Source organism: Nonomuraea sp. NPDC049141 (assembly GCF_040648415.1).
Lineage (GTDB): Bacteria > Actinomycetota > Actinomycetes > Streptosporangiales > Streptosporangiaceae > Nonomuraea.
Map to the genome: position 1 here is coordinate 57,672 of NZ_JBEZDR010000007.1, position 57,671 is coordinate 115,342.

At 69.9% G+C, this 57,671-nt stretch carries 48 protein-coding genes (1 of these 48 only partly in view); 23 read left to right on the top strand and 25 right to left on the bottom strand.

The features are described 5' to 3' along the window. The 3 genes in view from AB0B91_RS21860 to AB0B91_RS21870 are tightly spaced (at most 23 nt apart) and all read right to left on the bottom strand, a layout consistent with a single transcriptional unit that may run on beyond the window. Positions 1-1,151: the 5' portion of an ABC transporter substrate-binding protein gene (locus AB0B91_RS21860; protein WP_358322330.1), read on the bottom strand. It extends 469 nt beyond the left edge of the window; only the first 1,151 of its 1,620 coding nucleotides appear in the window; its start codon is at positions 1,149-1,151; its stop codon lies off the left edge, out of view. A 23-nt stretch (positions 1,152-1,174) separates the two neighbouring features. Further along, positions 1,175-2,743, bottom strand: a complete 1,569-nt coding sequence (locus AB0B91_RS21865) for a hydantoinase/oxoprolinase family protein (RefSeq protein ID WP_358322332.1) — start codon at positions 2,741-2,743, stop codon at positions 1,175-1,177. Continuing rightward, positions 2,736-3,815 (bottom strand): DUF917 domain-containing protein, encoded by a 1,080-nt coding sequence (locus AB0B91_RS21870; RefSeq protein ID WP_358322335.1) that lies wholly within the window; start codon positions 3,813-3,815, stop codon positions 2,736-2,738. The genes AB0B91_RS21865 and AB0B91_RS21870 overlap by 8 nt, the downstream gene beginning before the upstream one ends. 123 nt (positions 3,816-3,938) lie before the next feature. Between AB0B91_RS21870 and AB0B91_RS21875 the strand changes: the two genes are divergently transcribed. The 4 genes from AB0B91_RS21875 (at position 3,939) to AB0B91_RS21890 (ending at position 9,637) form a co-directional block, all read left to right on the top strand. After that, complete coding sequence (locus AB0B91_RS21875) at positions 3,939-4,373, top strand: RpiB/LacA/LacB family sugar-phosphate isomerase (RefSeq protein WP_358322338.1); 435 nt, start codon at positions 3,939-3,941, stop codon at positions 4,371-4,373. 57 nt (positions 4,374-4,430) lie between these two features. Then, positions 4,431-5,594, top strand: a complete 1,164-nt coding sequence (locus AB0B91_RS21880; RefSeq protein ID WP_358322341.1) for an amidohydrolase — start codon at positions 4,431-4,433, stop codon at positions 5,592-5,594. A gap of 27 nt (positions 5,595-5,621) precedes the next feature. Continuing rightward, positions 5,622-8,339, top strand: coding sequence for a Tex family protein (locus AB0B91_RS21885; RefSeq protein WP_358322343.1), 2,718 nt, complete (start codon positions 5,622-5,624; stop codon positions 8,337-8,339). A gap of 146 nt (positions 8,340-8,485) precedes the next feature. Beyond that, positions 8,486-9,637, top strand: coding sequence for a hypothetical protein (locus AB0B91_RS21890; protein WP_358322346.1), 1,152 nt, complete (start codon positions 8,486-8,488; stop codon positions 9,635-9,637). Between the two features lie 401 nt (positions 9,638-10,038). On the opposite strand, the gene AB0B91_RS21895 is transcribed toward AB0B91_RS21890, so the two are convergent. Beyond that, on the bottom strand, positions 10,039-10,650 hold the full coding sequence (locus AB0B91_RS21895; RefSeq protein ID WP_358322349.1) for an SMI1/KNR4 family protein: 612 nt from the start codon (positions 10,648-10,650) through the stop codon (positions 10,039-10,041). A 123-nt stretch (positions 10,651-10,773) separates the two neighbouring features. Next, on the bottom strand, positions 10,774-11,589 hold the full coding sequence (locus AB0B91_RS21900) for an aminotransferase class IV family protein (protein ID WP_358322352.1): 816 nt from the start codon (positions 11,587-11,589) through the stop codon (positions 10,774-10,776). A 186-nt stretch (positions 11,590-11,775) separates the two neighbouring features. Between AB0B91_RS21900 and AB0B91_RS21905 the strand changes: the two genes are divergently transcribed. Next, positions 11,776-12,681: a helix-turn-helix transcriptional regulator gene (locus AB0B91_RS21905; protein WP_358322354.1), complete on the top strand. Its 906-nt coding sequence runs from the start codon at positions 11,776-11,778 to the stop codon at positions 12,679-12,681. Positions 12,682-13,006: 325 nt separating this feature from the next. Here AB0B91_RS21905 and AB0B91_RS21910 read toward each other — a convergent pair whose 3' ends face one another. The 7 genes from AB0B91_RS21910 to AB0B91_RS21940 all read right to left on the bottom strand — a co-directional run bounded on the left by AB0B91_RS21910 (position 13,007) and on the right by AB0B91_RS21940 (position 19,665). Next, the gene (locus AB0B91_RS21910; protein ID WP_358322357.1) at positions 13,007-13,477 is read right to left on the bottom strand and encodes a hypothetical protein; all 471 of its coding nucleotides are present in this window, start codon (positions 13,475-13,477) and stop codon (positions 13,007-13,009) included. Positions 13,478-13,610: 133 nt separating this feature from the next. Then, entirely contained in the window at positions 13,611-14,504 is an 894-nt protein-coding gene (locus tag AB0B91_RS21915; RefSeq protein ID WP_358322360.1) for a sigma-70 family RNA polymerase sigma factor, read from the bottom strand. A 10-nt stretch (positions 14,505-14,514) separates the two neighbouring features. Then, positions 14,515-14,901: an STAS domain-containing protein gene (locus tag AB0B91_RS21920; RefSeq protein ID WP_219530398.1), complete on the bottom strand. Its 387-nt coding sequence runs from the start codon at positions 14,899-14,901 to the stop codon at positions 14,515-14,517. A 41-nt stretch (positions 14,902-14,942) separates the two neighbouring features. Continuing rightward, positions 14,943-15,920 (bottom strand): phosphotriesterase-related protein, encoded by a 978-nt coding sequence (locus AB0B91_RS21925; protein ID WP_358322363.1) that lies wholly within the window; start codon positions 15,918-15,920, stop codon positions 14,943-14,945. Positions 15,921-15,977: 57 nt separating this feature from the next. Further along, entirely contained in the window at positions 15,978-17,408 is a 1,431-nt protein-coding gene (locus AB0B91_RS21930; protein ID WP_358322365.1) for a methionine--tRNA ligase, read from the bottom strand. 271 nt (positions 17,409-17,679) lie between these two features. Further along, positions 17,680-19,086 (bottom strand): APC family permease, encoded by a 1,407-nt coding sequence (locus AB0B91_RS21935; protein WP_358322368.1) that lies wholly within the window; start codon positions 19,084-19,086, stop codon positions 17,680-17,682. A gap of 96 nt (positions 19,087-19,182) precedes the next feature. Beyond that, complete coding sequence (locus AB0B91_RS21940; protein WP_358322371.1) at positions 19,183-19,665, bottom strand: universal stress protein; 483 nt, start codon at positions 19,663-19,665, stop codon at positions 19,183-19,185. 58 nt (positions 19,666-19,723) lie between these two features. Between AB0B91_RS21940 and AB0B91_RS21945 the strand changes: the two genes are divergently transcribed. Next, on the top strand, positions 19,724-20,089 hold the full coding sequence (locus tag AB0B91_RS21945) for a hypothetical protein (RefSeq protein ID WP_358322374.1): 366 nt from the start codon (positions 19,724-19,726) through the stop codon (positions 20,087-20,089). On the opposite strand, the gene AB0B91_RS21950 is transcribed toward AB0B91_RS21945, so the two are convergent. Continuing rightward, a complete protein-coding gene (locus tag AB0B91_RS21950; protein ID WP_358322377.1) occupies positions 20,050-20,679 on the bottom strand; it encodes a DUF998 domain-containing protein in 630 nt (209 codons plus the stop codon). The genes AB0B91_RS21945 and AB0B91_RS21950 overlap by 40 nt on opposite strands. 245 nt (positions 20,680-20,924) lie before the next feature. On the opposite strand from AB0B91_RS21950, the gene AB0B91_RS21955 reads away from it, so the two are divergent. Beyond that, on the top strand, positions 20,925-21,899 hold the full coding sequence (locus AB0B91_RS21955; protein ID WP_358322379.1) for an aldo/keto reductase: 975 nt from the start codon (positions 20,925-20,927) through the stop codon (positions 21,897-21,899). Positions 21,900-21,939: 40 nt separating this feature from the next. Here AB0B91_RS21955 and AB0B91_RS21960 read toward each other — a convergent pair whose 3' ends face one another. Continuing rightward, positions 21,940-22,878 carry an anti-sigma factor RsbA family regulatory protein gene (locus tag AB0B91_RS21960; protein ID WP_358322382.1) on the bottom strand — a complete coding sequence of 313 codons (939 nt, stop codon included), beginning with the start codon at positions 22,876-22,878 and terminating at the stop codon, positions 21,940-21,942. A gap of 195 nt (positions 22,879-23,073) precedes the next feature. Between AB0B91_RS21960 and AB0B91_RS21965 the strand changes: the two genes are divergently transcribed. From AB0B91_RS21965 to AB0B91_RS21975, 3 genes are all read left to right on the top strand, one after another. Continuing rightward, positions 23,074-23,613, top strand: coding sequence for a DUF1707 domain-containing protein (locus tag AB0B91_RS21965; RefSeq protein WP_358323553.1), 540 nt, complete (start codon positions 23,074-23,076; stop codon positions 23,611-23,613). A 131-nt stretch (positions 23,614-23,744) separates the two neighbouring features. After that, the gene (locus AB0B91_RS21970; RefSeq protein ID WP_358322385.1) at positions 23,745-24,125 is read left to right on the top strand and encodes a hypothetical protein; all 381 of its coding nucleotides are present in this window, start codon (positions 23,745-23,747) and stop codon (positions 24,123-24,125) included. A gap of 90 nt (positions 24,126-24,215) precedes the next feature. Continuing rightward, positions 24,216-25,673: a DUF2079 domain-containing protein gene (locus AB0B91_RS21975; RefSeq protein WP_358322387.1), complete on the top strand. Its 1,458-nt coding sequence runs from the start codon at positions 24,216-24,218 to the stop codon at positions 25,671-25,673. Here the strand turns inward: AB0B91_RS21975 and AB0B91_RS21980 are convergent. Continuing rightward, positions 25,659-26,765: a glycosyltransferase gene (locus AB0B91_RS21980; protein ID WP_358322390.1), complete on the bottom strand. Its 1,107-nt coding sequence runs from the start codon at positions 26,763-26,765 to the stop codon at positions 25,659-25,661. The two genes, AB0B91_RS21975 and AB0B91_RS21980, sit on opposite strands and share 15 nt — an antisense overlap. Before the next feature lie 39 nt (positions 26,766-26,804). Between AB0B91_RS21980 and AB0B91_RS21985 the strand changes: the two genes are divergently transcribed. The 3 genes from AB0B91_RS21985 (at position 26,805) to AB0B91_RS21995 (ending at position 32,181) form a co-directional block, all read left to right on the top strand. Beyond that, on the top strand, positions 26,805-27,623 hold the full coding sequence (locus AB0B91_RS21985; RefSeq protein ID WP_358322393.1) for a PIG-L family deacetylase: 819 nt from the start codon (positions 26,805-26,807) through the stop codon (positions 27,621-27,623). Positions 27,624-27,672: 49 nt separating this feature from the next. After that, on the top strand, positions 27,673-28,734 hold the full coding sequence (locus AB0B91_RS21990; protein ID WP_358322396.1) for a lysylphosphatidylglycerol synthase domain-containing protein: 1,062 nt from the start codon (positions 27,673-27,675) through the stop codon (positions 28,732-28,734). A gap of 66 nt (positions 28,735-28,800) precedes the next feature. After that, positions 28,801-32,181, top strand: coding sequence for a BTAD domain-containing putative transcriptional regulator (locus tag AB0B91_RS21995; RefSeq protein ID WP_358322399.1), 3,381 nt, complete (start codon positions 28,801-28,803; stop codon positions 32,179-32,181). Here the strand turns inward: AB0B91_RS21995 and AB0B91_RS22000 are convergent. Next, positions 32,150-32,668: a hypothetical protein gene (locus AB0B91_RS22000; RefSeq protein WP_358322402.1), complete on the bottom strand. Its 519-nt coding sequence runs from the start codon at positions 32,666-32,668 to the stop codon at positions 32,150-32,152. The genes AB0B91_RS21995 and AB0B91_RS22000 overlap by 32 nt on opposite strands. A 149-nt stretch (positions 32,669-32,817) precedes the next feature. Here AB0B91_RS22000 and AB0B91_RS22005 point away from each other — a divergent pair, with 149 nt between their 5' ends. Together AB0B91_RS22005 and AB0B91_RS22010 are read left to right on the top strand one after the other, a co-directional pair. Beyond that, positions 32,818-33,312, top strand: coding sequence for a VTT domain-containing protein (locus AB0B91_RS22005; protein ID WP_358322405.1), 495 nt, complete (start codon positions 32,818-32,820; stop codon positions 33,310-33,312). 70 nt (positions 33,313-33,382) lie between these two features. Further along, positions 33,383-34,228, top strand: a complete 846-nt coding sequence (locus tag AB0B91_RS22010; protein WP_358322408.1) for a serine hydrolase — start codon at positions 33,383-33,385, stop codon at positions 34,226-34,228. 34 nt (positions 34,229-34,262) lie between these two features. Here the strand turns inward: AB0B91_RS22010 and AB0B91_RS22015 are convergent, their stop codons facing one another. Further along, complete coding sequence (locus tag AB0B91_RS22015) at positions 34,263-34,460, bottom strand: hypothetical protein (protein WP_358322410.1); 198 nt, start codon at positions 34,458-34,460, stop codon at positions 34,263-34,265. Positions 34,461-34,535: 75 nt separating this feature from the next. On the opposite strand from AB0B91_RS22015, the gene AB0B91_RS22020 reads away from it, so the two are divergent. Further along, positions 34,536-35,606 carry a LacI family DNA-binding transcriptional regulator gene (locus tag AB0B91_RS22020; RefSeq protein WP_358322413.1) on the top strand — a complete coding sequence of 357 codons (1,071 nt, stop codon included), beginning with the start codon at positions 34,536-34,538 and terminating at the stop codon, positions 35,604-35,606. Between the two features lie 38 nt (positions 35,607-35,644). Here AB0B91_RS22020 and AB0B91_RS22025 read toward each other — a convergent pair whose 3' ends face one another. The 3 genes from AB0B91_RS22025 to AB0B91_RS22035 all read right to left on the bottom strand — a co-directional run bounded on the left by AB0B91_RS22025 (position 35,645) and on the right by AB0B91_RS22035 (position 39,166). After that, positions 35,645-37,228: an NAD(P)/FAD-dependent oxidoreductase gene (locus AB0B91_RS22025; protein ID WP_358322416.1), complete on the bottom strand. Its 1,584-nt coding sequence runs from the start codon at positions 37,226-37,228 to the stop codon at positions 35,645-35,647. A gap of 441 nt (positions 37,229-37,669) precedes the next feature. Further along, positions 37,670-38,422 (bottom strand): hypothetical protein, encoded by a 753-nt coding sequence (locus tag AB0B91_RS22030; RefSeq protein WP_358322419.1) that lies wholly within the window; start codon positions 38,420-38,422, stop codon positions 37,670-37,672. 153 nt (positions 38,423-38,575) lie between these two features. Further along, positions 38,576-39,166, bottom strand: coding sequence for a DUF6461 domain-containing protein (locus AB0B91_RS22035; RefSeq protein ID WP_358322422.1), 591 nt, complete (start codon positions 39,164-39,166; stop codon positions 38,576-38,578). 101 nt (positions 39,167-39,267) lie between these two features. Here AB0B91_RS22035 and AB0B91_RS22040 point away from each other — a divergent pair, with 101 nt between their 5' ends. After that, positions 39,268-39,930, top strand: a complete 663-nt coding sequence (locus tag AB0B91_RS22040; RefSeq protein WP_358322424.1) for a rhomboid family intramembrane serine protease — start codon at positions 39,268-39,270, stop codon at positions 39,928-39,930. A gap of 8 nt (positions 39,931-39,938) precedes the next feature. On the opposite strand, the gene AB0B91_RS22045 is transcribed toward AB0B91_RS22040, so the two are convergent. Together AB0B91_RS22045 and AB0B91_RS22050 are read right to left on the bottom strand one after the other, a co-directional pair. Next, positions 39,939-41,528 carry a hypothetical protein gene (locus AB0B91_RS22045; RefSeq protein ID WP_358322427.1) on the bottom strand — a complete coding sequence of 530 codons (1,590 nt, stop codon included), beginning with the start codon at positions 41,526-41,528 and terminating at the stop codon, positions 39,939-39,941. A gap of 49 nt (positions 41,529-41,577) precedes the next feature. Continuing rightward, complete coding sequence (locus tag AB0B91_RS22050; RefSeq protein WP_358322430.1) at positions 41,578-43,467, bottom strand: hypothetical protein; 1,890 nt, start codon at positions 43,465-43,467, stop codon at positions 41,578-41,580. Positions 43,468-43,868: 401 nt separating this feature from the next. Between AB0B91_RS22050 and AB0B91_RS22055 the strand changes: the two genes are divergently transcribed. After that, entirely contained in the window at positions 43,869-46,751 is a 2,883-nt protein-coding gene (locus AB0B91_RS22055) for an AAA family ATPase (protein WP_358322433.1), read from the top strand. Positions 46,752-46,798: 47 nt separating this feature from the next. Here AB0B91_RS22055 and AB0B91_RS22060 read toward each other — a convergent pair whose 3' ends face one another. The 3 genes from AB0B91_RS22060 to AB0B91_RS22070 form a co-directional block, all read right to left on the bottom strand. Next, positions 46,799-49,345, bottom strand: a complete 2,547-nt coding sequence (locus tag AB0B91_RS22060) for a M4 family metallopeptidase (protein WP_358322436.1) — start codon at positions 49,343-49,345, stop codon at positions 46,799-46,801. A gap of 247 nt (positions 49,346-49,592) precedes the next feature. After that, positions 49,593-50,450: an RNA methyltransferase gene (locus tag AB0B91_RS22065; protein ID WP_358322439.1), complete on the bottom strand. Its 858-nt coding sequence runs from the start codon at positions 50,448-50,450 to the stop codon at positions 49,593-49,595. After that, positions 50,398-51,171 carry a DUF4184 family protein gene (locus AB0B91_RS22070; protein ID WP_358322442.1) on the bottom strand — a complete coding sequence of 258 codons (774 nt, stop codon included), beginning with the start codon at positions 51,169-51,171 and terminating at the stop codon, positions 50,398-50,400. Before AB0B91_RS22070 ends, AB0B91_RS22065 begins: the two co-directional genes overlap by 53 nt. Before the next feature lie 212 nt (positions 51,172-51,383). Here AB0B91_RS22070 and AB0B91_RS22075 point away from each other — a divergent pair, with 212 nt between their 5' ends. The 5 genes from AB0B91_RS22075 to AB0B91_RS22095 all read left to right on the top strand — a co-directional run bounded on the left by AB0B91_RS22075 (position 51,384) and on the right by AB0B91_RS22095 (position 57,656). Continuing rightward, positions 51,384-51,956 carry a cation transporter gene (locus AB0B91_RS22075; protein ID WP_358322444.1) on the top strand — a complete coding sequence of 191 codons (573 nt, stop codon included), beginning with the start codon at positions 51,384-51,386 and terminating at the stop codon, positions 51,954-51,956. A 134-nt stretch (positions 51,957-52,090) separates the two neighbouring features. Continuing rightward, on the top strand, positions 52,091-53,866 hold the full coding sequence (locus AB0B91_RS22080; RefSeq protein ID WP_358322447.1) for a substrate-binding domain-containing protein: 1,776 nt from the start codon (positions 52,091-52,093) through the stop codon (positions 53,864-53,866). 349 nt (positions 53,867-54,215) lie between these two features. Beyond that, entirely contained in the window at positions 54,216-55,745 is a 1,530-nt protein-coding gene (locus AB0B91_RS22085) for a sigma-70 family RNA polymerase sigma factor (RefSeq protein WP_358322450.1), read from the top strand. Positions 55,746-56,163: 418 nt separating this feature from the next. Further along, positions 56,164-56,532 carry a hypothetical protein gene (locus AB0B91_RS22090; RefSeq protein WP_214637201.1) on the top strand — a complete coding sequence of 123 codons (369 nt, stop codon included), beginning with the start codon at positions 56,164-56,166 and terminating at the stop codon, positions 56,530-56,532. Next, positions 56,529-57,656, top strand: a complete 1,128-nt coding sequence (locus AB0B91_RS22095; protein WP_358322453.1) for a GNAT family N-acetyltransferase — start codon at positions 56,529-56,531, stop codon at positions 57,654-57,656. Before AB0B91_RS22090 ends, AB0B91_RS22095 begins: the two co-directional genes overlap by 4 nt. The last annotated feature ends 15 nt before the right edge of the window (positions 57,657-57,671 follow it).

Genomic DNA, 57,671 nt, shown 5'->3' on the forward strand with positions numbered 1-57,671 from the left:
CCCTGGGCGTAGGTCATCTTCAGCTTCAGCTCGGGCAGGTCGCGGCCGTAGCCCGCCTCGGCGAGCAGTTCCTGCGCCTTGGGCAGGTCCTGCTTGGGCTCCAGGTTGGCGGTGTAGCCGATGAGGCCCTGCGGCACCAGGCCGGTGCTCTTCCTGCCCGCGCCCTTCAGCGCCGCGATGAGGCCGTCGTAGTCGAGCGCGAGCTGGAGCGCCTGCCGGATCCTGACGTCCTTCATCGGACCCGTGGCGGTGTTGAACAGCAGCAGGAGGTTCTGGAAGGACGGTGTCTGCGAGGTCCGCACGCTCTGGGTCGTGCCCGCCTGCTCGAAGAGCTGCGGGTTGAGGCGCTCGACGAAGTTCACCTCGCCCTTCTGCAGCAACTGCCAGGCGGTGGTGATCTCGGGGGTGACCCGGAAGGCGATCTTCTTGTACTGCTCGGGCTTCCAGCCGCCCCAGTAGTCCTCGTACGCCTTCAGCGTGAGCTCGGTCTCCTTGCCCTTCTGCCAGCTGTCGATGGTGTACGGGCCGGTGCCGGCGTCGGTCTTGCCGTCCTTGAGCTTGTCGGCGGCGGCCGTGTCATAGATGTAGGCGGCGTAGCCGGAGGAGGCGATCAGGTCGAGCGGCGCCGCGTACTTGAGGGTGAACTTCAGCGTCGCCGGGTCGGGCGTCTCGATCGTCTTGACCGAGCCCCAGATGTAGGCGGCGCCCGCGTTCATCTTGATCGTGCGCTCGATGGCCTTCTTGGCCGCCTCGGCGTCCACGCTGGCGCCGGTGTGGAACTTCACGCCCTGGCGCAGCTTGAACGTCCACTGCTTGCCGCCCTCGGCCGACGTCCACTCGGTGGCCAGACGCGGCTCGGGCTTCTGCGACTGGGTGTTGTACCTGGTCAAGCCCTCGTAGATGTTGGACATGGCGATGATCTCGTTGGAGTACGAGGTCGCCGGGTCCCAGTCCGTCACCACGTCGAGGTTGGGCGCGTAGACGAAGGTGGCGTCGTTGGCCTTGGCGGCGGGGACGGCGGAGTCGCTCGTCGTGGCGCTCGGCTTCGGGCTTCGATCCGCACCGCGCACCTGGCCGCCCGCGCACGCGGATGCGGTCATGGCCACGGCACCGGCGACCCCGGCGACGAGCAGACGCTTGTGCCAGCGCATGGGTGGGGAGTCCTTTCGATCTGTCACCGGGAGAGAGGTCCGGCGGCTTTGACGTGTACCCGCACCGCGGGCTCGGAGAGGTAGCTCAGCGGCACCTCGAGCAGGTCGACGATCTCCACTCCGGCCGGATCCGCGCCTGCGGCCACGGCACGAGCCGCCGCTTCCTCCTTGGCTCTTTCGATCGCCTTTGACCGGCTTTCGCCCGCCGGCAAGATCGTATCCACTCTGCCGCTCGCGAGGGCGATCGCTGCGCCGACGGCGTTGGCCACCTCGGCGTGTTCCGGGCGGACGACGCGGCTCACGCCGGGGATCTCGGCGGGCAGCAGGAACGCGCCGCCACCCACCGCCACCAGCGGACGGTCGGCCCGGCCGAGCGCCATCCGGTCCACGGCGTCGATCACCGTCGCGTCGGCGACGGCCAGTGCCCTTTGCAGAGTGTCGCCGAAAGTTTCCGACATGTTCGCCGCGGCCGCTTCCAGCCGTTCGCGCCAGCCGGCCGCGTCCGCCGGGACACGGCCGCCCGCCACGGCGGCGTCGGTGAGCGTCATCGTGGAGCCGCCGAACACCAGCGCCTCCTCCGCGATCCGGTAGCCCACCGAGTCCGGCCCCACCGTCCCACCGGCGGCCCGGATCACGGTGCCGCCGCCCAGTGCGATGGCCAGGATGTCCGGCATCCGGAAGTTCGTCAGCACCCCGCCGATCTCCACCGCCGCCGCCGACTCCCTCGGGAACCCACCGGCCAGCACGCCCAGGTCCGTGGAGGTGCCGCCCACGTCGGCCACGATCGCGTCGCGCACCCCTGACAGGAAGGCGGCCCCGCGCAGCGAGTTCGCCGGTCCTGAGCCGATCGTGGACACCGGCAGCCGCGCGGCGTGCGCCACCGTCATCAGCGTGCCGTCGTTCTGGGCGAGGTACGGCCGCGCGCCCAGCCCCCGTTCGGCCAGCGCCGCCACCAGGGCGTCGGTCACGTGCGCCGCCACGCCGTACAGGGCGGCGTTGAGCACGGTCGCGTTCTCCCGCTCCAGCAGCCCGAGGGAGCCGATCTCGTGGCTCACCGAGACGGACAGCCCGTACTCGTTCCCGACCAGCTCCTCGACGACCCGCTCCTGGTCGGCGCTGGCCGGGCTGAACACGCCGGTCACCGCCACGGCGTCGGCCCGCACGCCGTCCAGGAACCGGCGGATCGCGCCGAGGTCGAGCGGGCTGATCTCGCGGCCGTCGACGTAGTGGCCGCCGGGCACGATGGCCTCGCCCGCGGACACGGCCTTGCGCAGGTCGTCCGGCCAGTCGGAGAGCGGCGGCACCGAGGTGGTCGCGGGCGCGCCGAGCCGCAGCACCGCCACCCGGCCGAGGTTCCTGCGCTCCAGGATCGCGTTGGTCGCGTGCGTGGTGCCCAGCATGACCCGGGTGATCCGGTCCCACGCGGCCACCTCGGCGAGCACCGCGTCCAGCGCCGCCCGCAGCCCCGCGGTCACGTCCGGCGTCGTCGGCCGTTTGGCCTTGGCGACCACCCGGTCGGCGGCGTCCAGGACGACGGCGTCCGTGTTCGTGCCGCCGACATCGATCCCGATCCGCAACGCGCCCTCAGCCACGCGGCTCCCCCTTCACCAGCTCCTCGATGGGCACGTACTCCAGGTCGTAGCCGAACGCGCGCGGCCCCGCCGTCTCCAGCCCTTTGGGCGTCCGCCAGAGCGGGTCGCACGGCCAGGCGAGCACCGTGACGCGCTGGCCGTACCGCAGGCCCTCGGTCTGGACGGCGGCGGCCGTCTCGGTGTCGACCACGGTGATCAGGTCCGGCACCATGGCTCTGGGCCGGCCGTTCTCGACGGCGACGAGGTTCTCGTTCTGGAGCTCCAGCGTGAGCGTGCGGCCCCGGTCGTCACCGGTGCCCTCGATCGTGGCCGTGCCCCTGACGAACCCGCCGGTCGTACGTCGTTCGACGTCCGTCAACTTGCCGGTGATCAGCCGGGCCGCGCCGAGCCGTTCCGCCAGCGCGCGCAGCGGCTCCGCCGCGCCCTCGGTGGCGCGGCCGATGGCCAGCGCGCGGGTGACCGTACCCTCGATGACCGCGCCGCGCGCCTGCGCGGCGGTGAGCACGTAGTCGGCCATCAGGGCGGTCGAGCCCGCCGCCACGCAGACGGCGCGGGCCAGCCGCTCCGACCAGAGGCCGTCGACGGGGCGGATCGTCACGACGTTCCCCACGACGTCGGACATGACGACGAGGTCGGCGGGCAGCCCCGCCACGTACATCGACACCATCTGCACTTCGGGGAACGCCCGGCCCATGGCGTCGGCGTCCAGCAGCGGCAGGCCGAGCTGGGCGGCCCAGGCGACGGGCGCGACACCGTTCGACCCGCCGATCTCCGACGACATGACCGCGGCCGGCGGGCGGCCGAAGATCCGCTCGATCTCCTCCGCGATCCGCTTGGCCTCGTCCTCACTGTGGATCATCTCGTGGCTGACGGTCGGCGCGCCGATGCCGGACAGCGGCACGACCAGCGCGTCACCGGGCAGCTCCGCCAGCTCCACGAGCGGCACCGGCCCGTACGTCTGGATCGCCCGGATCGCCGCCAGCGACCCGGTCCGCACGTCTCCTCCGCCTCCGGTGCCCAGCACGGCACATCCCCGGGCGAGGGCGGGAATGTCGCTGATGTCGATACTCATATGGCGACACAACCAAGCACATAGCCACCCGTTGCGCCAGTCAGGCCTGTCAGGTCCGCGCGGCGAGGCTCGTGTGGGGGCATGCTTCGGTGTACCGGCGGATACGGAAAGGTGAACGTGAGCATGCGGATTTCGGTGGCGACCGACAGCCTGGACGGCGTGGCCGAGCGCGTCGTGCAACTCCTGCGCACGCGCGGCCACGAGGTGGTCACGCACGGCGCGCTCAACGCCGAGGAGCGCGCCGACTGGGCGTGGGCGTCCGAACTCGCCGCGCGCGACGTGAGCGAGGGACGCGCCGACCAGGCCGTCGTGTGCTGCTGGACCGGCACGGGCGCCTCGATCGCGGCGAACAAGGTTCCGGGCGTACGGGCGGCGCTCTGCGTCGACGCCTACACGGCCGGCGGGGCGCGTAAATGGAACGACGCCAACGTCCTGGCGCTGAGCCTGCGGCTGACGTCCGAGGTGGTGCTGGAGGAGATCCTCGACGCCTGGCTGGCCGGCGCGCCGAGCACGGACGCCGTCGACCAGGCGAACGTCTCCCACCTCGACGCGATCTGAGGAATGACCTTCGATAGAAGCTCGGAAACGTCGGTGCCGCCGTTTAGGGTGCTGGGCATGACCGACGTGCTTCTCCACGGCGGGCAGCTGTGGGGTCTCAGGATGCCTGCCGACATCCTCGTACGGGACGGCCGGATCGAGCGGGTCGCGGCCACGATCGACGCGCCCGCGGCGCGCTCGTTCGACATCACCGGCCAGCTCGTGCTGCCCGGCCTCGTCGAGGCGCACTGCCACCTCGACAAGACCCTCTACGGCGGGCCCTGGGTCCCTCACTCCGCCGACGACACGCTGGCCGGCCGCATCGGCAACGACCTGGGCCGCCGCGCCGAGCTCGGCGTGCCGAGCGTCGAACGCGTCGCCGCGCTGCTGGCCCGGATGAGCGCGTACGGCACCACTCACGTCCGCACCCACACCGACATCGACCCGCTGGTCGGCCTGCGCGGCGTGGAGGCCGTCCGGGAGGCGGCGGCGGGCTCCCCCATCGACGTGCGCCAGGTCGCCTTCCCCCAGCACGGCGTGCTCACCAACCCCGGCACGGCCGACCTGCTCGAAGCGGCGCTCAAGAGCGGTGTCGAGGCGATCGGCGGACTCGACCCGGCGGGCATCGACCGCGACCCGGTGCGCCACCTCGACGTCATCTTCGGGCTGGCGGCGCGCTATGGCACGCATCTCGACATCCACCTCCACGACGGCGGCTCACTCGGCGCCTGGGAGCTGGAGCTCATCACCGAGCGCACCAAGGTGCTCGGCCTGGCGGGCAGGGTGGCGGTCAGTCACGCCTACGCGCTCGGCCAGCTCGACGACGCCTACCAGGACCGCCTGATCCAGGGCTTCGCCGAGGCCGGCGTGGCGCTGGTGACGGCCGCCGTCTACAGCTTCCCCGTGCCCCCGATCAAGAAGCTGCGGGCGGCGGGCGTCACGGTCGCGTGCGGCCACGACGGCATCCGCGACCTGTGGGGCCCCTACGGCAGCGGCGACATGCTCGAACGCGCCATGCACGTCGCTTACCGCAGCACGTTCCGCGGAGACGAGGACATCGAGCTCGCGCTGGAGGCGGCGACCGTCGGCGGTGCCCGCATGCTCGGCCTCGACGACTACGGCCTGGCTCCCGGCGACCGGGCCGACCTCGTCGTCGTCCCCGCGAGCGGCCCGGCCGAGGCCGTGGTCGTTCACCCAGCGCGCACTCTGGTCATGAAAGACGGCGCAGTCCTGCACAATTGACCGGCGGGACCATCGAAAGGCAGGCAAGTGCTCTCTATTCACCAGCGGATCGCGGAAGAGCTCGGCGTACGCGACGGGCAGGTGCTGTCGGCCGTCGAGCTGCTCGACGGCGGCGCGACGGTGCCGTTCATCGCCCGCTACCGCAAGGAGGTCACCGGCGCCCTCGACGACGCCCAGCTGCGCACGCTCGAAGAGCGGCTGCGCTACCTGCGCGAGCTGGAGGAGCGCAGGGCGGCGATCCTGGAGTCGATCGAGTCCCAGGGCAAGCTCGACGACGACCTGCGCGCCCAGATCATGGCGGCCGACACCAAGGCCCGCCTGGAGGACATCTACCTCCCCTACAAGCCCAAGCGGCGCACCAAGGCGCAGATCGCCCGCGAGCTGGGCCTGGAGCCGCTGGCCGACCAACTGCTCGCCGATCCCTCGCACGACCCGGCCGCTCTGGCCGAGACGTTCCTCACCGAGGGCGTCGCCGACGCGGCGGCCGCCCTGGAGGGCGCGCGGGCGATCCTCATCGAGCGCTTCGCCGAGGACGCCGATCTCATCGGCGGGCTGCGCGAGCAGCTCTGGGGCCGTGGCCGGCTGCTCTCCACGGTCCGTGAGGGCAAGGAGGAGGCGGGGGCGAAGTTCTCCGACTACTTCGAGTTCGGGGAGCCGTTCACCAAGCTGCCCTCGCACCGGATCCTGGCCATGTTCAGGGGCGAGAAGGAGGAGATCCTCTCCGTCACGCTGGAGCCCGACGACAGCCCCGAGTACGAGATGCGCATCGCCTCCCGCTTCGGCGTCTCCGACCAGGGCCGCCCGGCCGACCGCTGGCTCAACGAGACCGTGCGCTGGGCCTGGCGCACCCGCATCCTCGTGCACCTGGGCATCGACATCCGCATGCGGCTCTGGCAGGCGGCCGAGGACGAGGCCGTGCGGGTGTTCGCCACCAACCTGCGCGACCTGCTGCTGGCCGCGCCCGCTGGCACCCGCACGACCATGGGCCTCGACCCCGGGCTGCGCACCGGCGTGAAGGTGGCCGTGGTCGACGCCACCGGCAAGGTCGTCGACACCGCCACCATCTACCCGCACGAGCCCAAGCGGCAGTGGGACCAGTCGCTGGCCGTCCTGGGCGCGCTCGCGCAGAAGCACGGCGTCGAGCTGATCGCGATCGGCAACGGCACCGCCTCCCGCGAGACCGACAAGCTGGCCGGCGAGCTGGTCCAGCACATGCCGTCGGTGACCAAGATCGTGGTGTCGGAGGCGGGCGCGTCCGTCTACTCCGCCTCGGCCTACGCCTCCGCGGAGCTGCCCGACCTCGATGTGTCGATCCGTGGCGCGGTCTCCATCGCGCGCCGCCTCCAGGACCCGCTGGCCGAGCTGGTCAAGATCGACCCCAAGTCGATCGGCGTCGGCCAATACCAGCACGACCTCGCCGAGACCAAGCTGTCCCGCTCCCTCGACGCGGTGGTCGAAGACTGCGTCAACGCCGTGGGCGTCGACGTCAACACCGCCTCCCCGCCGCTGCTCACGCGCGTGTCGGGCATCGGCGCCACGCTGGCCGAGAGCATCGTGCGCCACCGCGACACCAACGGCCCCTTCAAGACCCGCTCGGCCCTGAAGGACGTGGCCCGCCTCGGGCCCAAGGCGTTCGAACAGTGCGCGGGCTTCCTGCGCATCGCGGGCGGCGACGACCCACTCGACGCCTCCAGCGTGCACCCCGAGGCCTACCCGGTGGTCCGGCGCATCCTCGGCTCGGTCCAGACCGACCTCAAGACGCTGATCGGCAACACGGCGACGCTGCGGGCGATCAAGCCGCAGGAGTTCACGGACGACAAGTTCGGCCTGCCGACGGTCACCGACATCCTGCGCGAGCTGGAGAAGCCGGGCCGTGACCCACGGCCCGCGTTCAAGACCGCGACCTTCAAGGAGGGCGTGGAGAAGATCTCCGATCTGCTGCCCGGCATGATCCTTGAGGGCGTGGTGACGAACGTGGCGGCGTTCGGCGCGTTCGTGGATGTCGGCGTACACCAGGACGGCCTGGTCCACGTCTCCGCCATGTCCCGAAATTACGTGACAAATCCCCGCGACGTCGCCAAGCCCGGTGACATCGTCCGCGTCAAGGTCCTCGAGATCGACATCCCCCGCAAGCGCATCTCCCTGACCATGCGCCTGGACGACGAGACCACCCCCGAAGGCCGCCCCTCCCGCGGCTCCGGCGGCGCCGGCCGCGGCCCGGCCGACGGCAACCGCGGCCCAGGCGGCGGTCGCGGTCCGGGTGGCGGCGGCCGTGGCCCGACCGGAGACGGCAACCGCGGCGCGGGCGGCGGCGGTCGCAGCACGGCCGGAGACGGCAACCGCAGCACGGCCGGAGCTGGAGACGGTAGCCGCGGCGCAGCGGGCCGTGGAGCGACTGGTGCTGGAGACGGCGGTCGCGGATCCGGCGGTCGCGCCGACGCGACCCGCGGAGGCGGCGCCCCCGGAGCCGGCACCTCTGGCGGCGGCGCACGCGGTGACGGTCGCGGAGACAGCGGTCGCGGCGCCAGTGGACGTGGAGACGGCGGCCGTGGGGACGGCGCACGAGGCGGTTCCGGCGGTCGCGGCGACGGCGCACGAGGTGGCGGCGGCGCTCAGCGCGGCGACGGTGGTCAGCGGGGTCGCGGAGACGGCGGCCAGCGCGGCGGCGGTGCCCGCCGCCCGGCCCCCTCGGGCGCCATGGCCGAAGCCCTCCGCAAGGCCGGCCTGACCGGAGACGACCAGTAACTCCCGGCTGTCGGCCGGCGCGCTGGGCAACCAACGCGCTGGCCGACGGTCGGCTTCACCCGGCGAACTCGCCCACCGCCGGGTGGTCCGCTGCGGGCGGAATCTCGGCGAGTCAGCCGTGCCCGCCGGAGCGATACGGTCGGAGGGTGAGCACTACTGCGTTTACCACGGCGATCACCCAGGCCCGCGACCTGCTCAGGTGGCGCTCACCACTGCGCACAGAGCTCTGGGCGGCCCGGCTCACGGCGACACTGCGCCCAACAGAGGTCCGCCCGCTCGTACGAGAGCTGACCGAAGCCGGCACTCCAGAGGCACGCCTCACCCTCGCCGCCCTGGCCGTCGTGGAAACCGCAGCTCTGAACGACGACGAGGCGCACTACGACGACACCAACGCCGAAGCAGCGGCCACACCCCCAACCGAGGCGGCAGCCGACGACGACACTCAGGCACCGGGCGACACCGTAGCCAGCGGCACCAGCCCGTACGCGGGCACGGATCCGCAGACCGGACACCCGACCACGCAGGAGCCAGGAGGCAAGAGCCTTCAAGAGGTTCTGCGCGAAGCCGGGCAGGAGGCCGTGCGAGGGCTGCCCGAGTGGGCCGGGCGGATGGGGCAGGTGGTGTGTGAGCAGGCGTGGTACGGCAAGGCCGACCGCTACGGCGAGCAGGCCCTGGCCGCTCTGCGGTTCCGCTACCCCGACGGCAAGGAGCCGCACGTCCTGATCGTGGGCATCGACCAGGTCAACGGCGGCCTGGCGGTCGATGCGACGGTCGAGGAGCCGAAGTTCCTCGACGACCTGGACCTGCGTTCGGCGGATCCGGCTGTGGTAGCGGGGCGGGTGCTGGACGCGTTCGAGATGACGGACCTCGTCATGGGGGCGCCGATCGCCGAGAGCCTGCCCGCCGTCCGCCCGCTGGCCCTCGCCCGCGCGCGGACCGTCCCCGATCCGGTACGGCAGGCGCCCGACGACACCATGTCCCGGTTCCTGGATCTGCCGGATCTGCCCGGAGCGCAGGAGGCGTTCGGGAAACTTGTCGAGTTCGTGGGCGATCGGCCCCTGTGGTGGAGTCCGGCCCGGGTCTCGCGGTTCCTCACCTCATGGTTGCCGCGCGAGGCGATCCTGACCGAGGCGGCCATCTCGGCCATGCCCGACGTGGTCCGCGCCTGGAGCCGCTTCCACGGCGGCGACCCTGAGGTGCTCCGGCAGATCGAGGCCGATGCGCCGCGCCTGCCCGCGCTGATGGCGGACGAGTCGCTCGCGGGCCTCCGCAAGCGCATGACCCAGAACGGCCACTGACGCCAGGCCTATGACACGCACGCCTGCCGTCCCACCACCTGCCGTCCCGCCGCCTGCCGTCCCGCCGCCTGCCGTCCCGCCGCCTGGCGGGCACGCCGACGCGCCGCACGGCACTGTTCGGACCTACCTTGCGGAATCGACGGCCAGAGGTGTCAGTGCGAGATCACGAGACGCAGGCCGCGGGCATCGTGTGAAGGTTGCGCTCTGAAGGTGAGACCGGATCTCCGCAGTCGATGAAGGTGCCGGCCGAAGCCACCTCAAGGTGATGTCCGACCGCGGCTACTTGGCTACGGCCGATGAGCCCGAACTGCTCACTCGCGACTTGATCGTCTTTCTTCGGCGCCTGGCCTGACCGCGCACCAGCATTCCGGCGCCTCTACCGGATAGCGACGTGCGCCATGTCAGGGAGTTGGGACAAAACGCCTGGCACCTGCGAGCACAACCTCCGGATTTTCGGTGTTCCACCACAGCTCGCCGTCGACCGTCAGGTACGGCAACCAGTAGCGCACCGGAGCACCTGCGGCGAGCGCGTCGGCCACCTCGGTGAGATAGGTGCCGAGCGTGGGCCAGGCAGCATCGAAGTCGCCGAGGCCGTCGTGCGCGGTAAGGCCGACCCGCCCGTACCCGGGCCCGGGCCGCAGGTCGATCACCTGCGCATCACCGTCCAGGGCGGCGAACGGCACCCATCGCTCGTGCCACCACGGCTCGGCGCCCGGCCGGTGCGGGGTGAGCCCGTCGAAGCTCGGGGCGACGTCCATGCACGCGCGCCAGTGGTCGACGATGCCGACGGCCGACAGCGGCGGCCCTTCGGGCAGGATGTTCGCCCAGATGCGCTGGCCGTCGTGGCGGCGCAGCGACTCGACAAGCTCAGGCGGGAAGGCGAGCCCCAGCGCGGCCTCGGCGGCGGCGATGTCGGCCGGGTCGGCGGGTGGGGCCAGGGCGGCCGCGCTGGCCGGGGTATGCCGCGCCAGCCACTCCTCGATCCGCGCCCACGCTTGCGTCACCACGCCCACGCACACACCCTAGCCTCGCTTGGGTGGCAAGGCTTGCCACCCAAGTCCCGACCAGCAGCGACAGGATCGGCAACTTCGCTGATCATGGAGCAGCGCCGACTGCCCCAGCCCTATGAGCGGCCTTCAGGGCGAAGTGAGCGGTTCGGCCTGGTAGGCCCGGTGAAGCAGCTCCAAGAAGGACGGCGCCTCAGGCAAGGGCACAGAGCCGATCCGGCGTACCGCCACACCCGGCGTCCATGAGTTCATGACCACGCCCCCGGCCAACGCAGGCAGGTCGGCGAGCGTGATCTCCTGGACGCGCTGGGGGACGCCGAGGCGGCTCAGTTGGCGGCGGACAATGCTCATCGTGGTTCCGCCCAGCATCTCGGCCGCGGGCCACACCACCGCGGCGCCGTCCCAAAAGGCCAGATTCCAGATCGACCCCTCGCTGAGCCGACCCCGACGGTCGATGAAGGCGGCGTCGTCGAAGCCTTGCCCAACGGCCTGACGGAGGAAATACGTCTTGGCCACCTCGCCGACATGCTTCACGCCCGGCAGGACCCGCTCGTACTCGACCGTCGCCAGCGTCAGCGGGCCCTCCGGACCAGACGCGGCCGGCCCGGTACGGACCAGTACCTCGGGCTCCACATCAGTCCCGGCCACGGTGAACTCGCCCGCCGGCGAATACACCGTGGCCATCAGCGAGAGGTCAGCCGGACCGGCCTCCAGACCCGCCCGCAGACAGGACCGCACCCGATTCTCGGGCAACGCTCGGCCGAACAACTCCACCGAGGCAGACCGCAGCCGTTCCAGATGGAGGTCGAGGCCCCGGACCTGGCCCCCACGCACCTGCATGGCAGTGAAGTGGGCATAGCCGGCGAAGGCGAGCGGCGCCAGTTCCTCGCCGGTCGCCGCCCGGCCATTACGTTGAACAACAAAAGAGGCAGCAGCGGTACTCATCGCAGGTCTCTCCCCAGATCATGGTGATGCGCCCCGCCGACATCTCTATCGCGGGGCTGAGGATCAGCCTGCCCTGGTGAACCGCGGTCTCCCAGAGCCCTGTTCTGCTGACGACCAGTGGTCCTACTACTGCCAGGGTCAGTCTCGTCCGCGGTCGCGTGCGTACAGCCAGCGATAATGGGCGATATGGGAGATCAGCTTGGTACGGAGGAGGCGGCGGATCCCGGCGGCGAGCGGCCGTTCGATCCGCGCGCTGAGCTCGGCAAGTTCCTGCGCAGCCGCCGGGCCCGGCTGAGGCCGGAGGATGTCGGGTTGCCGGCCTTTGGACGGTACCGGCGGGTGCCGGGACTGCGCCGCGAGGAGCTGGCCCAACTCGCCGGCGTGTCGGTCGCCTACCTCACCCGGCTTGAGCAGGGCAGAGGCTCCAACGTGTCAGCCGAGGTGCTCGACGCGATCGCGCGTGCCCTGCGACTGACGGACGCCGAGCACGAACACCTCACGCATCTGGTCAAGTGCCAGCACCGGAAGAAGCACTCGCCGCCGCGCCAGGAGCAGGTACGCGCCACGCTCCGGGAGATGCTGGCCTCCTTGGAGGGGGTGCCCGCGTACGTGACGGGACCGCGCTCGGACATCCAGGCCTGGAATCCGATGGCGGCGGCCCTGTTCGGCGACTGGGATCGATTGCCCTCCCGGGAGCGCAACTGGGCTCGGCTGGTGTTCCTTCAGCCCGACTATCGCCGGCTGTTCGTGGACTGGGAGTCGAAGGCAGCCGACATCGTCGGAGCCATGCGCCTGTACGCGGGCTGCTATCCGGACGACCCTCAGCTGTCGGCGCTCGTGGGCGAGCTGTCGGTGAAGAGCGAGGCGTTCCGCCGCCTGTGGGCCAGGCACGACGTCAAGGAGAAGAACCACGGCGCCCAGCGCCTGCATCATCCGCTGGTGGGCGACCTCACCCTTTCCTTCGAGTCGTTCCGGCTGCCCGACGATCCCGAGCAGTCCCTGACCGTCTACAACGCCCCGCCCGGCTCCACCGCGGCGGAGAGCCTGCGGCTGCTGGCCAGCTGGGGCGCGGATGCGATCGCCACGGGGTAGGCCGCCGAAGGCCAAACGAAGACGGCCCGCGGCGCCGCCGAAAGTGGCTGAACGCAGGCAGTGCGGCGACCGAAGACGGGCGAAGGCGGCCAACCGAGCAGCCAGGAAATGGGCCGGAGTCGTGGGTGGGGGCGGCTATGCTGCGCAATGAACGTTTTACCGCCGCCCCCGCACGGGCGTCTCAAGGGAGATCTACGCAATGTACAAGGAGTTCGCCGCCGAGGCCGTGGTCTGGCTAGTCCCGGTTGTGGTCCTCATCGGCCTCGCCCTGATGGTCACCTCCTGACGGCCAGGGGCCGGACCGGGCGCGGCCCCTGGCGCCTGGTCAGCGGTAATACTCGTAGTGGACGACCGTGTTGACATCACGGTCGAAGCGGATCTCGCCGTCGAGCCACCGGTTCCACATGTTCGAGAGCGTACGAGTCCTGACGGTGCATCCTCCCCAACGGGAGTGCTTGGCCCGGATGGTGCCGACGTAGTCGTAGCACGACCCGACCTTCTTGCCGTTGACCTTGAGCCGGGCGTTCAGGCTGACGGCGTAGAGGGTCGTGCGGGAGATGTTGGTGATCCGCACCTTGACGCGGCAGGTGTCCTTGCAGCGGCCCCAGTGGATCTTGTACTTGATCAGATGCGCATTGGCGGTGCTGGAGAGGGTGGTTGGCGCGTTCGCGGCCACCACCGCGAGAGCGGGAGACGGAGCCGCGGCGTTCGCGGCGGACGGCGCCGCGACCACGGCCCCTACCACCGCCACTGCCGAGGTGACGGATAAGAGCGTGCCGACGAGACCCTTGACCATGTTGCCCCCATAAGCAACGACGTGCTGCCGCTTCCCCCTGTTGAAAGCGACGTCAGGCTCCCGATTAACCGTCAGGGAAACGGCCGAGTCAATTGGTTGTCCGACCACATCCCTATTACCCGGTTATGCGGCTTTAGGAAGCCCAGGAGAGCAAGCGACTCCCCTGCCGCAGGCGTTTCAACGCCTGTTTCTCCAGTTGCCTGATGCGCTCTCTGGTGAGCCCGAGGCGTTCCGCGATTTCGGTGTAGGTCCACGTTTCCTGGCCGGCCAGGCCGTACCTGAGCCTGAGAATGAAAGCCTCTCGCGGTGGGAGCGAGGTGAGCACCTGATGCAGGTCGGCGTTGAGCGCGCGGCGCTCCATGACCTCCTGCGCCTGGAGACCGTCCTCGTCGGCGATCATGTCGCCGATGTTGCCCTCGCCGTTCTCCCCGACGGGCACGTCCAGGCTGACCGTCTCCTGGGCGAGTCGCCGCAGCACGGCGACGTGGCCGAGTGAGCGTTCCGCGGCCTTGGCGAGCTCGCCGTCGCGTGGTTCGCGTCCCAGGTCGACGGTGAGTTGCCGGGCGATCCTGGTCAGCCGCGACAACTCTTCGGCGACGTGCGTGGGCAGCCGTACGGTGCGGCTCTTGTCGTGGATGCCGCGTTCGATGGCCTGGCGGATCCACCACATCCCGTACGTGGAGAACTTGTAACCCCGTTTGTAGTCGAACTTCTCCACAGCCCTGATCAACCCGAGATTGCCCTCCTGGATGACGTCGAGAAGCGGAAGCCCACGGAAGGCGTAGCGTCTGGCGGCGGCCACCACCAGCCGGAGATTGGACCTGATGAGCAGGTCCTTGGCGCGCTGCCCCTCGCGGCGGACGCATTCGAGCTCCGGAGTGCCCTGGCCACGGCTGATCAGGTAGCCCGAGTAGAGCCCCGCCTCGATCCGTCGTGCCAGGTCCACCTCGTCCGCGGCGGAGAGCAAAGGTGTCTTTCCGATCTGCTCCAGGTACATGCCGAGCAGGTCGGGCTCTTCGGCCGACATACCACGGCGACTACCCGGTAAACGGCGGCGAACTCCCCGGTTCGTTGAGTTCTGCTATGGCGAGTTCGGCGGTGGTGCGGATATCGAAGAACTTGTCGAGGGCGGTGATGGCGAACAGATGCTTACACCTGCCGTTAAGCCCGGAAAGGAGCAACCGGCCGCCGGACGCGGTCACCGCCTTGTGCAGATAAACGAGCACGGAAAGGCCCGAAGAATCACAGACGCTGACCGCCTGCATGTCGATGACGAGTAGTGGTGGCTGGGTCAGATCCAACGCCTTGGTGACGCGATCACGCACCTCGGCCGCGGAGCCGAAGTCGAAATCCCCCGTAAGCCTGGCGATGACACACGGTCCCTGGAGCCCGAGGCTGATCGACAAGGCTTGCTCCGAAGTCACCCAGTTCCACCTACCCGCATTGCTTGTCCGATGTCACCACTTTACGAGAAGTAGCGTCTCGGGTTGGACACCAGCATCTGCTCGATCTGATCGCCGGTCACACCCGAGTCAAGGAGTGCGGCCAAGACCTCGTCGTGGATGTGATCGTAGCGCCAGTTGGGCGCCATCGTGCTCAGCGCGTCATCCCAAGCTGCCCCAAAGTAGTCATAAAAGCACCCAGCATCGTGGCTGAGGACCATGCGATCAGCGTATCCCCGCTGGCAGAGGGCGGCGATGGTGGCCACTCGCTCGGAGGTCGGATTGTAGACATCCAGCCCGAATCTATCCATACCCAGCGTGGCGCCCGTGTCGGCCAGACGCATCAGGTAGTCGAGATCGTTGGTGTCGCCCGCGTGCCCGACGACGACCTTCGTCAGGTCGACGCCCTCCTTGGCGAAGAAGTCGAGCGCTGTCAGCCCGCTCTGCGTGAAGGAGTTCGTGTGGACGGTGATCGGCGCGCCGGTGCGTACGTGGGCCTGCGCGACGGCCCGGCAGATCCGCTCGACCCCGGGCGTCAGGCCCTTCTGCTCGACCACGCACTTGAGGAACGCCGCCTTGACCCCGGTGTCGGCGATGCCCTCGGTGATGTCCCGCACGAAATCGTCGATCATCGGATCGGGTATGTCCAGGAGCAGGCCGGGACCGCGGAACTCGTACTGGTGCGGCAGCTCGTCGAAGCTGTACATGCCGGTCGCGGCGATGATGTGCAGGTCCGGCACTTCGGCGGCGATGCGCTGGATGCGGGGGATGTACCGGCCGATCCCCCACACCGTCGGGTCCACGATCGTCCGCACGCCCTTCGCCGCCGCCGCGTTGAGCTTCGTGATCGCGTCCGCGACCCGGAACTCCTCGTCCCACCAGGCACCTTTGCCGTAGTTGTCCACATACTCGGTGGAGAGGACGAAGACGTGTTCGTGCATCAGGGTCTGACCGAGCTCATCGACGTCGACGGGGCCGCGAACGGTGTTGACGGTGGGCATGCACGCCTCCATACCGGCTGGTCGGTGCCGCCAACCTAGGCCGCCGCATACCCACCGTCAATGGGCCAGCCGCGGGAACAACGGCTCGGGCTCGGGCAGCCGTTCCCCGCTCACCGCCGCCGCCACGCGAGCCGCCCCTGTGGGCAGGAACGGCGCCAGTTGTACGGCCAGCACCTGGCACGCGTACACGAGCGTCGACAGCGAGGTCTCCCGGTCCCCGGGCTCCTGCCGCCACGGCTTGACCCGTTCGACGTACTTGTTCGCTTCCTCGACGATCGTCCAGACCGCGGCGGCGGCGCGGCGGAAGTCGAACTCCTCCAGCGCCTCGTGCACCCGCCCCGGCGCGCTCTCACAGGCCTCGACGAGGGTACGTCCGGCGACCGCGTCAACGGCGACCGCGGGGACCTCGCCGTCCCGGAACCGGTGCACCATGGTGACGACCCGGTTGACCAGGTTGCCGACACCGTTGGCCAGATCCTCGTCGGCCCTGGCGACCAGCCGTTCCACAGTGAAGTCGGCGTCGCCGACCCGCGGCACCTCGCGCAGCAACCACCACCGCACCGCGTCGGCGCCATAGGCCCGCACGATCACCTCGGCGTCCGCGGACGTTCCCGATGATTTGCTGATCTTGCGCCCGCCGACGGTCAGGTAGTCGTGGACGAAGATCTCAGCAGGCAGCGGCAGGCCCGCCGCGAGCAGCATCGCCGGCCAGTAGACCGCGTGGAAGCGGATCACGCCCTTGCCCATCAGGTGAACCTTGCGCGGCTCCGCCACCCACCAGCGGTCATAGTCGCCACCGTCCAGCGCGGTGACGTAGTTGGCCAGAGCGTCCCACCACACGTACACCACCTGGGAAGGGTCCCCCGGCACCGGTATGCCCCAGCCGCGGGCCCGGTCCGCGGAGCGCGAGACGCTGATGTCGGCCAGCCCGGCCTCGATGAACGCCAGCACCTCGTTCCGCCGCGCGGCCGGCTCGATCCTGAGCCGCCCGCCACGGATGAGATCCAGCAACGCGTCCTGGTAACGCGAGAGGCGGAAGAACCAGTTCCGCTCCGAGACCCGCTGCAACGGCGCCTCGTGCTCGGGGCAGGGCCCCTCGCTGTAGAACTGCTCGCAGCCGACACAGTAGAGCCCCTCGTAGTGCCGCTGGTAGAGGTCGCCGTCGATCGCCCGCCAGATCCGCTCGACTCCCGGGCGATGCCCCGGATGATGGCTCGTCCGGATGAACGAGTCGAAGGTCAGGTCGTACGACTCGCGCAGGGCCTCGAAGGCGGCCGCGTTCCGATCGACGAGCTCCCGCACCGGGACGCCCTCCGCTTCGGCGGCCAGCACGTTCTTCAGCGAGTTGTCGTCGGTGCCGGTCTGGAAGCGTACGGGCTCGCCCCGCCGCCGGTAGTGCCGAGCCAGTACATCACCCTGCACGATCTCCAGGGCGTGCCCCAGATGCGGGCGGGCGTTGACATAAGGGATGGTGGTCGTGATGTACATCGTGTGTCTCCCGAGGGGCCCCGGACACGACGAGAGGCCCCGGTCGCAGGGCCTCGAACAAGACGTCGTCGGTGGAAGCCCCTACGGGGCCATCATCACCAGTCGCGTCGTCATGCGCTCATCGTAGCGTTCCGGCTGAAACCAGCGCACTCGTAAATCACCCGCCCCCGGACGGAGCCCGCGAGCTCGCGGAGCACCTGGCGTCACGGAGGCCCCGGCGTCACGGAACCCCCAGCATCACGCAGGCCCCAGCGTCACGGAGGCTCCGGCGTCACGGAGGCTCCGGCGTCACGGAGGCTCCGCGATGGCGGACCTTCCAGATGATCAGGCCGACCGCGAAGACGGCGAGGCCCGCGAGCACGGACGTCAGCGGCAGGGTCGCCGCCAGCAGCAGGCAGAGGGCCAGCCCGAGCGCCGGTACGGCCTTGGGCGGGGCGCCCTCGTCCGGCCCGAGGGTGAGCGCGCAGGCGTTGGCGATGGCGTAATAGACCAGGACGCCGAACGACGAGAAGCCGATCGCCCCACGCAGGTCCGCCACCAGCAGCAGCCCGACCACCACCACGCCCACGGCCAGCTCGGCCCGGCGGGGGACCTCGGTCGCGGAATGGACCTCGGCCAGGAGCCCGGGGAGATCGCGCCGCCGGGCCATGGCGAGGACGGTGCGGGAGACACCGAGAAGGAGGGCCAGCAGCGCCCCCAGCGCCGCCACCGCCGCGCCCGCGCTGACCACCGGCCCCAACCAGGCCGCGCCGGACGCGGTGGCCACGTCGGCGAGCGGGGCGTCGGACGCGCCGAGCGACATCGGACCCAGCACGGACAGCGCGGTGACGGCGACCAGGGCGTAGACCACCAGCGTGACGGCCAGGGCGGCGGTGATGGCGCGGGGGATGGTGCGTGCCGGGTCGCGGACCTCCTCGCCGAGCGTGGCGATCCTGGCATACCCGGCGAAGGCGAAGAACAGCAGGCCCGCGCCCTGGAGAACATCCCACACGGTGGGGTGGTACGCCTCCTCGACCTGCACCGCGATCGCGTAGAACCGGGCGTACACGTCGTTCTTGGGGATGGGTGTGGCGGTCTCCTCGGGAGAGAGGTCGATCCTCTGGTCCTTGTCGACGATGCGCGCGTTCGACGGCAGACCGTCCGCCGAGAGGGCACCGTCCCCGGAGCCGGTGGCAGAGGAGGCGTCAGGGCCGTTCAGCAGCCCGATGGCGACCACCGCGACCAGGACCGCCAGCACGAACGCCACCATCACCCGCGCCGCCATGGCCGAGCGCTGGACGCCGAACAGGTTGAGCGCGGTCAGCGCCACCACGGCGGCGATGGCGAGGGGCCGGGCCAGGCCGGGCGCCACGTACGAGCCGAAGGTCAGCGCCATCGCCGCGCAGGAGGCGGTCTTGCCGACGGTGAAGCCCCAGCCCGCGAGGTAGCCCCAGACCGGGCCGAGCCGCCGCCTGCCGTAGACGTAGGTGCCGCCCGACTCGGGATAGAGGGCGGCGAGGCGAGCGGAGGAGGTCGCGTTGCAGTAGGCGACGACGGCGGCGAGGGCTAGGGCGGCGAGCAGCCACGCACCCGCGGCCGCCGCGGCGGGCGCGAAGGCGGCGAACACCCCGGCGCCGATCATCGCGCTCAGCCCCACGACCACCGCGTCGGCGGTGCCGAGACGCCGTGACAGCTCCACCCCGCCCTCCTCGTTCAACCGGCTGGCAGCCACTATGCACCACACCGCCGACAAAAGAACCACGGGCGAAAGGCCGCCCGGCGAACGGCACCCCGGCTAATCCGGCGCGTCCGGCTTGTCCGGTGCGGGCACCACCAGCACCGGCCGGTGCGCGTGGTGCAGCACCCGGTCGGAGGTGCTCCCGAGCAGCAGCGACTTCACCCCGCCCAGCCCCCGCGTCCCGGTGACGATCAACGTGGCCCCGACCTCGTCCGCCACTTCCACAATGGCCGACCACACGGCGAGCGCGTCCGGCTCACAACGCGGCGTAGCGTCGAACCCCGCCTTCCTGGCCAGCTCCGTGCCCTGTTCGGCGAGCTGCCTCATGGCCTGTCCGACGGCCTCGTCCTCGACGGGCGAATCATCGATGGGCATCATCAACCCGGCCGACGCCCGCACCGAGGCCATCCCCAGGCGTTCCCACACGGTCAGCACAACAGCGCGCCGGCCGGCCAGCAGCGTGCCCGCGAAGGCGATCGCCGCCTTGGCGTCGTCCGAGCCGTCGTACGCGATCAGAATGGTCGTTTCAGCTGCTTCCATAGCCGAGCTCTTTCCCGAGCGGGCCGTTTCACGCCCACGAGCTGGGTAGCCAGCGGATATGACAGTCACTCGATTCAAGGATCTGCCTCTGGCCGACCGTGACCGCGAGTGGGACGCGGCGGCGGCCGACAAACGCGTGCGCAAGTGGGCGGGCGCCGAGGACGGGCCGGACGAGAAGTACCGCCAGGCCTTTCTCTGGTACGACGACGACAACGCCGACGAGTTCGGCGGCTACAAGCTGCCGATCGCCGACGTCGTGGGCGGTGAGCTGAAGGTCGTCCCGCGGGCCGTGATCTCCGCCGCCGGGGTTGTCGACGGTGCCAGGGGCGGGGTCGACGTGCCGAAGGGCGACCTCGATCGGATCAGGTCGCACCTGGCCAAGTACTACGCCAAGATGGGCGACACGCCGCCCTGGGAGCGCTGAATCGACGGCTTGAGCAGCGACAACCCGGCCAGGGCGAGCACCCCGATCTCGGTGACGACCACGAGGCGCTGGGTGAGCCCGGCGGGGATCTCGTCGTTGGACAGCGGGATGCCGAACATCCGCACGACGTAGGGGACCACGACGAGCAGCAGCGCGCCCAGCGCCACCGCGCTCAGGACCCGTACGGCCCTGGCGTACCGGACCCGCGCGTTGGCCAGCAGCATCCCCGCGACCGGCATCACCAGGAAAGCGGCGAAGGCGGCATACCTATGGATGCCTCCCGACAGCGAAAGCGGCACGCCCGGGCGGTCCGTGGGAAAGGCACCGATCAGGAACATGCTCCCGCCCCACGCCAGCAGCAGCAGGACGACCCACACGCTCGCTCCGGCCCGGCGCAGCGACTCGGCGATCAGTGCCGAGCCGAACGCGAAGAGCGTCAGCGAGGTCGGCAGCAGCCACCCGAGGGGCTGAAAGGCGTACTCGCTGATCACGCTGTGCAGCGGGTCGAGACCCGACTCGGCGTGCAAGGTGAGCATGGCGCCGGCCCCGGTGCCGATGGCCGCGAATCCGCTGAGAAGCAATGCCTTCATGCTTCAAAGCTCGTGGAATACGGGCTTCCGGAGTATCGGAGATCGACCCGAACGGGCCCTGAACGACCCCTTAATACCTTGGTCGTAGCAGTTCGGGCGGATGCCCGCTGACCTGCGGGAAACCACCCCTGGGTGGGGTAGGCCCCCTCAGGGTAGGTACCGTCGGCGGTAGCCGATTTGACTTAGAGCGCGCTCTAAGGGCCAGTCTGTAGCTCTACCCGGAAAGAAGCCTACAGAGGATGACTATGAACCAGCGCACTCTCGGCACCGGTGGCCCGCAGGTCTCCGCTCTCGGACTCGGCTGCATGGGCATGTCTGAGTTTTACGGCCAAGGCAATGAAAATGAGTCGATAGCCGTCATTCACCGCGCTCTTGAGCTTGGCGTGAATTTTCTGGACACCGCTGATATGTACGGCAGTGGGCATAACGAGGAGCTCGTCGGCCGGGCCATCAAGGACCGCCGCGACCAGGTGGTGCTGGCCACCAAGTTCGGCATCAGGCGCGAGGGCGAGAGCCGCTCCATCGACAACACCCCGGAGTACATCAGGGCCGCCTGCGACGCCTCGCTGCGGCGCCTCGGCGTCGATCACATCGACCTTTACTACATGCACCGCCGCAACCCCCAGGTGCCGATCGAGGAGTCGGTCGGCGCGATGGCCGAGCTCGTACGGGAAGGAAAGGTCAGGCACCTGGGCCTGTCGGAGGTAGGCGCGGAGACGCTGCGCAAGGCCGCGGCCACGCACCCGATCGCCGCCCTGCAGAGCGAGTATTCGCTGTTCACCAGGGACATCGAGGACAAGATCCTGCCCGCGGCCCGCGAGCTGGGCATCGCGCTGGTGGCGTACTCGCCGATCAGCCGCGGCTTCCTCACCGGCACGCTCGCGCCCGCCGACCAGCTGCCCGACGACGACTTCCGCAAGTGGCTGCCCCGCAACTCGGGTGAGAACGCCGAGCACAACGCCCGGCTCACCGCCGAGGTCCTGCGGATCGCCGCGGCGGCCGGCATCACCGGCGCGCAGCTCTCCCTGGCCTGGCTGCTGGCCCAGGGCGAGGACATCGTGCCCATCCCGGGCACCAAGCGGCTGAAGTATCTGGAGGAGAACACCGCGGCCGCCTCGATCACGCTGACCGCCGAGCAGCTGGCCGAGCTGGCGCGGGCCGTACCGGCTGACGCCGTGCGCGGCGCACGTTATCCGGACATGTCAGCGATCGAGTCGTAAGCCCCGGACATGTCAGCGATCGAGTCGTGAGCCGGGCGGGTCAGTGATCGGCTCGTGAGCCGGGCAGGTCGAAGTAGGCCCTGATCACAGTGGCGCCGGCCCGCGTGTGGACGCGGACCAGGTCGCTGAGCAGGTTGACGATCAGCAGGCCGCGCGAGCCGGGCGTGCGCGGATCGACCGGCATCCGCCCGGCCAGCGGGTCGCTGATGTGGCCTGTGTCGCTGATCTCGCACACCAGCCGGTCGGCTTCGGTCCAGATCCTGATCAGCCCGGAGCCGCCGCCGTGATCGAGGCTGTTGGCGCCGAGCTCGGCGACCGTCAGACGGATGTCGTCGAGCTTGGCGCGGCCGAACCCGAGGTCGGCGGCCCGCCTGGCGGCCAGCCCACGCGCGGCGGCCAGGTTGGTGTGGTCGAAGCGGAGCGAGAGGAAGTCGGCGGGCTCGCCGAGCGGCTGGTTGTGCCCGTCGACGACCGTCTGGGGCGCGTAGTCGCCGCTGTGCCACTCGCCGGAGCCGTCACGGAGCACGGGATGGGTCCGCTCGGCCTCGCGGATGACCTCGGGATCGAGCCCGTCGAGGTCGTAGGGGCACAGGATCGTGACGTGGCGGCCGGTGAAGGCGTAGTTGATCAGTGCCTCGTGCTGGGCGCAGGCCGGATATTCGGTCACGGTGCGGCCCGGCCAGATGGGCTCGCCGATGATCCGTACGTGACCGCCGGGGTGGCGGTCGGCGAACTCGCGGAGCACGGCGGGGATGATGCGTCCCGGATTGCGCCCCGCGCTGGTCATGTCGAGCAGGAGCACCTCGTCGGCCTCGGACCCCAGATCGGCCCGGATCAAGGCGAGATTTTTGGGCGGCACGGCGACCGCGACAGGCTCTCCCAAACTCAGCCCTTCACGGACAAAAGCCGTGGTGGCAGCCACATACTCCCGATCTCCTCGGTAGAAGAGTGCCGGGTGCACAAAGGGGTCGGCCGCCATCACAGTTCAAGCTACCTCGCGATGAGGTCTTTACGGCAATCCGTTGGGTATCCAGGTGTTATGAAGAAACTCCAGATCGTGCGGCCCACGAAGCCCTCCCCCCGGCCGCTCCCCCTCGATCTGCGTACGCCCTCCGGCCGACGCCTCCCGTTCTGAATCAGCCGAACCTATGCTCGGGACATGTCGGATTTGCAGATGCGCGTCTCTGATGAGGATCGCGAGCGTGGTGCGCGAAAGCTGCAGGAAGCATTCATGGAAGGCCGCCTCACCCAGCTGGAGCTGGAGGATCGGCTCGAACTGGCCCTCACCGCGCGAACCTACGGCGACCTGCTCGGCCTGATCGCCGACCTGCCGGCCGACGGGCCGCCGGTCGACGAGGTGGTGGAGCTGGAGTCCAAGAACGGCCACATCAAGCGCTCAGGAGACTGGGCGGTCCCCCACAGGCTCAGGGTCGCCTCCAAGTACGGCAGCGTCGAGCTCGACCTGTCGGAGGCGGTCATCCCCCATCCGGTCGTCGAGATCGACCTCGACCTCAAGTACGGCTCAGCCAAGATCGTGCTGCCCGACGGCGCCGCCGCCGACATCGACAGGTTCCACACGGATTGGGGCAGCACCGTGACGACGAACGTACCTGGCCGTGCCCAGCCGGGCGCCCTCTATGTGGTGGTGAGCGGCGAGACGAAGTACGGGAGCCTGGCGGTCCGCTATCCGCGTAAGCGGTGGTTCACCCACTGATGGGTGATTAGCCGCTGGTTAGCCCCGCTTTACAACGACTTGATACAGATGGTGCTAGTGAGGTGCAACCAAGGATCAAGGGTTGCTCCATAATGTCGCTTCGTCACTGAACGCAACGAAGGGCATTACCAATGACTCCCCCTCGTCGTCGGATCGCCATCGCGATCGCGACGCTCTCCCTTGCCGGCCTCACCACCGCTTGCGGTGCCATCGGCAACGCGGTCAACTGCAACGAGGCGGCCACGGAAGTGAACAAGATCACCCAGGAGTTCACCACCTCCATGGGCACCGCGGCCGCCGACCCCAAGGCCCTCAACAAGGCCACCCAGGAGACGGCCGACAAGCTCAAGACCCTCGCCGGGAAGTACGACGGCGACCTGGCCGGGGCTCTCAATGACCTGGGTGCGGTGTTCGAGGGCATCAAGATCGACGCGAAGAACCCGACCTCCGCGACCGACGCCATGGCGAAGATCCCGGCCGCCACGGCCAAGATCCAGAGCGCCTGCGGCTGATGAACCGCAGCCGCCGCACCGCCCGCGGGGGGCGGCGCGGTGCGGCGGCCCTACCGCGCTTCAGGTGAAACCGGTCTACTCTTGCTGCCCGTGACGGGGGAATTTCTGGCAGCCGGCGTCGCCCGTTGGACGGCCCGGATCACGCCGAACCGCCTGCGCGTCGGGCTGATCGCCGTGGTCTCGGCCGCCGTCTACGCCGTGCTCGGCCTGGTCAAGCTGGCCACCTATCGCGCCAGCACGTTCGATCTGGTGATCGTTGACCAGGCCGTGCGCAACTACGCGCACTTTCGGCCGCCGTACATCCCGATGGTCGGCGCCTTCCACGACCGGGGGCTCGACTACCTCCAGCTCGCCGACCACTTCTCGCCCATCTACGCGTTGCTCGCGCCGTTCTACTGGATCCATGACGGCCCGGCCTCGCTGATCGTGGCGCAGGCGCTGCTGTTCGCCGCCGCGATCCCGTTCATCTGGCTGTTCACCAGGCGGATGCTGGGGACCGCCCCGGCCTACCTCGTCGCCGTGGCCTACGCGCTGTCGTGGCCCGTCGCGCAGGCGATCGCGTTCGACGCGCACGAGGTGATGTTCGTCCCGCTGCTCACCGCGATCATGATCGAGCGCTACCACGCGGACCGTTTCCTGCCCGCCTTCGCGGCGATGGGCGGGCTCCTCCTGGTCAAGGAGGACATGGGACTCACGGTGATCGGCTTCGGCCTCTACCTCTTCGTCACCGGCGACAGGTTCCGCGGGCTGTGCTGCGCCGCGATCGGCCTCGGCGGGGTCATGCTGACCCGGGGCGCGCTCATTTCGCTGGCCGGCGGCGAGAGCGCGGACTTCTGGGCCTACGGCCACCTGGGGCCCGACGCGCCCAGCGCGATCCTGACGCTGCTCCGCGACCCGCTGGCCGCCTTACTCCTGCCGTTCAGCGAGGAGACCAAGGTCGACACGCTCTTCCTGCTTGCCTGGCCGACGCTGCTGCTCTGCCTGCTGTCGCCGCTGTCGCTGGTCGCGCTGCCGCACCTGCTCGAACGCATGCTGTCGGACCGCGAGCTGTGGTGGCGGGCCGATTTCCAGTACAACGCCTTCACGGTGGTGATCCTGTTCTGCGCCGGGGTCGACGGGCTGTGCAGGCTGCTGCGCCGGCTCAAGCGCTCGGACGACCGCTCGCTCAAGCTGGCCTGGTCGGCCGGCGCGTGCGTGGTCGCGCTCACTCTGGTGCCGAGATTCTCCCTGGACCAGCTCTACCATCCGAGCTTCTACAAGGCCGAGGAGATCGCGACCGCGTCGGCCGCCGAGGCGGTGGCCAAGGTCCCGCGGGGCGTCACCGTCGAGGCGGCGAACTCCCTCGGGCCCGCCCTGACGTCCCGCACCACGGTCCTGCTCTGGACGGGCCAGTCGCACGGCGCCGACTGGGTGGTGGCCGACACGGCGCGCTGGCAGTACCCCTTCGGCTCCCCCGACGATCAGCGCGCCCAGGTGGACCGGCTGGTGACCGAGGGCTACACGAAGGTGTACGACCACGATGGCTATGTGGTGTTACGTCGCAGGTGATGATCCAATAGCTTCCGCGTACGCCTGGTCGAAGCCCGCCAGCACGGTCGGCCAGGAGCCCGCCGACGGGGGCACGGCGCGGTTGTGGGCGATCATGCCCTGCCGCAGCTCGGGGTCCGTGGCCAGGCGGGCCACGGCGTCGGCCAGGTCGCCGAGGGTGCGGCCGAGCAGCCCCTCCGTGCCGTGCCGGACGAAGTCGGCCACCCCGCTCTGGGCCCGCGCCACCACGGGTAGCCCAGCGGCACGAGCCTCCAGGGCGGCGATCCCGAACGACTCGCGTGGCGCCGGCGCCACGAACACGTCGGCCGACTCCAGCACCTTGGCGATCTTCTCGCGGGTGTAGCGTCCGGGCAGCGAGACCCAGCCCGTCATGCCGTGCCTGGCCAGATACCGCTCCATCTGGGCACGCGCCGGCCCGTCGCCGATCACCGTGGCGCGCAGCGGGACGTCCGCCGGGACCCGGGAGCGCGCCATGTCGAGCAGCTTGAGCAGCCGCACCGGCTGCTTGCGCGGCGCGAGCCGCCCCACCGCCACGATGTGCACCTCATCCCGCACCTCCGACGCCGTTCCCGAGCCGGCCGCGAAGCGGCGCCAGCCCGACAGGTCGAGGCCGTTGGAGACCACGTGCACGGGCACCCCCTCCCCCGCGACCGACCGGATCGGCGCCGCCGCCGCGTTGCTGACCGTGGTGCCCACCAACCCCCAGCTCTGCCAGCCGTACGCCAGCCGCAGCAACCGATAGACGCCACGCGTGACGGGATCCCACATGCTGTGCACGGTCACCACGCACGGAATTCCGGCCCGCCGCGCGGCCCGCACCCCCATCCAGGCGAACGGCGAGACCGCCCCCATGTGCACATGCACCACGTCGGGCCGCGACGAGGTCAGCCGCCGCGTGAGATGCCCCACTCCGAACGGGTGGACCGGCAGGTCGAAGGGCATCCTGGCGACGATCCGGTGGACTCCGGGCAGCGGCTCACCCTTGGTCGCGGTCGCCACATCGACGGCGTGGCCGGCCTCGCGCTGCGTACGCACGAGGTCGGCGACCTGAACCTCGATCCCCCCGAGTCGCGGCAGGTAACAGTCACTCACGTGAAAGATCCGCACCCCTCCCAGACTAATCTGGGCCTTGTGCCTCCACGTACCGCTGTGTTCTTCCACGCCCATCCCGACGACGAGGCCCTGCTGACGGCCGGCACGATGGCGATGCTCGCGGCCGAAGGTCACCGCGTGGTCCTCGTGGTGGCGACCGCCGGCGAGCGCGGCCTGGCCGAGATGGGGCCGGGCGAGGAGCTGCGCGCCACCCGGCTGAAGGAGTTGTACGAATCGGCCGCGCTGCTCGGCTGCGCCCGCGTCGAGTGCCTCGGCTACGGCGACTCGGGCCTGAGCCCGCAGGGCGGAAGCGCCGAGGAACGTCCCGATGACGCCTTCATCGACGCCGACTCCGAGAAGGCGGCAGGAAAGCTGGCCGCCATCCTGGAGGAGGAGCGGGCCGACCTGCTGTCGATCTACGACCCGGCGGGCGGCTACGGCCATCCCGACCACGTCCAGGTGCACCGGGTGGGCCGGCGGGCGGCCGAGATCGCGGGCACGCCGGTCGTGCTGGAGGCGACGGTCAACCGCGATCCGCTGGTCAGGCTGCTGAAGCTGGCGGGCAAGTTCTACCGGTTCCCGCCCGAGTTCGACGTACGGACCTTCGAGAGCGCCTACTCGGCGAGTGAGACGATCACCCACCGGGTCAATGTCCGGAAATATGCGAAACAGAAGCGGGCGTCGATGTCCGCGCACGCCTCCCAGGCCACCGGCGGCGACAGCGACCGCACACTGGCCGTCATGCTCAAGGTGCCCGGCCCCCTCTACCGGCTCGTCTTCGGCACCGAATGGTACGTACGGCGCGACCTCCCACCCGGCACCCGCCTCCGTCATCCCCTGGACCAGTGGCCGAAATGAGTCCCCAGTATGATCCGGGCCGCCCCCGCGACCGGCAGACTGTACCCCGATGAAAAACAGATGGCTCCAGATCACGCTGTCCGCGCTGTCCCTCGCGCTGGCCGTGGTCCTCGTCGTTTACCTGCCGCAGATCGTCCATTCGCTGACCGGCAAACCCGTGTCCTGGCACGAGATCGGCAAGCTCTTCGGCACCCTCAGCGTGGGCACGATCGCGCTGATGAGCGCGCTCTGGCTGCTGAGCCTGCTGGCCTACACCTTCGTGCTCACCAACTCGCTGCCGGGCCTCAACAACCTGCAGGCGCTCGCGCTCAACGCGGCGGGCAGCGCGGTGAGCAACCTGCTGCCGTTCGGCGGCGCGGCCGGGGTGGCGCTGACGTTCGGGATGACCAGGGGCTGGGGGTTCGCCAACCGGCCGATCGTGGTGATGACCCTGGTCAGCGGCATCTGGAACACCTTGTTCAGATTCATCCTGCCCGCCGTCGGCATCATCGCGCTGCTGGCGGCCGGCAAGGCGCCCAACCCGACGGTGGCCAAGGCCGGCTGGGTGGGCGCGGTGTCGATCCTGGCGCTCTGCGCGGTGGTGGCCGCCGCCCTCTACTGGGACCGCGCCGCCGCCCTCCTGGGCAAGGGCCTCGACTTCCTCGTACGGCTGCTCAGACTGAAGTTCCACGCCTCCGACGCGCTCAACCGGCTGCGCAAGGACACCGCCGAGATCGTGAAGTCACGGTCGATCGCGCTGTCGCTGGCCATGATCTTCTTCCTGGGCTTCCAGTGGGCGATCATGGTCGTCTGCATGCACGCCACCGGCGCCTATCCGGGGCTGGCCCAGTCGATCGCCGTCTTCGCCCTGTCCCGCGTGCTGACCAGCGCCCTGGTGACACCGAGCGGCGCCGGCATCATGGAGAGCGGCGTGGTGGTGCTGATGACCGGCGCCTTCGGCGTGGCAGCCGCTCCGGCGACCGCGACCGCACTGCTCTTCGGCTTCTGGACTTACACTATCGAGATCCCGTTCGGCGGCCTCGCACTTGGCGCGTGGGCGCTTCTGCGCAGGCGCAACGCCAGGAACGCCGAAGCGGAGCCCCCGTCCGCGATCTCGAAGGCCCCTCAGTGACAATCCCAAACCCAACCGGCGTTAATCAATCACGGCTCTTGTGCGTGATTCGGAAGCCCGCATAGCGTGGCGGCTGACATGGTGGCGTTCCGAGTTCTGGGGCCAGTCGAGGCGTACGAACACGACGACGAACTCGACCTCGGCGGGTTGCGGCAGCGGGCCGTCCTCGCCCGACTTCTCGTGGCCAGAGGTCAGGTCGTGCCGGTTGACACACTCCTTTACGACTTGTGGGATGACGACACGGCCAAGGGAGCCCAGTCGGGGCTCCAGGTTTACATCTCCCGGCTGCGCCGGGTGCTGGAGCCGGGCCGTCCGCGTGGCGGGCCCAACCGCCTGCTGGTGACCGTCGCCTCCGGCTACGCGCTGCGGGTGGCGCCCGACCAGGTCGACGCGCTCAAGTTCGAGCAGTTGGTCAGGGCCGCGGGCGAGCACCTCGAAGAGGGCGATCCGCAGTCGGCCCGCGCCCGCCTGGAGAAGGCGCTCGGCCTGTGGCGCGGCACCCCCTACTCCGACTTCGCCGACCAGCAGTGGGCGGAGGCCGAGGTCAACCGGCTGACCGAGCTGCGGCTGGTGGCGCGCGAGCGGCACGCCGACACCGGGCTGCGCCTCGGCATGCCCGCCGAGACCGTGCCCGACCTGGAGGCGCTCACCACCGAGCACCCGCTGCGCGAGGAGGGCTGGCGGCTCCTCGGCCTCGGCTTCTACCGCTGCGGCCGGCAGGGCGACGCGCTGGCGGCGCTGCGCCGGGCCAGGAGCATCCTGGCCGACGAGCTCGGCATCGACCCGGGGCCCGCGCTGCGCAAGCTGGAGTCCGACATCCTGGCCCAGTCACCCGAGCTGGAGCTGAGCCTCGCGCCGCGCCCGTCCAGGCCCGTGCAGCAGCCCACCGACACCTGGCCGCCCAGGCCCGCCGCCCCGATCGAGCCGCCGCCGCTGGAGCCCGAGCCGTTCGTCGGCCGCGACGCCGAGCTGGCCAGGCTCACCACGGCCGCCGCCCGCACCGGCAGGTTCCAGGTGGCGATCGTCGCGGGCGTCGCGGGCGCGGGCAAGACCACACTGCTGCGCCAGCTCGACGGCAAGCTCACCGGCGACGGCTGGATCACCGCGTCCGGCGCCTGCCCGGACTCCAGCGCGACACCGCCGGGCTGGGCGTGGGTGGAGATCCTGCGCACCCTGGTGGGAGTGACCGGCGCGGGCGAATACGCCCAGTTGCTGGCGCCGCTGCTGGACGACGCCGACCCCGACCCCGACGACGACGAGGTGTCCGGCGGCTTCCGGCTGCACCGGGCGGTCGGCGGCTACCTCGCCGGGGTGGCGCGGCGCGCGCCGGTGCTGCTCACGCTGGAGGACCTCCACTGGGCCGACGACCAGACGCTGGCGCTGCTGCGCGCGCTGCCCAGCCTGCTGGCCACCAGCCGGGTGCTGCTCGTGGTCACGTGCAGGGAGAGCGAGCTCGACGACCGCCAGTCCGACGTGCTGGCCGCGCTCGCCCGGCTCGGCCCGGTCCGGGTGGGGCTGTCCGGCCTCGATCCGAAGGCCGTGGGCGAGCTGGTCAGGGCCACCTGCGTGCGCGAGATCGACGAGGACGCGGTCGAATCCATCGTCGAGCGCACCGGCGGCAACCCGTTCTTCGTGCGCGAGACCGTGCGCCTGCTCGACTCCGAGGCGGCGGCCGACCGGGCCAGCGCGGCCGAAGTGCTGTCGCGGGTGCCCACCGGGGTACGTGACGTGCTGCGGCGGCGCATCTCCCGGCTGCCCGCCGGGGCCCAGCAGATCCTGCTGCAGGCGGCGGTGATCGGCCGTGACGTCGACGTCGACGTGCTGGTCGACGTGGCGGGCGACGAGGACGCCGTGGTGGAGGCGGTCGAGGCGGCGCTGCTGGCCGGGCTGGTGACCGAGCCGGGGCCGGGGCTGCTCAGGTTCGATCACGACCTGGTGCGCGACACGATCTACTCCGACGCGTCGCGGCTGCGCCGCACCCGGCTGCACGCGGCGGTCGCGGCGGTCATCGAGCGGCGCACGCCGTCCGACGTGGCGGCGCTGGCGCACCACTACTTCCTCGCCGACACCGCCGAGAAGGCCGTCCACTACGCCGGGCTGGCCGCCGAGCAGGCCGAGCGCAGGTTCGCGCACCGCGAGGCCGCCACGCTGTGGGAGCAGGCCATCGCGGCCTTCGACCGCGCCGGCGGCGACACCAAGGAGCGGCTGCAGCTCATGCTCCGCCAGATCAGGGCCCTGGCCCTGTGCGGCGACATGACGGCGGCCAGGCTGCTACGCCGCCAGGCCATGGACGCCGCGCTGCCGCTGGGCGACCTGGAGATCACCGCGCGGGTGGCGGCCTCGCTCGCCGTGCCGCACAAGGGCATGGCCCGCGACTTCACCCGCACCGCGTGGGAGATCGTCGACGTCACCGAGAAGGCGCTGATGGAGCTCCCCGAAGGGGAGCAGACGCTGCGCGCGAGCCTGCTCACCACGCTGGCGCTGGAGCTGGAGGGCTCCTCGTCGCCCGAGCGGGGCCGACAGGCGTCGCTGGAGGCGCTGGAGCTGGCCAGGCAGAGCGGCGACCCGACGCTGCTCGCGGCGGCCCTCAGCGGGCGGCTGCGCCAGTCCTACGACATCCCGGCGGTCGACACCCGCGAGAGCATCGGCCGCGAGCTGCTGGAGGTCGCCCAGCGGTCCGGGCAGATGGCCACGCAGGCGCTGGCCCACCTGGTGCTGCTCGAATGCGCGGCGGCGCGCGGCGAGTTCGCCGTCGCCGACGAGCACGCCGCCGCGGCCGACCGGCTGGCCAGACAGTACGACCTGTCGGCCCCGGCGGCCGTCTGCGCCTGGTACGCGGGCCAGCGGTTGATGATCGCCGGCGACTACAGCGGTGCCGAGCGGGCATACGGCGACGCGGCCAGGATGACCCAGCGGGCGGGCATGCTGGAGGGCCGCCAGGACCTGCCGCTGATCACCACGTTCTGCCTGCACCTGGTCGACGGCCGGGCCGCCGAGACGGTCGGGCTGCTCTCCGAGGCCCACCGGCGCGGCGCCAAGTGGACCCTCGACGCCTACGCGCTGGCGCTCGCCTCGGCGGGTCACGTGTCGGACGCCAAGGCCGTGGCCGCCGTACGCCCGCCCGTGCGGCCCGACTTCCTGTACGAGCTGGCGATGACCTGGCGGGCACTGGCCGGGATGCTGCTCGACGACCGCGAACGGATGATCGACTGCTACGACAAGCTCAAGCCGTTCGCGGACCGCATCGCCGGCGCGGGCACCGGCGTCGTGGCCCTCTGGCCGGTGGCGCTGACACTCGGCGACCTGGCGGTGCGGCTGGGCCAGCCGGACGCGTCGCGGGCCCACTACGAGAAGGCGCTGGAGGTGGCCCAGCGGATGGGCGTGCCGCGCTGGGTGGAGGCGGCGCAGCGGTCGGTCAGCAACTCACCTGGAAGCGGTCGCTCTTGACGGTCCTGGCGCCTTCGACGGTGAGCTCGATGCGATACCAGCCGGGGTTGGCCGAGACGCTGGTCCGCCAGTCCACGGCCTGCTCGTCGCCGGCGAAGCCGTCGTAGTCGACGAAGTAGACGTTCCAGGTGTGGGTGTCGGCGCTCCAGCGAGCCAGCCGCCAGCCGTACATGACGGTCCGGTCGGGGTCGGGGTTGACGACCACGCTGCGGGCCACGAACGTCTTGACGCATCCGGCGTCGCCCGGCAGCGCGCTGACGCTGACCTTGCCCGCCTTGGCGGGCTGCGACGTCCGGGTGCTGAGCGAGGAGGTGATGGGCAGTTCGCGGGCCGACAAAGTGACGGTCTGCGCGGGCCGCGGCGCGGAGCTGGCGGTGTCGTAGGCCGAGAAACCGACATAGGCTCCGGTGAAGGCGAGAGCCGCCACGAAGAGCTTGGCCGTGTTGGCCGTGCCGGAGACCAGAACCGCACTGCTTCTCGTTGCCATGATCGACACTCCTTCTTACTCACCTACAGGTGTATGCGAAGGTGGTTGAACCCTGGTTGTCGGCGAGTTGCACCCTGCTGTGGCGGCGGCTTGCCCCTTGAACTAAGGTAAGCCTGACCTAAAACGCGCGACGGGGTGTGGGGGTCCTGATGCGACATCTGGCGATCACCATCGATCCCGTGGGGCCGATCTGGCTCGGAGTCGTGCTGATCATCGCCCTGTTCGGCGCGTTCCAGGCGTACTACTGGATCGGCCGCAAACTGGGCGAGCGACTGTATGACTCACGCATCGGTGTGAAGCTCGGCCGGGATCGGATCGCGAAGGTCGAGGGCGTCGTCGAGAAGTGGGGGGCGTTCGCGGTCTACGGCTGCTTCTGGGTGCCCATGCTCCGGCACACGCTGCCGTGGGTCGCCGGGGCGCTACGCGTCTCGTACCCCTGGTACGTCGTGGCCAGCGCGCTGGGCTGCCTGACCTGGGCGCCCATCTGGTGGTTCGGGCTGACCGCGCTGATCTGGGCCTGGTTCCAGGTCGCCGCCCGGTCACCGATCACGGCGGCGGTCCTGGCCGTGCTGTTCGTCGGCGGGGCGGTCGGGTTCATCGTGTGGCGCAGGAAGAAGCGGGCCGACAAGGCACTGGCCGCCTGACACCGGGGATTTCGCGGCTTGAGTGGGAGTTCGGCATACTTAGCGGTGATCACCTGCGACCATGTCAGGCATGCATATTGGGGGTTTCATCGGCTCCACCGTACTCGCCGTGGTCGTCGGGGTCTCGTTGCCCGCGACTGCCGCGCAGGCGGCGGACGCACCCGTAGTGGCGGCCAAGTCCGCATATGTGATCGATTCGGCGGGAACGATCCACTTCAGCAAGCGCGAGACGCGCCGGGTGCCGGTCGCCAGCCTCGTCAAGGTGATGACGGCCTACGTGGTGCTCCACGAGGCCAAACTGGGTGACACCATTACGATCACCGCGGCCGACGTCAAGCACGCGACCACGAACGACGGCACGACCGCCTCCCTGAAGAAGGGCGAGCGGCTGACGGTCAGGGATCTGCTGTACGGGCTCATGCTCCCGTCGGGGGCCGACGCCGCCAGCGCGCTGGCCAGGACGTACGGACCGGGCAACGCGGCGTTCGTGGCCAAGATGAACGCCGCGGCCCAGCGGCTGCACCTGGCCGACACCCGCTACACCAACGCCGACGGCCTGCCCAACCCCGCCAAGGGCGGTTACTCCACGGCCGTCGACCAGGTCAAGCTGGCGCAGGTGGCGCTCGGCGACTCGACGTTCAGGACGGTCGTCGGGCAGACCGTGCACAAGGTGACCAAGACGGCCGCGCACCGCGCGCACACCTGGCGCAACACCAACAAGCTGCTCAAGCAGGCCGACGGCGTGCTGGGCGTCAAGACCGGCTACACGAGCGCGGCGGGATTCTGTCTGCTGTTCGCGGGAGAGCGCGGCGGCCGGCAGGTGGTGGGCGTACTCCTCGGGGACCAGGACGCGCGCCGCTTCAGCACGGCCGAGAAGCTCCTCGACTACGCGGGCGAGCAGATCGCCGGGAGCTGACCCGGCGACGGCGATGACCTGGCGACCGGCCAGGTCATCGCCGGCCCGTAGCCACTTCCGGCCAGGCGACGGGGTCGAGACGGTCGGCGGTTCTGCGCAGTGTGTGCGCCAGCCGTACCCGGACCCCGGCCTTGTCGGGTGACCGTTTGATCGGCGCCCCCGGGAGCGCCTCCGCCAACCTGTGCCCGTGACCCATCGCGGTCTGGTGCGCGAGGACCTGCATGGCATCCATGTCTTTCCTCCTTAATCAATTAAGACCTTAATCGATTAAGAGGAGTCCGGCAAGGCCGGGCGATACGGTTGGCGCATGGCCAGAGTCACGCTGCAGACGATCGCCGACAGGTTGGGCGTGTCCCGGGCCACGGTCTCCTACGCCTTCTCCCGGCCCGACCAGCTCAGCGACGGGCTACGGCGGCGGATCATGGAGGTGGCCGACGAACTCGGCTACGCCGGGCCCAACCCGACCGCGCGGTCGCTGCGCCTGGGGAGGGCCGGGGCGCTGGGTCTGCTGTTCAGCGAGACCCTCGCGTACGCCTTCGCCGACCCCTACTCCATCGGCTTCTTCCAGGGGCTGGCCACCGCGGCGGAGGACGCGGGCGTGGGGCTGCTGATCCTGCCGTTGCCGCACGGCGACAGGCGGACCGAGACCGTACGCGACGCCGTGGTCGACGCGTTCTGCGTGGTCTCGCTGCCCGACGGGCATCCCGCGCTGGCCGAGGTGCTGGGCAGGAAGCTGCCCGTCGTGGTGGTCGACGAACCGTACGTGCGCGGCCACCCGTTCGTGGGGATCGACGAGCCCGCCGCCGGGGCGGAGGCCGCGCGCCACGTGCTCGGCCTGGGGCACCGGCGCATCGGCGTGGCCATGGTCGGGCTGCACGACGATGGCTACACCGGCTGGGCCGACGTCACCAGGCAGCGGAGTGCGGTGTTCGAGGCCATGCGCGCGCGGCGGAGCGGCTACCAGGCGGCATGCGAGGACGCGGGCATCGCCTGGGCCGACGTGCCGTTCTACGAACTGACCCGCAACTCCCGGGAGGCCGGCAGGAAGGCGGGCCACGCGCTGCTCGGCAGGGACCCGCGGCCCACCGCCATCCTGACGAACACCGACGTGCTGGCGCTCGGCATCCTCGACGCGGCGGCCGACCTGGGGCTCGACGTGCCGCGCGACCTGTCGGTGGTCGGGTTCTCCGACAGCGCCGCCGAGCAGGCCGGCCTCACCACGATCCGGCAGCCCCAGCAGGAGATGGGCGCGGCGGTCGGCCACCTGCTGCTGGCCGGCGCCGGACACGGGCAACCGCCGCCACTCGCCGAGGACGGGCGGCTGCTGTTCGCGCACGAGCTGGTCGTCCGCGGCTCGACCGCCGCACCCGCTCCCTGACCTGACCTGACCTGACCTCGCGTACGGTCGAGCGCCCCTCAGTCCCGAAGGAATCCCTGGTAGCCATTGGCCGCCACTTCGGCGCATATATCCCGATATACGCCGACTCCGCCGACAAACGGCATGAAAACCCGAGGCTTCCCGGGGATGTTCGCCCCCATGTACCAGGAGTTCGCCCGAGGGAACAGCGTCAGCCCCGCGATCTCGTTCACCTGCTCCACCCACGCGTCCTCAGCCAGCGGATCCGCGTCGAGAGCCCGCCCGCCCAGCCGATCCAGGCACTCCGCGATCCAGTCCACATGCTGCTCGATCGAGACGATCATGTTGCTCAGCACCGACGGGCTGCCCGGCCCGGTGATCGTGAACAGGTTGGGGAAGCCGGCGCTCATCAGCCCGAGATAGCTCCTGGGCCCCGCCCGCCATTTCTCCCTCAGCGACAGCCCGCCCTTGCCGCGGATGTCGATGGCCAGCAGCGGCCCGGTCATCGCGTCGAATCCGGTGGCGTACACGATCACGTCCACCGGATGCTCGCGGTCGGCCGTACGCACGCCGCCGGGGGTCAGCTCCCTGATGGGTGCGGTCCTGAGGTCGGCGAGGGTGACGTCCGGGCGGTTGTAGGCGGCGTAGTAGCCCGTGTCGACGCAGACGCGCTTGCTGCCCAAGGGATGGTCGCCGGGGAGAAGCAGATCGGCCACCGCCGGGTCCCGTACAGTGGCGCGGATCTTGCCGCGGACGAAGTCGGCGGCCGTTCTGTTCGCCTCCTCGCTGATCATCAGGTCGGAGAACGCGCCGAGGAAGGCCAGGCCGCCGCGCTCCCACCGCGCCTCGAACTCGCGTCCCCGCTCCTCCTCCGTCACCGCCAGGGCGGAGTCGGGGTTGGGGCTGGTGAAGAGCCCGCTGTGTGAGGTACGGAGCTGGTGACGGAGCTCGTGGTGGTTGGCCTTGAACCACTGGTCGTCCTCCGGCCGCAGCGGCCCGTTGCGCGCGGGGACACTGAAGTTGGGCGTCCGCTGGAACACCGTCACGTGCTCGGCGCTCTCCGCGATGACCGGAATGGACTGGATACCCGACGAACCGGTGCCGATGACCGCCACCCGCCGCCCGGCGAGGTCCACGCCCTCGGCCGGCCACCGTCCCGTGTGGTAGCTCGGCCCCCGGAAGGAACCGGGCAGCCTGGGCAGGTTGGCCGCGGACAGGCAGCCGACGGCGGTGACGAGGTAGCGGGCCGACAATCGTTCGCCACCGTCGGTCTCGACCACCCACGCCCCGGGGGCGTCCCAGGAGGCGGCCGTGACGCGGGTGTTCAGCTCGATGTCGCGGCGCAGGTCGAAGCGGTCGGCGACGTGATCGAGGTAGCGGAGGATCTCGGGCTGCGTGGCGTACCGCTCGGTCCAGGTCCATTCGCGCTGGAGGTCCTCGGCGAAGGAGTAGGAGTACTGGAGGCTCTCGACGTCGCAGCGGGCTCCGGGGTACCGGTTCCAGTACCAGGTGCCGCCGACACCACCGCCCGCCTCCAGGACGCGAGCCGACAGGCCCTGGCCGCGCAGGCGGTGGAGCATGTACAGGCCCGCGAAGCCCGCACCGATGATGATCACGTCGTGGTCGGTCGATCCTGGGGGCATCGCTCCTCCATCGGCGGTCGAGGTGGTCCTCCCCTATAGGAGAACACGGCCGTCAGGCGGACTGCGGAGATCGCGGCGGACCGTCCTAGGGGTATCCCTTGGCCGAGCCCTGAGGCGCCCGGTCCGTCCCTCGATCTACGCTGGGTCCCACCTGCGGCCCGAGGCGCGCATGGCTACTTCCTCCATCGAAGGCGGGGGGCTCGATGGCTCAAGCACCATTCGCCCGAGGAACCCATCGGCAGGTGGGCGATCACTGGCGCGGCAGGCGGCCCGGCTCCGGCGGACAGGGGGCCGTCTGCGAGGTCTGCGACGGGGGCGGCAGCCGAGTGGCATCAAGCCGCTCAGGCTCAGCCGGATGGAAAGGGAGCAGGCCAGGGCCCGTTTCGCCAAAGAGGTAGCCGCCACCCGCCGGGTGGCGGCATTCCGCGTGGGCAGGGTTTCTCACATTCGGAGTGACTGCGGGGTCGTGCCGGTCGGTGGGCGCAGCTTCAGGCGTCCCGGTGGTCCGATCGGTGGCTGGGGTGGCTCGGCCGGAGGACGTCCCGTGGGGGCCGGTGGCTTGTCCGCCGCCGCCAGGCAGCCCCGGCACGGCACCCAGATGAAGCCCGACCACGCCGAGGAGCCGTTCCACGCCGATCCGGTCCACTGCCAGGACCAGGCGGTCGTCGCGTAGTACCGGCTCTCGCCGCAGGCGCCGCCCCAGCCCCATGTCGGCGCGAACGTGAACGAGGACGAACCCGACACCTGCCCGGTGCCGCCGCACTGCACCCAGGTGCCGCCGTCCCAGTAGTAGAGGAGGTTCTCGCTGATGTGGGTGGTGCGCCACCGGCTGCCGTTGCGGTAGGAGAAGTCGTCGCCCCCGGTGTGGACGCCGTCCGGCAGGAATTCCATCCGTGACCGGGTGCCGTGCTCGTAGTTGCCCGTGCTGGAGGTGGCCCAGCCGTAGCTGAAGATCCAGTAGTTGGGCGGTCCCAGTTCCTCGAACTCGGGCTTCCAGATGTAGTCGTCGATGTCCCCGTCATAGCCGCAGATCCAGGTCTCGCCGCTGACGGTGACGATGTCGTCCTGCGCCGTGTCGTCACACTGGTCGCCGGGGTAGTCCGCGTACGCGGCGCCCTGGCCTATGACCAGGGTCGCCGCCACGAGTAAGAACGTCGTGAGCACGTGCCGCCAGCCGCGAAACGGCGCTTTCATAACGTACGCTTCCGCGATTTCTTCATGATCATGCGCACAAAGTAACTTCGGCCCAGGACCCCGTCAAGACGCACCTTACTCATCGTTACCATTAAGCGGAAAATTCACCGCGCATTCCAGTCGATATAAATCCGCGAGTAATCCGGCCGTCGGTCAGGAAGCAGGCGAACCACCCGGCAGACGCACGCCGATCCATTCGCCGACGGCCCAGGAGTCGTCGAGCTCCGTTCCGGTGATGGCTTCGGCCAGGTAGAAGGCGGCTCCTCTCGGATGCTCGCTCCACTCGTGGACGTCCACGCCGAGGCCGTTCGCCCAGTCGCGGATCTCCCGCACCTCCGGGTCGTCAGCCAGGTCGTCCTCGCCGATGTCGTCGGCGTCGAAGTCATGGGTGATGCGGCCCTGGACGGCGTACGTGAGGTAGGTGCCGCGCTCTCCGGCGACGATGTTGAGCGCCTGCCCGCCCTGTGACAGTGCGGCGAGCACCGCGTCGTCGGCGCCGCGGCTGCTCCGCACCTCCAGCACCGTCACCCACCCCGCGACCTCGCGGATGAGCAGGCGCACGCCGACGGGGTCCGACGCGAAGCCGTCTTCGGCCTCATCCTGGACGGTCACCGCGCGGGGATGGGTCAAGTCCTCGCTCCGGGCGTCGAAGGCCTGGACGACCTCCGCCACTGTGGCGCCGGAAATCCAGGTGGCGCACATGAACTCGTCGAGCTGCGCCCAGGAATCACGGGCAGCGTGCATATGTGCTCCTCGATTGATGGTTCTCCGCCATGCTGAATTCGTGATCTTTTACCCCGATACTGGTTCCGCTCGCAAGACGCGGACGGCCGAGGAGGAACCAGGTGGAGGCCAAAGGTCGTACGGCCGAGATCATGATCGCGGAAGCCCGCAAGGCTTTCTGGGTGATGGTCGGGTTTCTCGCCGTCATCTGGCTGCTGCAGATCGTCAACTGGGCCTCGGGCTACGCGCTGAGCTACGACTACGGCGTGCGGGCGTGGGATCCGGCGACCCTGCCGAACATGGTGTCGTCACCATTCCTGCACTGGAGCTGGGAACACATCGAGGCCAACTCGGGGCCGCTGTTCATCTTCGGCTTCCTGTCCGCCTATCGGGGCGTCGCCAAGTTCCTCAGCGTGACGGGACTCATCATCGTGGTCAGCGAACTCGGCGCCTGGTTCACCTCCGATCCACGGGGGGTCGGCGTAGGCGCGAGCGGCGTCGTCTTCGGCTATTTCGGCTACACCCTGGTACGCGGCATATTCGACCGGCATCTGATCGACATCGTCGTGGGCGTGGTCATGGCCCTGTGCTTCGCCTATCAGTTCGCCGGGCTGCTGCCCCAGGAGGGCATCGGGTGGCAGGCCCACCTGTTCGGCTTCCTGGCCGGCGTGGTGGGCGGTTGGCTGTTCCGCGACCGCGGCAGCCGGGCCCGGCCGGCTCCGGCCGCACCGGAACAGAACCCCCGATCCGCGCTGCTGAAGGAACTGGACGACCTCGGACTCTGACCAGGTGTTCAAAGGCAGCCCGCGCGAGCCGGGTAGACCCGTACCGTCTTGGGCTCGCCGCCGCCCTTGGCCGGACAGAGGCGCACGACGCTCGGCGCCGAGTCGTCGCGGTTTCCGTAGTTGTCGAAGGTGATGTTCCCGCTGGCGCCGCCGACCGCCGTGCCGCCGTGGACGAATCCACCGAGCGCGGCGTTGATCCGGGAGGAGACGACCGGCTCCTTCGCGGTGAGTGTGTTGACGGCGCCGGCGACGACGGCCATGCCGTCGAAGCCCGCGATCGCCCACCCGCTGTCCAGATGCGCGGGATCGAAGCCGAGCGCGGCGAACGACTGCCGCAGGACCCTCATTCCTCCTTCTTTCGGCAGCAGGTCGGGGTCGGCCAACGGCGTGTAGATCAGGCGAACGGTCCCATCCACGAACATCGGGGTGCTCAGGGCCGCCACACGCTGCTGCTCGAGATTCGGATCGACCTCCGCGGCCCGCATCCGCCCAGCGTCCGAGGTGCTGAGCACCGTGATGCTGGTGAAGCGGCACTGACCGAGCTCGGACTGGTCCGCGATGCTCTTGAGGAACTGCGGCAAATGGGTGGCCCGCGCGGCGTAGAAGACGCTCACCGGCCCCACGCCGGCGCAGACGCGCTGCGCCGACTGCTTGACGGTCGCCGGGTCCCCCGGGTCGAACTTCACCTCCTGCAGCGGACGCGACTTCGGGTCGAACCTCGCATGTACGAGCGGCAGCGTCGTGCACGTGTACGGGTCGTCCATGGTGATCGGCGTCATGATGAAGGTGAGCGTTCTCCTACCCGGCCCCAGGTATTTGGCGAGCTGCTCGATCTGAACCGCGTTGCGGTAGGAGACCCGGTAGAAATAGCCCAGGCCGATGCCGTCCTTGTAGGTATGTGATGGGTCGCAGCGCCCGTAGTCGGGCCTGTCCTGCTGCGAGCCGTTCGCATCGAAGCCTTCGGCCGTGATCACGTTGCCGACCATGGGGATCTTGCGCTGCGCCAGCACCTGGGCGGCGTCCGCCGTCTCCTGCCGGCTCAGCCCCATGCCGGTCACGGCGACGACGCCCTCGTCGGCGAGCAGCTCGGCCACCCTGGTCGCCGCCTGTTCGCCGGCGCCCATCTGGGCCACCCGCAGCTTTATCGGATGCACGCACTCGGCCTTGTTCCCGTTGGCGTTCGCCTGCTCCGCGACAATGCCTTCGAGCTGGTGCAACGCCTGGCCGCCGCTCTCGGCCGACGTCAGGGTCAGCAGCGCGCCGACCCACACCGCCTCGGCACCCGAAGCGCACGAGCCGTCCTTGGCCGCCTCGTTCTGCCGCGCGACCTTGCTCATCACATCCGTCAGCTCGCGGCGGTCGAAAGCGTACGGCCCCGCGGTGAGGCCAACGCATTCACCCTCCTGCTTCCATACGCCGTACAGCGGCTGCCACCCGCAGGAGAACCGGTCCGACAGCCACGGAACGCCCTTCACCACGCCTGGGATGAGGACACCGAAGGCCATGACGGCGCCGAGCGGGCGCCACCAGTGCCACCACTCCCTCGGGAACCGCTCGCGATTCGGCCAGATCCGCCATAGGTAAGTGCGGGTGCTCATGGTTGTCGGCTCCAGTCGGCGGATCCCGGGCGAGGACGGAGTGCCGCGGTCAGGCGAGGGCATCGGCGAGCTTCTGGTAACTCTGGGCGCGTTTGAGAAAGGAAAGCGGATCCACGTCGGAGAGCCGCCTGCACTCCTCGGCGGCGATGATGTAGCGGCCGCGGCACAGCCCCCGGTCACTGAGCAGGGGGTCGGCGAGCTGCCGCAGAGCGGTGACGAGCTGGGAGACCGCCGCGCAGCGCGGCTCCGTCGTCACATGCGCGGAAGCGGGTCGCGGTCGGAGATCGGGCGTGGCGACAATCCGATCGAGGCAGTCGAGCCACTCGATGCCCGAGACCTTGTCCAGCAGACTCAGCAGCTCGGCGACGACGGTCTCGCGGTTGCCCAGGGCCAGCTCGTGATGGAGTCTGCCGCGGATGTCCTGATCCGGCGTGTGGTCACGGAGCCGTTCGAAGACTCTGGTCCAGCAGGCCTGGTGGCTGTCCGGGCGCGCGGCCAGTTCGCGCAGCAGCAGAAAGCGGACGAACGGCGCCATCGCCCATGGACCCTCCTCAGCTGAGGAGATGGGCCACAGCGACGGTGAGACGAGCAGGATGGGCTCGCCCTGGACCGTGTTGTGCAGGAGCGGTGTCAGGCACTGCGCCTCATCGTTGTCCCGCGCCCCGGCCAGCGTGATCAGAGCCCCTCTGAGATGCTCGTCGAGGCGCCGCCGCGGGCTCAGATCCACCGTGATCTTGTTGATCAGGTAGGCGTCCATCGTCTGTTCCAGGTCCGGCAGGCGCTCCGAGAGCACCCGTCCCAGGTCGTCGATGAGTTCCGGATCGTCCCGGAGCCGGGCGAGCACGAGGTCCGTGGCCTCGGCATGCCCGCCGGTGAGCCGCCGGACGGCGCTGGTGATGGTGCCGGTGCCGAGAGAAGAGGGCCACCAGGTGAGATCCGCCTCCACGATGTGCTCGATGGCGTCGGTGGTGATGCCCTCGAGGAGCACGCGCAGCCACGGCCCGGACTTGTCGAGGTCGTCGGCGGACAGGCGGGTCAGCGCGGACTCGGGCCACTGCGCCGCCCGGCCGGACAGGCCGACCGCGTCCGCCAGTGTGTACCCTCCGCTGGCGGTGATCACGGTCAGGGGATCTCGGGGCACCTGGTGACGTGCCAGCTTGTTGCGTACTTTGACCAGGGTCTTCACGAACTGGGTGGCCGAGGGGACGTCGCCGTTGTCGAGCAGCACGACCGCGCGAGAGGGATGGTTGACCGCGCGGTCGAAGCTGTCGCGCAGGTCGGCCAGCAGCGCGGCCATCAACAGGCTGTCGACGTTTTCCCGCACACCGACGTTCCGCACCGCGGCCTGCAGACTGAGCCGGACCAGCGCGTGTTCGGGGTCGTGGCAGAAGCCCTGGTCCTGGTGCTCGAACCAGGCCAACGCCTCCCGCCAGAGCAGCCTCGACCGCAGGCCCGACCTGCTCAGCCGCCCGGTCATCTCCTCGATGGTCCTGTCCAGGCCGGCGGCGTCGAGGCCGAGAGACCCTCCGGCCAGCGACAGCAGCCGGCGCAGCAGCGTGGTCACCAGGCTCGGGTCCTGGTAGTCGTTGATCCGCTGCCGCATGACGCTGGTGCTCTTCTTCGGATCGGCGTCTTCGATCGGTCCCGACATCGCGATGTGGGCCAGCACGCCCCGGGGGAAGGAGACCTGATAGCCGGGGGCCTCGGCGGTGAGGCCGAGCATGACGGCGGTCAGCACGGATCGCATGGAGTCGGAGTCGTCGCCCCTGACCAGCGGGTCCACCTTCACGATCGGGGTCTTCTTCGCCCATCGCCGCCACGTGTCGTCCAGCACGCGAGTGCGACCGGAGCCACCGACGCCTTCCAGGATCACAGTCGGGCGAGCGGCGTCCCGTCTGACCTGTGAGCCGCCCGCCACCTGGATGAACTGATCGATCAACGAAACCAGGCTCGACCGTACGGGGACATCCATGCGCGTCTCCTGTCCGAACCCACGACGGTGATGGACCTTTAATTCTGCGACAAACTCCAGAATGGATCTCGCAAATACAGCAACAAAGAAAAGCCGCCCGTTTTGCAGCGGCCCGTAGTGATTTATCGGGATATATAGAAAAGGCAGCTCACGCCGCTTTTAGTCCCCTTGTTAGCATTCTGGCGGGACACGTCCGCCAGGCGGACAAGATCATCACCGAGTGTCCCGCTGGAGGGGAGAGACCGCCCTGGCGTCCGCTTTGGAACGTTACATAGTGATATGAAAAGTAAAGCGAGGGTTGACCGTAGATGACTGGTAGTAGATAACGGTAACGGCACGGGCACGAAATCCGACCCTCGGAGACGCCGATGACGAGTGTCGACAGCCCCGCGATGGTCGGACGTGAAGCAGCGTTGCGAGCGCTCCTCGACGCGATCACCCGACCGCCCGCTGTGGCCCTGGTGGAGGGCGAGGCGGGGATCGGCAAGACCCGGCTGGTGCGGGCCGCCATCGACGTCCTGCGCGACGGCGGGCGCACCGTGCTGCTCGGCCACTGCCACCAGCTCAGGGAGCCCTTCCCGTACGGCCCGGTGCTCGACGCGCTGCGCCACGTCGCCGCCGCCCTGCCCGCGGCCGAGGCGCTCAACCCGGTCACCGGGGCGCTGCGCGGCTACCTCCCCGAGCTGGCCGGGCACCTGCCGCCGTCGCCACCACCTCCGCCGGTCGACGACCCGCGAGCCGAGCGGCACCGCCTGTTCCGCGCGGTCCACGCGCTGCTGGACGCCGCGGCGCCCGCCGTACTGGTGGTCGAGGACCTGCACTGGGCCGATGACGGCACCCGGGACCTGCTGCGGTTCCTCACCCACCAACCGCCCGAGGGCCTGGCGCTGGTGATGACCTTCCGGCGGGAGGACCTGCCCGTGCCCGGGCTGCCGCTGGGCCACGCCTACCGGCATCCGCCGGGCGCCAACAGCCTGGTGATCTCCCTCAAGCCGCTGGACGTCGAGGCCGTCAGAACCCTGACCAGCACGCTGCTCGGCCGCTCCCAAGTGACGGAGGACTTCGCCGCCAGGCTGCGCGAACGGACCGCCGGCGTCCCGTTCCTCATCGAGGAGGTCGTCCGCTCGCTGCTCGACGGCGACGGCCAGTTCCCCGGCGGCGTGGAGGAGCCGGAGTCGCTCGACCACATCGCGGTGCCGCTGCTGCTCCGCGAGGCGATGGCGGAGCAACTCGCCGGCCTGTCGCCGCCCGCGCTGCACGCGGTGCACGCCGCCGCCGTGCTCAAGGTGCCCGCCGACGAACGGCTGATCGCCGCCGTCTCCGGCGCCGTCGCCCCCACCGGGGCGGGCCTGCTCGAGGTGCTCAAGGCGGGCGTCCTGCTGGAGCACCCCGACGGCCAGTACGGGTTCCGCCACGCGCTCGCCCAGCAGGCCGTCTACGACGCGATCCCCGGCCCCGACCGGCAGCTCACCCACAGGCGGGCCATGGCGGCGCTCACCGCGCTCGACCCGCCGCCACTCGTACAGCTCGCCTACCATGCCAGATGCGCGGGCGAGTACGAGGCGTGGCGGCAGCACGGCGGCGCCGCCGCGGACCAGGCGGCGGCCCTGGGCGACGTCCCGCTCGCGGTCGAGCTGCTGGAAGGCATGCTGGCCGATCCCAAGCTGCCACGCGAGGCCCGCGGTCCGCTGGCCCTCCAGCTCAGCCGGCTCGCGGCGATCGGGCTCTCCCATCGGCGCGCGGTGCGGATGCTACGACACCTGCTGTCGGACGACTTCCTGTCCAGGGAGGTCCGCGGCGAGGCCAGGCTGAACCTGGGCGTACTGCTGGCCAACCAGGCGGGCGCCATCGCGGAGGGACGCCAGGAGGTCCTCGCCGCGCTCCCCGACCTGGAGGACAGGCCCGGCATCGCCGCCAGGGGGCTGGCCCTGCTGGCGATGCCTGCCTACGGCGCCGAGCCGATCGCCACGCACAAGAAGTGGATGGACCAGGCCGAGAGCCTCCTCGTCAGCGTCGCCGACGAGAACCCCGAACTGACCGCCACGGTGCACGCCAACAAGGTCACCTTCGCCATGCTCGTGGGCTCGCCCGACGCCTTCGCGCTGGCCGGCACGCTGCCCGTGAACGACCCGTCGGCAGCGGTACGCAGGCAGGTCGCGCGCGCCTACTCCAACCTGTGCGACGCGGCGACCGCGCTCGGCCACTACGGCCCGGCCGACCGGTTCGCGGGCGAGGGCAGGCGGATCGCCGAGGAGACCGGCGCGCTGTACCCCGCGTACCTGGTGGAGGTGTCGTCGATCAAGCTCGACTGGCTGACCGGGCGCTGGGACGGCCTTCGGGAGCGGGCGGCCGCGGTGGTCGAGGTGACCCCCGAGGCGCCGCTGCTCGCTGTGGACGCCCAGCTGGTTCTCGGCATGCTGGCGCTGGCCAGGGGCGAATGGGAGGAGGCGGAGGAGCGCCTGGCGGCAGCCGGTCCGCGCGAGCTGGACTCGGCCTTCCTCCCGGTGGCCGCCGCCGCCTCCGGCGGGCTGGTCGAGCTGCACCTGATCCGCGGCTCCGTGGACGCCGCACTGGCGGAAGCGGACAGCGCGGTCACCAGGCTCCGGCGCAAAGGCGTGTGGGTGTGGGGCGAGCAGGTAGTGCCGGCGGCCGTCACCGCGCTGCTCAAGGCGGGGCGCTCCGACCAGGCCGCCGAGCTGGTGGCCGAGTTCGCCGCGGGCATCGAGGGCACGGACGCGCCGGCCGCCGAGGCGGCGCTGGAGTCGGCGCACGGAGCGCTGGCCGGGGCGGAGGGCCGGTTCGAGGAGGCCGCCCGCCGCCATGGCCAGGCCCACGCCGCTTACGAGGCGATGCGGAGGCCGTACGGGGCGGCACGGGAGGCCGAAGCCGAGGCGGGCGCGCGGCTCGAACTCGACGACGGGGAGGCCGCCGCGGAGATCATCGCCCGCGCGGGCGAGCGGTACACCGCGCTCGGCGCCACCCACGACGCCGCTCGCTGCCGCCATCTGCTGCGGGAGATCGGCGCGGGCAGCCCGATGCACGAAGGCAGGAAGGCCCGCGGGGGCAGGAAGGCTCGCGGGGTGCTGTCGCCGAGGGAGAGCGAGGTGGCCAGGCTGGTCGCGCTCGGCCAGACCAACAGGGAGATCGCCGTGGTGCTGTTCCTGTCGCGCCGCACGGTGGACACGCACGTGGCGCGGGTGCTGCAGAAACTCGGCGTCCGCACCCGCTACGAGGTGTGTCCGCCGCCATGAGCGAAGCCCCGGCCGGAGGACCGGCCGGGGCTGTGTGCCGCTGTGTGTCAGAGGGTGATGCTCCAGGTGTTCAGGTAGCCGGTGTCACCCGCGTAGACGTCGCTGACTTCGAGCACCCAGGTGCCCGCCGCCTGCTGGCTCACCGGGACCGAGTACGTCCTGGTGCCGTACGAGGTGCAGCTGGTGCCGCCGTACCTGTCGACCGCGTACCACGTGCCGTTCGGCCCGCGGAGCCAGATGTCGAGATCCTCCGCGCAGGTGTGGACGATGGTGACCGACAGCTGGACCGGCGAGACCGCCGAGCCCGTCGCCGTGGAGGTGATCGAGCTCCGTATCGTGCTGTAGTCGCTGATGGTGTAGTCGGTGCCGTTGGTGAACGTCCTGCCGCCCGAGGTACCCGTCACCGTGAGCGCGTAGGTCGTGGTGTGCGTCGCCGTCACACCGGTGCCGGTCACGGTCACGTTGTACGAGCCGGCGGGCGTGGTCGCCGCGGTCGAGATCGTCAGGGTGGACGAACCGCCCGAGGTCACCGAGGCCGGGTTGAAGGTGGCCGAAGCGCCCGTGGGGAGGCCGCTCGCGGTCAGGTTCACGGCCTGCGCGGTGCCTGCCGTCGTGGTGGTGCCGATCGTGGTGGTGGCCGCGGACCCGGCCGTCACCGTGCCGGACGCCGGGCTGGCCGAGATCGAGAAGTCACGGGTCGCGGTGCCGACCTGGAGGGTGAAGGTCGCGGTGTGCGTGAGCGACCCCGTGCCGGTGACGGTGATCTGGTAGCTGCCCTGCGCCGTCGAGGAGCCGACGGACAAGGTCAGGGTGGAGGAGTTGCCGGAGGTGACCGACGAGGGGCTGAAGCCGGCGGTGACGCCGCTGGGCAGCCCGGACGCGGTCAGGTTGACCGTCTGGGCGCTGCCGGACGTGGTCTGGGTGCTGACCGTGGACGTCACCGACCCCCCAGGCTGGGCGCTGCCGGTCGACGGGGAGAGTGAGAGCGAGAAATCGTTGGTGGCCGTGCCACAGGCGGGCTCGCCCGTCGCCGCCGCCACGCTCACCGCGCTCCACGCCGCCTTGGTGGTGTTGCACTCGGCGCTGTTGGCGCCGAACAGCTCGATCGCGGCCGCGACCGATGCCGCGCGGGCGTTGGTGTAGCGCCAGGTCGAGGTCTTGCGGTTCAGGGCTCCCATGTAGATCTGGCCGGCCTTCTGCACGCCGACACCGGTCACCGACGACGGACCGCCGGAGCAGATCGGGCTGGTCGGCTTGCCGCCGCCGGGGTTGTTGCCCTCGGCCAGCAGGTAGAACCAGTGGTTCAGCGGACCGGCCGCCGCGTGCACCTCGGTGCTGGGGATCGAGGAGGAGTAGCAGTTCGGGTCGCCGAGCGCGCTCGGGTTGTACATGTTGCGGATCGGCCCGTCGCCGACGAGGTCCACCTCTTCGCCGACCAGGTAGTCCGGCGGGTCGTTCGGGTTGTTGGCGTAGGCCTCGGTGAGGGCGCCGAAGATGTCACCGGTGCCCTCGTTGATGCCGCCGTTCTCGTTGCCGGAACCTGCGCCACCGGGCGTGGTCTGGAAGATGGCGTGCCCGAACTCGTGCGCCACCACGTCGATGTTGCTGGCCTGCCGGGCGTTGTCCTGGCTGTGGCCGAAGTTGGTGTAGCTGCCGTTCCAGTAGGCGTTGACGTCGGCCAGGCCGACGCGCGCGGGGAAGCCCCGGCCGCTGCCGTTGATGCCGTTGCGGCCGAGCCAGGCACCCAGCATGTCCCACTCGCGCTGGACGGAGTAGAGCGCGTCGACGCAGGCCGTCTCCAGGTTGGTGCCCGAGGCGTTGCCCCACGCGTCGTCGGTGCCGGTGTAGGCGGTGCCGCCCTGCCCGCCGCACTGGATGCCGGGCCTGGTCGTGTCGGTCATCGAGTACGAGCTGCCGGAGCCGCTCGTGTTGATGGTGACCTGCCCGTAGTAGTAGCCGTTGCCGCTGCCCTCGCGCACCTGGTCGTAGGAGTCGGCGATCTTGCCGGTGCGGGCGTCCACGAACACGTGCTGAATGCTCGGCCGGCCCTTGACCAGGCCGCTGACGACGGCCTCCCAGGTCAGCGCGGGCTTGTCGCCCCAGGTGAGCACCACCAGGCGCGGGGCGGCGGAGTCGTCGACGCGCGAGAGCCGGGTCTTCGCCACCTCGGTGGCCTTCTCCGCGCTGATCCTGGCCTGGGTCTGCACGTCCGGGCTGCTCGGTCCGGCCGCCGCGACGGTGTCGCGCACGTGGCCCGCCGAGTCGGTGACGACGACCGCGTCCCCGCCGATCACCGGCAGGCCCTTGTAGGTGCGCTCGTAGCCGACGAAGAACATGTCGCTGGTGCCGCGGGTGACCGACACGCGGCTGTACGCCTCGTCAGGTCCCTTGGCCAGTTTGTCGAGCCCGCTGGAGACGGCCTTGTCGGCGACCGCCGCCGCGAGCGAGGCCGGGTCGGCCGCCGCTCGTACCTGCGCGCTGGAGTTGTCCTTGCTGGCTCCGGGTGGGGCAGCGTTCGCGGGAGGAACGAAGACAGACATCGACGCGGCCGTGGCGAGTCCCACGGCCGCGGCGGCTAAGGCGGTGCGTTTCACGCGTCGTGCTCCTTTCGGCATTTCCCGGGCGCCACGACGTGCGCGCACGCCGACCACCACGCCGCAGGGATCGCCTGGGCCACGGAGCCGACCGGGAAAAGGGGGGTGGGTGAGCATGCCGTTTCACCTTGCTGCCGCCAGACGCTAGGCGCTGCGCTCGGGCCTGCAAATCCGTATGTGCATCAGTAGGCATACCGATGTTTTCGGAACGCGCTGGTCACGGACCCCCGGGGAGGAGCGGCGGCCGTCAGGCTCCGTCGGCGCGCGTCAAGCTGTGGCAGGCGATCGCGGCGGCGGCCACCACGTTGAGGGAGTCCACCCCGGCGGCCATGGCCGCCGGGCTCATCGGGATGCACACCGACTCGTCCGCTTCGCGCATCCAGCGGGACGACAGACCATCACCTTCGGAGCCGAGGAGCAAGGCCACCCGCTCCCCCATCTTCACCTTGTCTATGGGGGTCACGCGCTGATCGGGCGTCAGCGCCAGCAGGGTGTAACCCGCCGTACGGATCCGCTCCAGGCCGCCGTACCAGTCGTCCATCCGCCCGTACGGGATGGAGAAGACCGCCCCCATCGAGACCTTCACCGACCGCCGGTACAGCGGATCGGCGCACCGGGGCGACAACACGATCCCCTCCACCCCCAGGGCGGCCGCGCACCTGAAGATCGCGCCCACGTTCGAGTGGTCCACGAGGTCCTCCAGGACCACGACGCGTGACGTGCCCGCCAGCACCTCCTCCACCGGCGGCAGTGGCAGGCGCTCCATCGACGCCAGCGCCCCCCGATGCACCTGGAACCCGGCGACGCCCAGCATGGTCTCGTCGCTCACCACGTACACCGTCGCGTCCCCGAGTACGTCCGCCAGTGGCTCCAGCCAGCGGGGAGTCGTCAGCACCGATCTGATCGGGTAGCCGGCGGCGATCGCGCGTCTGATCACCTTCTCGCCCTCGGCCACGAACAGGCCGCGCTCCGCCTCCAGGCTCTTGCGCAGGTCCACGTCCCTGAGCCGGGTGTAGTCGGTCAGGCGTGGGTCGGCGGCGTCGGTTACGTAGTCAGGCACCTTCAGATACTGCCACGACGCGCATGACCTGCCAGACCACCGCATAGCAGGTGAGCACCAGGCAGAGGCCGACCAAGGTGCCCGCGCCCACCTTGGTGACGACGCTCGCCAGGCCGAGACGGGGGTTGGGCTCGTCGACCAGGGGCCAGAGGAAGGCGCCCGCGACGGTGCCGACCGTACACAGCACGAGGACCGCCCGCCGTAGCGCCGAGTGGATCCGCAGCCGGGCGGGAACGGTCGCGGCGGACATCCGGGTGAGGCCGCGCCAGGCCCACCACACGACGATGGCCAGGCCGATCACCGAGGAGGTGTACTGGAGCAGGCGGAACAGCCGCACCACCCCGAACACCGACACCGAGAGCCAGGAACCCCACTCCTCCGGACCGGTGGAGTGGGTGAAGGAGTCCCACAGGACGTGGGAGGCGGCGCCGATCACGGCGCCGGACACGACGGACGGCAGGTCACGGAGGCGCGGCGGGCGCAGGGTCGCGGCCCGGCCCGCGAGGGCGGGCGGGAGCAGGGAGATCAGCGGTTCGCGGAAGAGCAGGTGGAACAGGCCCAGCAGGATGAGGACGGCGGCCAGGTCGATGGTGATGACGCCGTGGTAGGAGTGCCAGTCGCTGTAGTCGGGCAGGAACGGCAGGAAGATCGGGAGGTCGGGAACCATCGCCCCGATCGCCAGTGCCCACGGGTTCGCCAGGCGGCGGAGCAGGGGCGACGACATCAGCGGGAGCACCGCTGCCATGTGACTGGGCGTGAACGGCACCGGCTCCGACCCCTCCCCCGTGGCTGATCTTCGTAGATTACCTCGCGAACCTTGAACAAGCTTTGCCCGCAACCCTTAAAGTCACGATTAGTAATGGGTAGCTTACGTATCGCTGTCGACGGCCGGGAGTCGGGATTCGGGGGTTCGAGGTGCCTGAACAGCGAATTCACGCTCATCCGGCCGCGTCAGCCGACTGGCTGCGTGCTGCGCGCGTGGCTCGCTCGCTCTCGGTGGGCACTCTCGTCTGGCTGGCGGTGGAGAGCTCGCTCGGCCTGGCCGCGGGGCTGTCGGCGCATTCGGTGGCGCTGATCGGCTGGGGACTGTCGGCTCTCGTGGAGGCGGCGGCGAGCCTGATCGTCGTCTGGCGCTTCACCGGCTCGCGCACGCTGTCGCCGAGCGCGGAGCGCAGGGCGGGACGGGCGGTGGCGGTGAGTTTCTGGCTACTGGCGCCCTATCTGGTGATCCACGTCGCCCATGATCTCGATGCCGGCCACCGGGCCGTGCCGACCGTGCTGGGCATCGTGGTGACGGCGTTCAGCTTGGTCAGCATGCCTGTGCTGGGGCTGGCCAAGCGGCGGCTCGGTCGGCGGCTCGGGTCCGCCGCGACCTCCGGAGAGGGCACCCAGAACCTCATCTGCGCCGCGATGGCGGCGGGAGTTCTGACCGGGTTGTGGCTGAACACGCTCGGCTGGTGGTGGGTCGATCCAGTGGTGGCGGTGGCGCTGGCGGGAGTCGCAGCAAGGGAGGGAACTCGGGCCTGGCGTGGTCACTCATGCTGCCATTGACCGTCACACCAGGTAATCGCCGCACCAAACGGGCTGTTTTGCCACAGTAAGCGCACCGAGTATCGTTCCGGAAGTATTGCGGAGCATCTCCCGCTAGGGTCTCCGAAAGGTCCCGACACACCGAAGAGGACATCGTGGGGCGACACCGCACAGACGAGCTCGATGGCGGCTACCAAGCCCAGGAACCGACTCCCCGAAAGCGTGGGAACGGTGGTGGCCGCGGCAAGGTGTTCGTCCCGCTCGCCGGAGCGGTCGCACTCGCTGTACTCCTGGGCGTCGCGGCATTCGTGATCTTCAACCGCGACCATGACTGTTCGAACGGCAAGCTGGCGCTCCGCGTCGTCGCGACCCCGGACATCCAGCCCGCGCTCAACAAGATCGCCGGCAACTACAACAAGGCCATGCACTCGATCGACAGCCGCTGCGTCGAGGTGACGGTGGCCAAGGAGGCCGCGGCACGGACCGCGAACGCGCTGGCCGCCGGCAAGATCAACGCTGATCTGTGGGTGGCCGACTCCAGCCTCGTCGTGTCCAGGCTCCGTGGCCAGGCCGCGGGTGCCACGCTGCCGGAGTCCACCGGCTCGGTCGCCACCTCGCCGGTCGTGCTGGTGACCGCCAAGGCCTCGGCGGCCAAGCTGGCCAGCAGCCTCCAGCCGAGCTGGGCGGGCGTCATCGCGGCGGCGAACGTCGCCAATCCGGACGGACCCGGCAAGAAGATCCGCGTGCTGGCCCTCGACCCGCAGAAGAACTCGGCCGGGATGGCCGCGCTGCTGGCCGCCGCGGGCCAGGCTCAGCAGGCCGGTCAGGGCAAGGCGCTGGTGGGCGCGCTCAAGGAGTTGTCGGGCCAGCTCGTCGCCGACCCGACCGCGCTGCTGGCGAGCCTGACCGTGAAGTCCGGGAGCAAGGTCCCGATCGGCGTCACGTCCGAACAGACCATCTACCTCTACAACACGAAAAAGCCAGACAACCAGGTGGTGCCGCTCTACCCGGCCGAAGGCACGCTCAGCCTCGACTACCCGATCGTGATCGTCACCAAGGACGCGGCGATACAGAAGGCCGCCACGGCGTTCCAGCAGGAGCTCGGCACCGAGTCGGCCCACCGGACGCTGCGCGACCAGGGCTTCCGCACGCCTGACGGCAAGGCCGGCGACGCCCTGTCCAAGGACAAGGGCTTCAATCCGGCCAAGCCCGAGGCGCTGCCCGCCCCCGACGACAAGACGGTGGTGAGCATGGCGCAGACCTGGTCCCGGCTGAATCTCGGCACCCGCCTGCTCACCCTGGTCGACGTCTCGGGCACGATGGCGCTGCCGGTCCCCGGCACGAAGATCACCCGCATGCAGGCGATCAGCAAGATCGCCGTCGAGGGGCTCGGGCTGTTCCCCGCCGACGCGGAGATCGGGGTGTGGACGTTCTCCACCCACCTCGACGGGCAGGGCAAGGACTGGCGCGAGCTGGTCTCGGTCGGACCGCTCAGCGAGAGCGTCAACAGCGTGCTCCGCAAGGACGCCATAGCCAGGCAGTTCTCGACGGTCCAGGCCAAGCCCACGGGCGACACGGGGTTGAACGACACGCTCAAGGCCGCTTATGCGGAGATGTCGAAGTCGTACCAGGAAGACAAGATCAACACGATTGTGGTCCTCACCGACGGCGCCGGCAACGACGATCCGGACGGCGGACTGACGAATAAGCAAATCCTGAATTATCTCAAGAAAACGTACAACCCCAAGCGCCCGGTCAGCATCCTGCTCATCGCTTTCGGCCCCGACGCCCCGAAGGGCAAGCAGCAAATGGACGCCGTCGCGCAGGCGACCGGCGGCGAGGCGTATATCGCCAAGAATGTGCTGCAGGTGCGCGACTTCTTCCTCCAGGGCATGCAGCGCCGTCTCTGCGCCCCCCGCTGCGACGGCTGACTTCCGACAAAACCGCAGCCTTTCTGTTACGGCCAGCATGGGCCAGCCCCACCCACCGACCAGGGCTGGCCCCTGTCCAGGGACACGCTCCTGCGGTTTACGTGACCGGGCGCCGTGACGTGCGCCTCTTGACCCTTGCCTCTCCTTTCTCACCCCGAGTCACATCTGACCCCGTTTCCCCAGCTCATGCCTGTTAGGCATGGACCCGCACGCGGTGGTAACCCCGCTTGACCGGGGAGGCGTCCAACCCGCCGTGGAGGCTTTCGCCTCCGACCTGCGGGGAGGAAACGTGTCTGGATGGCCGGCTGTTGACCGCGGTGACGATCAACAGGTGGTTGACGAGCTTCGGATGGGTGCTGTCGAAGGCGCTGCCAAGCTCTATGACGCTTATGCGGAGCGATTGCACGATTACGCGTGCTCTCTTACCGGAGAACGCGACGCCGCGGCCGATTCCGTGCATGACGCGCTGGTCACCGCGCATGGGTGCGTATCCCGGTTGAAGGAGCCCGGCCGGCTCAGAGCCTGGCTGTATGCGTTGACCAGGTTCCAGGCCGCCGCCCGGCTGGCCCACAGGAGCGGCTCGGCGAGATCCGACAGCGTGCCGTTACCGGTTTTCGACGAGCCGGAGGACCCCGAACTCGCCGAACTCGTGCACGACGCGCTCGGCGAGCTGAGGATGAGCGAGCGCGAGGTTCTGGAACTGTCGCTGCGGCACGGGCTCACTCCGGCCGAGGTTGGGGCGGTGCTCGGTCTGACCTCTCGTCAGGCCGCCACCCGGCTCGGCCGGGCTCGTGACCATCTGGAGAACGGCGCCGCCGCCGTGATCCTGGCCAGGACCGGGCGGGCGCACTGTCCCGACCTGTCGGCGCTGCTGGACTCCTGGGAAGGGCCGCTCACCCCGTTGCTGCGACGGCGGCTGTCGGGGCACATCTCCGGGTGCGAGGTGTGCACGGAGGGACGGCATCGGCAGGTGGCGGCCGCACGGCTGCTCGACCTGGTGCCGGTGGCGTTTCCCCCCATTTCGCTGCGCCGGCGGGTGGTCGACACCTGCGTGAACCCGGAGCGGGACCAGACCCGGACACTGATCACCGATCGGGGCGACAGCTTCGACCGCACGGGGTTCCCGGTGGCGGCCGAGCGGCGGTCGCGGCGCCGCAGGCCGCGCCGCCTCGCGCCGGTGTTGCTGGCCGGCGCGGCGGTTCTCGCGGCGACCGGGGCGATGGTCGTGATGAACACCGCAGACCCCGCCAAGACCGCGCTGCGCGTGACCCCCGCCCCTTCGGCCTCCCCCTCGACCTCTCCTGACGAGCTGACCGGCATCACGCCCGACCCCGCGCTGGAGGACGACAGCACGCCCGCCCCCGATCCGTCGCCCACGTCCTCCCACACCGGCTCTCCCACCGGCGTACCGAGCACGAGGCCCGCCGCCACCGCCGCGACCACCAGGCCGGCGACCGCCCCGACGGCCACCCGCCGGCGGACCGTGCGCGGCGCCCGGTTCGCCGCCTCCTGCCCGGAGAGCGTCGACGCCGCCGCGAAGATCGGGTTGAGTGCGCGCAACGCCACCGTCACGTGGAGCGCGACCGCGTCGGCGGGGCTGGAGGTGCTGCCCGCGAGCGGGTCGATCAAGGCGGGCGGCTCGGTGGCGATCTGGGTCACGGTCGACGACCCGGCCACCGGCGGCAGCGGCACGGTCTCGTTCAGCTCCAACGGCGGCGCCGCGAAGTGCTCCTTGTCGTGGGGCGGTGGCCCGGAGCAGACCCCAGAACCGCCTACCGACCAGCCGACGGCCGGCCCCGACTCAACCGAGACGCCCAGCGGCCCGACGCAGAGCACGTCCGTGGACAACGTCCAGGTGGACCCGGCCCACGACTCCTGACGAGTCGACAAGCCGCCATTCCCCCATGCGCGACAGAGCACCGCTATCGGGACGATGCAGCCATACGGCGTTACATTCCTCCTGATAGGGCGCAGAAATCCTGACTGCCGGCCGTCGAATCCCCTCCCCCGGATCAGCGTGACCGGTGGGCCATGAGTACACTTACGTTACAAAAGGGGAGAAAACGGACCTTAGCTCGAAGATCTTGCGGCATATAGGGCATCCTTGGGGTTTGGGGACCGCAACGGAGGCCGGATTCAGCTGGGCATGTGTCGAACACCACATGCGAAATATTTGCCTGCCGGTAAACCGGAGCGTGTCGCCAAGCGTCGGCATTGACGTGTCCACGGGTGGATTGGTCCCATGAAATGCGATCAATCGCGCCTTTACCCAGCTAGATCCAGGAGAGAGACGGTAGATGCTCAAGCACCGCAGAGCGTTGACGTGGCTCCTCGCGCTCGCCTGCATCGCGGGAGCGGTGATCGCGCTGTTCGACATCCAGACACCGCTGCGCCCGTTCCTCATCTCTCTTTTCCTTCTGGTGGTGCCAGGAGCGGCAGTCGTAGGACTGTTGCGTGATCGTGACCCACTTGCCGCACTATCAGTAGGCGCTGCGGCAAGTCTCGTGCTTAACGTGCTTCTTGCTCAAGCCATGCTGCAGTTCAACGCATGGTCGCCCCGGGCGGGGGTGGCGACGGTCGCCGTGCTCGGTGGCTTCATGTACGTGCTTCGCGTGTTGTACCGGGGGAAGAACATGCAGACCGAACAGGGGGCCAGGGCAAGGTGAAGATCACAGTAGTCCGCCCCGGAGACCTCGGAGAGTCCGAGCGGGCCCGGTGGCGCGCGCTCCAGAAGGCAGACACGAGCCTGGACAATCCCTTCCTCTCCGTCGAGTTCGCCCTGGCGATGGATCGCCTGCGGGATCGGGTGCGGGTCGCGGTCATCCAGGACGAGACCGGCATCGCCGGCTTCTTCCCCTACGAACGGCACAGCTTCGGCATCGGCAAGCCGCTCGGCGGCTTCCTCACCACCTGCCACGGCCTCATCTCCGTCCCCGACCTGAGGTTAGAGGCCAAAGCCCTGCTGAGGGCCTGCAAGCTGAGTGTCTTCGACTTCGACCACCTGGTCGCGGGGCAGCCGACGTTCGCGCCTTATGAGAGCGACGTACGCCCGGCGCCGGTCATGGACTTCACCCAGGGCTTCGACGCCTGGCTCCAGCAGGTGAAGACCAATTCCCCCAAGAACCTGAAGACCGTGCGCTACAAGGAGCGCAAGTTCGGCAGGGAGCAAGGTGGGCTGCGCTTCGAATGGGCTTCGGCCGATCCGGAGGTGCTGCGCACCCTGCTCGCGTGGAAGTCCGATCAGTACAGGCGGACGGGCCGGGTCGACCGGTTCGCCCAGCCCTGGATCGTCGAGCTGATCGATCTGATGTTCGCCGAGAAGTCGGCCGACTTCTCGGGCGTCCTGACCATGCTGTACGCGGGAGACGTGCCGGTCGCCGGCCATTTCGGGCTGCGCACGGCCACCACGCTCGTCGGGTGGTTCCCCGCCTACGACACGGAGTTCGCCCGGTATTCACCGGGCATCGTGCACCATCTGCAGATGGCAGAGGCCGCCGCGGCGGCCGGTCTGCACATGGTGGACATGGGCAAGGGCGGCAAGGAATACAAGGACTGGCTCAAGAGCGGGGTGCTGTACGTCGCCGAGGGCCGCGTCTCCCGACCCTCCGCTTCGGCGGCGGTGCACTGGATGGGCAGAACTCCTTTCAACAAAGCCCGAACAATTGTCATGGACCGGCCGTCTCTTTATAGGGCAGCCGATCGCGTCCTGAAGGGCTTCGGTCGGGTGCGCAGCTCTTTGCACCAGGAATCATCGAACGCAGTCGTCAAGGAACCAACGGGAGCGCGCTGAGCGCTCCCACCCTCA

Coding starts and splice junctions, on each gene's coding strand:
- AB0B91_RS21870 (WP_358322335.1), bottom strand. CDS start 3,815: ATGAGTATCGACATCAGCGACATTCCCGCCCTCGCCCGGGGATGTGCC.
- AB0B91_RS21875 (WP_358322338.1), top strand. CDS start 3,939: ATGCGGATTTCGGTGGCGACCGACAGCCTGGACGGCGTGGCCGAGCGC.
- AB0B91_RS21880 (WP_358322341.1), top strand. CDS start 4,431: ATGACCGACGTGCTTCTCCACGGCGGGCAGCTGTGGGGTCTCAGGATG.
- AB0B91_RS21900 (WP_358322352.1), bottom strand. CDS start 11,589: ATGAGTACCGCTGCTGCCTCTTTTGTTGTTCAACGTAATGGCCGGGCG.
- AB0B91_RS21905 (WP_358322354.1), top strand. CDS start 11,776: ATGGGAGATCAGCTTGGTACGGAGGAGGCGGCGGATCCCGGCGGCGAG.
- AB0B91_RS21910 (WP_358322357.1), bottom strand. CDS start 13,477: ATGGTCAAGGGTCTCGTCGGCACGCTCTTATCCGTCACCTCGGCAGTG.
- AB0B91_RS21915 (WP_358322360.1), bottom strand. CDS start 14,504: ATGTCGGCCGAAGAGCCCGACCTGCTCGGCATGTACCTGGAGCAGATC.
- AB0B91_RS21925 (WP_358322363.1), bottom strand. CDS start 15,920: ATGCCCACCGTCAACACCGTTCGCGGCCCCGTCGACGTCGATGAGCTC.
- AB0B91_RS21930 (WP_358322365.1), bottom strand. CDS start 17,408: ATGTACATCACGACCACCATCCCTTATGTCAACGCCCGCCCGCATCTG.
- AB0B91_RS21940 (WP_358322371.1), bottom strand. CDS start 19,665: ATGGAAGCAGCTGAAACGACCATTCTGATCGCGTACGACGGCTCGGAC.
- AB0B91_RS21945 (WP_358322374.1), top strand. CDS start 19,724: ATGACAGTCACTCGATTCAAGGATCTGCCTCTGGCCGACCGTGACCGC.
- AB0B91_RS21950 (WP_358322377.1), bottom strand. CDS start 20,679: ATGAAGGCATTGCTTCTCAGCGGATTCGCGGCCATCGGCACCGGGGCC.
- AB0B91_RS21955 (WP_358322379.1), top strand. CDS start 20,925: ATGAACCAGCGCACTCTCGGCACCGGTGGCCCGCAGGTCTCCGCTCTC.
- AB0B91_RS21960 (WP_358322382.1), bottom strand. CDS start 22,878: ATGGCGGCCGACCCCTTTGTGCACCCGGCACTCTTCTACCGAGGAGAT.
- AB0B91_RS21965 (WP_358323553.1), top strand. CDS start 23,074: ATGCGCGTCTCTGATGAGGATCGCGAGCGTGGTGCGCGAAAGCTGCAG.
- AB0B91_RS21970 (WP_358322385.1), top strand. CDS start 23,745: ATGACTCCCCCTCGTCGTCGGATCGCCATCGCGATCGCGACGCTCTCC.
- AB0B91_RS21990 (WP_358322396.1), top strand. CDS start 27,673: ATGAAAAACAGATGGCTCCAGATCACGCTGTCCGCGCTGTCCCTCGCG.
- AB0B91_RS22000 (WP_358322402.1), bottom strand. CDS start 32,668: ATGGCAACGAGAAGCAGTGCGGTTCTGGTCTCCGGCACGGCCAACACG.
- AB0B91_RS22005 (WP_358322405.1), top strand. CDS start 32,818: ATGCGACATCTGGCGATCACCATCGATCCCGTGGGGCCGATCTGGCTC.
- AB0B91_RS22010 (WP_358322408.1), top strand. CDS start 33,383: ATGCATATTGGGGGTTTCATCGGCTCCACCGTACTCGCCGTGGTCGTC.
- AB0B91_RS22015 (WP_358322410.1), bottom strand. CDS start 34,460: ATGGATGCCATGCAGGTCCTCGCGCACCAGACCGCGATGGGTCACGGG.
- AB0B91_RS22020 (WP_358322413.1), top strand. CDS start 34,536: ATGGCCAGAGTCACGCTGCAGACGATCGCCGACAGGTTGGGCGTGTCC.
- AB0B91_RS22025 (WP_358322416.1), bottom strand. CDS start 37,228: ATGCCCCCAGGATCGACCGACCACGACGTGATCATCATCGGTGCGGGC.
- AB0B91_RS22030 (WP_358322419.1), bottom strand. CDS start 38,422: ATGAAAGCGCCGTTTCGCGGCTGGCGGCACGTGCTCACGACGTTCTTA.
- AB0B91_RS22035 (WP_358322422.1), bottom strand. CDS start 39,166: ATGCACGCTGCCCGTGATTCCTGGGCGCAGCTCGACGAGTTCATGTGC.
- AB0B91_RS22045 (WP_358322427.1), bottom strand. CDS start 41,528: ATGAGCACCCGCACTTACCTATGGCGGATCTGGCCGAATCGCGAGCGG.
- AB0B91_RS22055 (WP_358322433.1), top strand. CDS start 43,869: ATGACGAGTGTCGACAGCCCCGCGATGGTCGGACGTGAAGCAGCGTTG.
- AB0B91_RS22065 (WP_358322439.1), bottom strand. CDS start 50,450: ATGCGGTGGTCTGGCAGGTCATGCGCGTCGTGGCAGTATCTGAAGGTG.
- AB0B91_RS22085 (WP_358322450.1), top strand. CDS start 54,216: ATGGGTGCTGTCGAAGGCGCTGCCAAGCTCTATGACGCTTATGCGGAG.
- AB0B91_RS22090 (WP_214637201.1), top strand. CDS start 56,164: ATGCTCAAGCACCGCAGAGCGTTGACGTGGCTCCTCGCGCTCGCCTGC.